Raw genomic sequence first — 57183 nt, 5'->3', positions numbered from 1 at the left:
CGGGCGGATCGGCGAAGATGCCGTCGGAGGAGAAGATGGTGTCGACGATGACGGCGGCGAAGCCGACGCCCTTGTCCTCGAGATCGTCGATGGCCGCCCGAAGGTTGGCGGCGAAGAAGGCCGCGACGTCGCCGCCGGGCGCCAGCGCCGGATCGGGCTCGGGAATGACGCGCACGAAGTCCGGCACCGGCTTCGACTTCATCGACGACGGCGAGATGGCCGTCACGTGATGGGTATTGCCGTGATAGGCGGCGCGGGTGACGACGAAGCCGCGCTTGCCCGTCGCCGCCTCGGCGATGCGCATGGCGAGGTCGTTGCTCTCCGAGCCGGTGCAGGTCATGGTGAGGTTGGAGAGCGGCGCCGGGAACTTCGACAGCAGCGCCTCGGCATAGGCCTCGACCGGCCCGGTCAGGTAGCGGGTGTGAATGTTGAGGACGGCGATCTGCTTGGCCACCGCCTCGGCGACGGCCGGATGCGAATGGCCGACGGACGGCACGTTGTTGTAGACGTCGAGATAGCGCCTGCCGTGGGCGTCGTACATGAAGACGCCCTCCGCCCGCACCATCTCGATCGGCTCCTTGTAGAACAGGACCGACGAGGCGCCGAAGGTGGCCTGCCGCCTGGCGACGCGCGCCGCCAGTTCGGGCGCCAGGGCGGCGCCGTCGGAGGCCTCGAAGCGGTTGAGGGCGAGGATCTGCTTGGTCGGGCTCATGCCACACCCTTCAGGAAATCGGCGGTCAGATAGCGTTCGGCGAGGTCGACGGTGCCGGCCGTGTAGGCCGGTCCCGTCGATTGCCCGGTCGGCGTCTCGGAATGCGAGGCGATCCAGGCGGTGAGCTGCATCCGCCTCAGCATCACCAGCATGGGCAGCGCCGCCGCCTGCCCGGCATCGAGCGGGGCGACGCGGGCGTAGCCGTCGAGCCAGGCGGCCATCAGCTCGGGAACGATGGGCTCGGCCTCGATGAAGGAAATCGAGGCGGCGAAGTCGTAGGCGAACCAGGAGAAGCCGCAGTCGTCGAAGTCGATGACGCCGAGCCGGTCGCCGTCGACCAGCAGGTTGGCGGCGCGCATGTCGGCGTGGATCAGGCCGAAGCGGTCGGGCGCGGTGCCCAAGGCCGCCGTTTCGCGGTGAAGCCGCGCCGCCGCCTTCTCGAGCACCGCCCGGCCGGCGGCATCGAGGCCGAGCGCGGCGCGCCAGTCGCCCCAGTAGGCGTTGGGGCCGATGATGGTGTCGAAGGTCCAGGTCTTGCGGACGAAGCCCCCGGGCGGCGACCAGGCGCGGCTATGGGCGTGCAGGCGGGCTGAGATCTCGCCGAGATGGCCGTACCAGCGGGCGAGATCGCCGGCCTCGCCGCCAGTCTCGTCAGGTGCCCGGCCGCTCATGAACTCGAAGGCCACGGCGTTGCGCTGGGTCTCGCCGTCGAAGAAGGTGGCGAGCAGCCGGCCATCTCTCGCATGAATCGGCGCCGGCGTGGCGATGACGCCGGCCGACCGTAGCGCCTCGATCCATTCGAGCTCGGAGGAAATCTCCTCGTCACTGTGGTAGGCCGGACGGTGGACGCGCAGGACCAGCCGGCGGCCGCCCTTGACGTCATCCACCAGAAAGGTGGCGTTCTCGGAAATGGTCAGCAGCGATAATTTCGCCGTTTCGTCGACATTCCAGGTCGGTAGCGCCGAGCGCAGGCCGTCTTCAAGGCGGGCAAGGAAGGCGTCGTCATAGAGCATGCTGGCCGGATCCGTGTTGGACGATGTTTGGGAATGCAACAACATTAATGTTGGAATTGCAACATCAAAAAGCGGGCAGCCATTGCCCGCCCCGCTGGCAGAAAACCATGTCCGCCATAAAAACACATCCCCGGGCAGCGCCGCCGCCCGGGGATGCAGTCTAGACTAAAACAGCCGAAGCGTGCCTCAGCGGGCCGCCGTCCAGCCCTTGTAGTCGGCGATGTTGTCGCGCGTCACCAGCTTGGAGGGCAGCAACGTCACCTGCTGCTCCGGCTTCTTGCCGTTGATCAGGTCGATGCCGATCTGGGTGGCGAGCTGGGCCATGGCATAGGGATCCTGGCTCGACGACGCCTCGACCAGCGACGACGTGTCCTTGAGCTCGGCTTCGATGTCCGGCGCGCCGTCGACGGAGGTGATGAACAGGCTGGTGCGGTTGGCCTGCTTGGAGGCGAGGCTGGCGCCGATGCCCGTCGGGTCGTTGATGGCGAACACGGCGTCGATCTTCTCGAAGCGGGTCAGCAGCGACTGCATGACGTTGAGGCCGCCGTCGCGCGAGCCCTTGGCGTCCTGGTCCGACGACAGCACGTTGATGCCGGAGTTGGCCTCGAACACCTTCTTGCAGCCGACGACGCGGTCGATGACCGCCGACACCTGCGGGCCGTTGACGATGACGACGTCGCCCTTGCCGCCGAGCTTGTCGACGATGTACTGGCAGGCGATCTCGCCGGCCTGGACGTTGTCGGTGGTCACCGTGGCATCGGCGCCCTCGGCGGCGGTGTCGACGGCGACGACCGGGATGCCGGCGGCCTGGGCGCGGGCGATGGCGGGCGCCACGGCCTGCGGATCGGCCGGGTTGAGCAGGATCAGGTCGACGCCGGCGGCGATGAAGTTGTCGATCTGGGTGAACTGCTTGTTCATGTCGTAGTCGTAGCCGAGGGCGGTGACTTCGACGTTGGGATTGATCTCCTTGGCCTTGTCGGTGGCGCCGGTGGCCAGCGCCACGAAGAACGGATTGCCCATCGAGCCGAGGGAAATGCCGATCTTGTTGAGGTCCTTGGCTCCGGCGGCGCCGGTGAGGGCGACGGCAGCGGCGGCGCCGAGCAGAATGCTGCGAGACTTCATGACTTACTCCTCCTTGGGGTGCCGGCTGGGCCTGACGGATCTCCTCCCGCCCGACGCGCCTGCTGTGTCCGGCCGGCCGCGAGGCGGTCCCGCCGGTGGATTGCCGGGGTATCGCGATTGCCGGAGAGGCCGGCGGGCACGACACCCCAGATGCGGAGGCGGGGACGGCCCGCCGCCGAATTCTGCCTGGCGAACGCTCTAGGTGCGGGCGCCGCCCTGCGAACGGACGCGGTCGAGCGCCACGGCGATGATGATGACGAGGCCCTTGATGATGTACTGCCAGATGTCGCTGACGCCGACGAGCACCAGGCCGTTGGACAGGACGGCGATGATCAGCGCGCCGATCAGCGTGCCCCAGATCGAGCCGACGCCGCCGGTGAACGAGGTGCCGCCCAGGATGACGGCGGCGATGGCGTCGAGCTCGTAGGACTGGCCGAGCTGGGTGCCGTTGGCCGCGAACAGGCGCGCCGCGCTCATCACGCCGCCGAGGCCGGCCATCAGCCCCGAGAAGCCGTAGACGAACAGAAACACCGCCCAGACCTTGATGCCGGAGAGACGGGCGGCGCTCTCGTTGCCGCCGGTGGCATAGATATGCACGCCGAGCACCGTCCGGCGCAGGATGATCCAGGTGACGATCACCGACAGGAAGGCGATGATCACCAGCCAGGGAATGCCGAAGAGGTAGCCGTTGCCGATGAAGGCGAAGGGCAGGTGCGAGTTGAAGACGGTGGTGTCGTTGCCGAGCAGGCGGGCGACGCCGCGCACGGCGGTGAGCGAGCCGAGCGTCGTGATGAACGGCGGCAGGCCGATGAAGGCGACCAGCGAACCGTTGATCAGGCCGAACACCAGGCCGGCGAACAGCGCCAGCGGAATGCCGATCATGCCCATGTCGGGGACCAGCGAGCCGATCACCGCCACCATGGCCGAGGCGGCCAGGATCGAGCCGACGGACAGGTCGATGCCGCCGGTCAGGATCACCGCCGTCATGCCGCAGGCCAGCACGGTGTTGATCGACGCCTGCTGGGTGACGATGGAGAGATTCTGCCCCGAGAAGAAGCGGCCCGACATCAATTGGAAACCGATGCCGAGCAGGATCAGGATCGGCAGCATGCCGACCGTGCGGATGATCTGCTGGATGAGAATCTGGCGATTGGCAGCGGCCTTTTCGCGGGTGAGAGCGGCCGACGAAGTTTCCTGGGACATGGCGGTTCCCTTGTTTTATGTCTCTTCTGGCGTCAGGCGGCCGGGGCGCTCGGGTGAGCGAGGCCGGCGGCCAGGGCGATGATGTTTTCCTGGGTGATCGCGATGCCGGTGGTGCCGCCGACCTCGCCAGCGATATGGCCTTCCCGCATCACCAGCACGCGGTCGGCGATGCCGACCACTTCCGGCATCTCCGAGGAGATGACCAGCACGCCGATGCCCGCCTTCACGAGATCGTCGATGATGCGGTAGATTTCGGACTTGGCGCCGATGTCGACGCCGCGCGTCGGCTCGTCGAGGATCAGCACGCGCGGCCGCGTCTCCAGGAGCCGCGACAGCAGCACCTTCTGCTGGTTGCCGCCCGACAGCGAACCCACCTCGACCACCGGCCCGGCGACGCGGATCGACAGCGCCCTGATGGCGTCGACCGCCCGTCCCCTCGCCTTCCTGAGGTCGAGCAGGCCGCCCTTGCCGGCGTCGCGGCCGATGACCTGCAGGTTGATGTTCTCCTGCACCGTCATGTCGAGGAACAGGCCCTGCCCCTTGCGGTCCTCGGTGAGATAGACGATGCCGGCGTCCACCGCCTGGATCGGCCTGACGATGTCGAGCGGCTTGCCGTCGAGCGCCACCGTGCCGCTCTTGCGGGCGTCGGCGCCGTAGATCAGGCGGGCCAGCTCGGTGCGTCCCGAGCCGACCAGGCCGGCGAGGCAGAGCACCTCGCCGCGGTGCAGATCGAAGGAGCAGCCGCGCACGCGGCGGCCGTCGCTCATGTCGCGCACCGACAGGATCACCTCGCCGCGGCTGCCCTCGGCGTCGTGGTCCTTCTTGTAGAACTTGGAGAGATCGCGGCCGACCATCATCTTGACCAGCGTCTCGGCCTTGAGCTCGTCGCGCAGGAGCGTGCCGACGTAGGCGCCGTCGCGCAGCACCGAGCAGCGGTCGGCCAGCTCGTAGACCTCGGCCATGCGGTGCGAGATGTAGATGATGGCGAGGCCGTCGGCGCGCAGCGTGCGGATCAGGTCGAACAGCTTGTCGGTCTCGCGCGACGACAGGGCGGTCGTCGGCTCGTCCATCACCAGGATGCGGGCGTTGGCGTGGATGGCGCGGGCGATCTCCACCATCTGCCGTTCGGCGATCGACAGCGTCGATACCACCGTCGCCGGGCCGAAGCCGGCGCCGAGCCGGTCGAGCACGCCCTGGCACTCGCGGCGCATGCGCGCCCGGTCGACCTGGCCGCCCGACGACAGTTCGCGTCCGAGATAGATGTTCTCGGCCACCGTCAGGTTGGGCGACAGGCTGAGCTCCTGGTAGATGACGGCGATGCCCAGCGTCTTGGCGCTGAGCGGGCCGTCGATATGGGCGAGCTTGCCGTCGATGCGGATCTCGCCGCCGGGGTCGGCCTTGTAGGCGCCGGACAGGATCTTCATCAGCGTCGACTTGCCGGCGCCGTTCTCGCCCATCAGGGCGTGCACCTCGCCCGGATAGACGGTGAGCTCGACGCCCGCCAGCGCCTTGACGCCCGGGAAGGTCTTGGTGATGCCCCGCATTTCGAGGATGGGTGTCGGCTCAGGCGCGGACGGCATAGTCTCTGAACTCCCTGAACATGGGCGCCGTGCCGGTCAGGATCGACGAGCGCGGCGAGAAGTTGAAGAACAGCGGCAGCGTGGCGGCGCCGAGCGCGCCGGCCCGAGCCCGGAACGAGCCGTCGAGCACCGTCGGGGCGGCCACGCTTTCCGGCGTGGCGGCGGCGAGCGCCGCGGCAAGACGCTCGACGATGGCCTCGATCAGGCCGCAGTCGAGGTCGCCCTCGAGGATGACGTGGTCGACGTCGAGCGTCGCCGTCGTCGCGAGGATGGCCGGCACGAAGGCGGCGACGGCGTCGTCGATCCACTCGTCGAAGGCGACCGGGCGCGGCGCGCGGCGGAACAGGTCGCCGATCTCGGCCAGCGTGTCGACGGCGTGTCCGTGCCAGCGCAGATGCCGCTTCAGGCCGGCCAGCGACGTGCGGGTGAGCAGCACGTCGAAAGAGCGCTGCGGCCGCGGCACCGACGGCAGCGTGGAGGCCGGCACCGGCATCATGGCGAAGTCGCCGGCGTTGCCATGGCCGCCGCGCAGGCAGTCGCCGTCGAGCACGACGCCGCCGCCGACGGCGCCGCCGATGAACAGATAGACGAAGTCGGACAATGCGCGGCCGTGGCCGTAGAACAGCTCGGCGATGGCGGCGGCGTTGCCGTCGTTCTCCAGGAACACCGGGATGCCGGTCTCCGCCTCGAGGGCGGCGCAGAAATCGAAGTCGTCCCACAGGCGGAAGGAGCTGGCCGGCAGCTCCAGCTCCCTCAGCCAGCTGCCGAGGTGGTAGGGCTGGGCGAGGCCGATGCCGGCGAGCCGTTCCCAGCGCTCCGGGCCGATCTCCCGCTCGATCGACTTGATGTCGCCGGCGACGGCGGCCAGCATGTCCTTGGGCGGCGGCAGCAGCGTGTCGTGCGACCGGCTGGCCAGGATGTGGCCGCCGAAATCGACGCAGACGGTCTCGCAGCCGACGCGGTCGATGCGGACGCCGATGGAATACGCCCCCTCCGGGGCGAGCGCCAGCATGGTGGCCGGCTGGCCGCGCTGCCCCTCGCGCTTCTTGCCCAGCTCGACGACGAGGCCGGCGGCGCCGAGATAGGCGGTGATGGTGCCGATGGCGTTGTTGGTCAGGCCGGCCGCCCGGGCGAGGTCGGCTTTCGACGCCTCGCCGAAACGGCGCAGCGCCTGCAACACGATCCGCTCGTTGTAGAGACGGACCTGAGCAGAGTTCGACCCCTGCCCGGTCCGCGTCTTGCGGGCCGACATTCTCACTCCCCCCGGAGCAAAGGCAAGCAACCGAACCTGTCAGGCTGTTGAAAGTGGCGACGACGGCCTCCCAACCGTCGTCGCCCAGCCGAGGCAAGTTCTCCCGTGCTTCCCTCGATTAATTAATTCACGGTGATGAACCTAGGTCCGATGAGCCGGACGGTCAATTCAACCAAAAGAATGACCCGGATGGCGTTGACTCGACCAATGGGTTATTGCATCGCGCGCAAGCGCAATGCCGGGCAAAAATTGAATTGTTTCAAGGAACAAGCGGTCAGGCGAGGCGCGAAAACACAACGTTTCGGGCCAGCCAACAGCCGAGGGCGAGGCCCTCGACGGCGCCGTCGGCCGTCCGGCGGACGCGGACCGTCCAGTCGCCCGGCGCCGGCGCGTCCATGCCGCGCGGCGTCGAAAGCTTCCAGACGTCGGCGGCGACGGGGCTCATCGCGTGCATCGGACCGCGGCCGAGGAAGCCGTCGAAGCGGGCAGCGAAGGTGGAACCGGCGGCGTCGATGTCCAGCACGGACTCGGTCTCGGGCGACCAGTAGCGGCCGGCGATGTCCGGCGCAGCCGCTCCGGCGAGCCGCGCCGCGACGCCGCGGAGGTTGTCGCCGGGACGGTCGACCGCGAGGCCGTCGCCGTCGCGGGACAGCGTCATGCCGGCGGAGCGGGCGATATTGTCCGGCCCGAAGGCCAGCACTTCGGTGCCGCCGGCGAAGCGGGCGAGAATGGCGCCGCCATGGGCGGTGACGTCGAGCATGAGGCCGGACGACGGCTCGAGATAGGCGCCGGTCCACGACCGGTCGGCGGGGGTGTCGCCGGCCGGCGCCGCGGCCGGCCGGCCGAGGGCGGCGCGCATCAGGAAAAGGGCGGCGGCGTGCGCGTCGGCCTCGTGGTTGAACATCACCACCACCGACAGCCGCTCCTCCGCCGCGTGCAGGCGGCGAATGCGGAAACCGCGCAGGGCGCCGCCGTGGCCGGTCAGGGCGACATCGTCGATTCGGTCGTGGCCGAGGCCCATGCCGTAGCGGGCCGGACGCCCGTCGGCGAAGGCGGACGGCGCCGACAAGCGCCGGTAAAGCCCATCCGCATCGTTGCGGGTACGGTCGATGAAGCGCTCCCAGGCGAGCATGTCGTCGAGCGTCGCCGCCACGCCGGCATCGCCCGCCCAGAAGATGCGATTCGTCGCCGGGAACCAGCCGACGGCGGCGTTGCCCTCGTGGCCGACGGCGCCGTTGAGCGGCGATGCCGTGTCGGCGGCCAGGCGGGCGTCGCGCATGCCGGCCGGGCCGAAGATGTGGCGCGCGTAGAGTTCGGCGAGCGAGCGGCCGGACTGCTCCTCCAGGAGATCGGCGACAATGCGGAAATTGCCGTTGGAATAGGAATACTGGCTGCCCGGCTCGAAGTGGGTGGTCTTCATGCGGCCGAACAGCGGCCGCGCATCCTCGCGGCGGAAGACGCCCTCGTGATGGGCGCCGTGCAGCGCGGTGAGCGCCCAGTAGTCGCGCAGGCCCGAGCGGTTGTCGCAGAGCTCGCGGGCGGTCGGCCGCCGTCCCTTAAGGTTCGGCAGGAAGCCGGCGATCCGGTCGTCGAGCGGCGACGGGTCGCCGAGGAGGTCGAGCAGCACGCCGCATGTCATCTGCTTGCTGATCGAGCAGATCGGCATCAGGCGGGACGGCGTCATCGCCAGCCCCGTGTCGGGATCGGCGTAGCCCCAGGCCTCTCTGACGACCCCCTCGCCGTCCTTGATCACGCCGACCGCGCCGCCCGGCCCCTTGAAACGCTCCGGCAGCGAGGCCACGGCGGCGGCGAGGGCGGCACGATCGATCGACGACATCTTCACTTTTCCTTCGGATGAACCCGGTGCAGCTAAGGGGGCAATTCCCCGCCGCGCAAGGTCTTTTCCGGCAAAGTCCGTTCGCTCAGTGCGACATGGTGGACCGGTGCGCCCAGCCGGTCATGCGCTTTTCCACCCAGGCCATGATCGAGTACATGACGATGCCCTCGACGGCGAGCGCCAACAGGCCGGCGAACACCAGCGGTACGTTGAACTGGCTCTGGGCCGAGCTCATCAGGTTGCCGAGGCCGTAGTTGGAGGCGACCGTTTCCGACACCACCGAGCCGACGAAGGCCAGCGTGATCGCCACCTTCAGCGAGCCGAAGAAATAGGGCATCGAGCGGGGGATGCCGACCTTCAGCATGATATCGAGCTTCTTGGCGCCAAGCGCCCTCAGCACGTCCTCGGTCTCCGGCTCGATGGTGGCGAGGCCGGTGGCGACGTTGACGACGATCGGGAAGAAGGAGATCAGGAAGGCGGTCAGCATGGCCGGCACCGCGCCGATGCCGAACCAGATGACCAGGATCGGCACCACCGCCACCTTGGGCACGGCGTTGAAGCCGATCATCAGCGGATAGAGGCCGGCGTAGATCACCTTGGACCAGCCGATGAACAGGCCGAGGGCGAGGCCGCCGACCACCGCCATCAGAAAGCCGAGCGTCGTCGTGTAGAGCGTCTGCAGCGAGTTCTTCCAGATCGGCGACCAATACTGGTAGAGTGCCGCGAAGATGCGCGAGGGCGCCGGCAGCACGGTGTAGGGCAGATCGAAGATGCGGACCGCCGCCTCCCAGATCGCGAACAGGGCGACGGTGTAGAGCCAGGGCGACGCCTTCACCCAGTCGATGCGGGCGATCAGCGGCCGTGCCGGCTCGGGCTTCTGGATATCCTCGATGACCGCGCTCATGCCGCCCTCCTGGCGCTGGCGATCTCGCCGTGCAGTTCGTGGACCACGTCGTTGAAGGCCTTGTCGTAGGTGATCTCGAGATCGCGCGGCCGGGCGAACGGCACGCGATGCTCGCGCAGCACGCGGCCGGGCCGGGCGCTCATCACCAGGATCTTGTCGGCGAGGAACACCGCCTCGCGCAGGTCGTGGGTGACCAGGACGATGGTGACGTCCTGCGCCGCGTGCAGGTCGCGGATGACGCACCAGAGCTCCTCGCGGGTGAAGGCGTCGAGGGCGCCGAACGGCTCGTCCAGCATCAGAAGCTGCGGCTCGTGGATCAGCGCCCGGCAGAGGTTGGCGCGCTGCTGCATGCCGCCGGAAAGCTGCCAGGGATATTTCGAGCCGAAGTCCTTGAGGCCGACCACCTCGAGCAGATGCTCGGCCTTCTCCACGTATTCCGCCTTGTGGGCGCGCAACCGCTTCCTGTGCCGCTCGACGATCTCCAGCGGCAGCAGGATGTTGTCGAGCGTGGTACGCCAGGGCAGCATGCTGGGGTTCTGGAAGGCCATGCCGACGATGCTCACCGGCTCGGTGACGTGCTGGCCGGCGACGATGACGTTGCCGGCCTGCGGAATGTGCAGTCCGGTGACGAGGCGCATCAGCGTCGACTTGCCGCAGCCGGACGGGCCGACCACGGCGGCGAACTCGCCCTTGTCGACCTTGAAGGTGAGATCGGCGACGGCCAGCGTGCCGCTCGCCCCGCCATAGCGCATGTCGACGTTTTCGATGGAGACGAGGTGGGTCATTTGTCGGGCGTTTCCGGAAAAAGGCGGGACCGGCCGGCGGGACCGACCGGTCCGGAGCTCGATCAGGGCAGCTTGCGTTCGGCTTCCGGCGGCAGGAAACTGGCGTCGAACACCTTGTCGGCGGTCACCGTGCCCTTGAGGCCCATCGAGGTCTTCAGCGTCTCGATGGAGGCGGCGAGCCGCGCCGGATCGACGCCGCCCATGCCGTGCTCGGCGACATAGGGCGTCTTGATGTTCTGGGCGTTGGCCATGGTGAGGCGTTCGAGCTCGATGTCGGAGTTCAGCGTCTCGTTGCGCTTCAGCACCGCCTCGACGCCCTCCTCGGGGTTGGCGACCGCGTCGGCGAAGCCCTTGGCGAGCGCCTTGAGCACGCCCTTCACGGCATCCGGGTTGTTGGCGGCGAAGTCGGTGTTGACGGTGACGGTGTTGCCGTAGAGGTTGAGGCCGTGCTCGGCCATCAGGATCGGCACGATGTCGTCGGCCGGCACGCCCTGCGCCTTGAGGTTCAGGATCACCGAGAAGGAAAAGCCGAACACGGCGTCGACGTCGCCCTTGGCCAGCATCGGCTCGCGCACCGGGAAGCCGACCGACTCGAGCGTGATCTTGCTGTCGTCGATGCCGGCCACCGCCTTGAAGGCCTTCCACTGGGCAAAGGCGCCGTCCGGCGGCGGCGCGCCGAGCTTCTTGCCTTCGAGCGACTTGGGATCGTCGGTGATGCCGAGCGACTTGCGGCCGACCACGGCGAAGGTCGGACGGTCGTAGACCATGAAGACGCCGGTGATCTTCTGCGACGGATCCTCGTCGAGGAGCTTGATCAGCGAGTTGATGTCGCCGAAGCCCATGTCGTAGGTGCCGGTGGCAACGCGGGAGATGGCTTCCACCGAGCCGTTGCCGCTGTCGATGGTGACGTCGAGCCCCTCCGCCTTGAAGTAGCCCTTGTCGAGCGCCAGCAGGAAGCCGGCGGCCGGCCCCTCGAACTTCCAGTCGAGGGTGAATTTGACCGGCGTGTCGGCAAAGGCGGCGGTGGCGCCGGCGGCGAGCGAGGCGATCCCGGCAAGACCGACGAAAGCGGCCCTCGCGGCAAGGCGGCGGGCGGATTTCAGCATGACGTTCCCCTTATTGGCTTGGAATGACACCATCTTGCCGGGGAAGCGATAGCGATTGCAAGCCAAATTGCTCATTGTCTAAGCAACTTGCACCTTGCCTTATTTCTATGCTGTGACGTGGGCGAATCTGCCTTCAGGAGCGGCAATCGGCTGTGGATAGCTGCAATGGCCGCCCTCCAGGAGATCATCCGCTCCGGCCGAAGGTCGCCGCCAGCCAGTCGTGCGGCAGCGCCGGCACGACGTTGCCGTCGCGGCCGGTCATATCGGCATTGGCGACGAGGGCGTTGAGGATGGCCTCTTCCACCGCCTGGACGGTGGCGTCGAAGAACGGATCGATGTCGACGTCGGGGATGGAGACCAGCGACGCCAGGCGCCCGGACGGACCGGTGGCCGCCTCGCCGTTGGCGGTGGAGAAGGCGAGGAAGATGTCGCCGGACGAATTGTAGCCGAGACCGCCGGTCCAGGCGATGCCGAGCGGCACGCGCCGGGCGAGGCGCTTCAACTGGTGCGGCAACAGCGGCGCATCGGTGGCGACGATGGCGATGATCGAGCTTTTCTCGGCGCGCGGCGTCGCCTGGACGACGGGCGGTTCGGCGAGCTCCGCGCCGGCGCGGCGGCCACGGATCACCAGATTACGCCGGTTGCCGAAGTTGCTCTGCACGAACACGCCGAGGGTGAAGGTCTCGCCGGCCCAGCCGACGCGGCGCGAGGCGGTACCGGAACCGGCCTTGAACTCGAAGGTGGACATGCCGGTGCCGCCGCCCACCGAGCCCTCGTCGAGCGGTCCGGCGACCGCGCCGTCCAGGGCGGCGAAAACATCAGCCTCGGTCAGGTGATGGCCGTTGATGTCGCTCAGGAAGCCGTCATAGGTCTCGCCGGCCACCGGCAGTCCCCAGGCCGAGGCGAGCGCCTCGGGCCGGTTGGCCGCCACCCACTTCAGCGTGGCGTCGCGGGCGACGCCGAGCGAATGGGTGTTGGTGATGGTGATCGGCAGGCTGAAGGCGCCGACCTCCTCGATCAGATGGATGCCGGTGAGCTCGCCATTGCCGTTGCCGGAGAAGAAGCCGGCGTGACAGGGTCGGGCGATGTCGGCCGGCGGCCGCGGCAGGATGGCCGTCACGCCGGTCCGCACCGGGCCGCGGCCGACTTGGAGCGGCCCGTCGCCGGAGATCAGCGTCGTATAGCCGACGCTGACGCCGGCAACGTCGGTGATGGCGTTGAAGGCGCCCGGCTCGCCATCGAAGGGAATGGCGAAAGCGCGGGCGCGCGGCAGGCCCGACGGCGTCGAGAAATGAAAGTCTGTCACGGTCGCTGCGTCTCCGGCGGGTGTTTTCTTCGGCGGGAGATGCAGGATAGGCGCCGGCCGGGCCGGAAAGGCAAGAGTGGTCGATCGATGCCGGGTCAACGAGGAGGCCACTCTCGCCGGCATCGACCGACCGACCCGACAAGACCAGGAGATGCGGCGGACCTGGCTTCACCGGGTTGTAGTTTGGAAAGTATATGTACTCTTTCCAAAATCTCTAGACTATCAACGATATTGTTCTACCGTTTTAACGAGTTGTTTACAACATCAACCCGGCAAGACGCTGCGCCTCAGTGAGTTAATCATAAAAAGGTAACCTTAATTCCAGCATCGGCGGCCTGTGAACATCGCGCGGCATCGGCCGCCCACAGCCGACCGGCGAAGAACGCTTCGAGAGCATCGGACCGAAAAGTGGACTCCGGTTTTCGGAAAATCCGATGCGATAACAAAAGGCTGGAGCGGCGCCGGCGTAGCTGGAGCAAATTCCCGGGCACGCCATTTCTCAAGCTGGCCCGGAAATTTGCCCAAGTCTGTGAACGTTCTTGTCACGCCGTCATCGCCGAGCGCATCGCCTCCCATGGTCCCATAGATTGTCATCCTCGCGCAGGCGAGGACCTCGGGACGAGAAGGTGGTGAGGGGTATATCGGGCGCCCCAGCGTTGCTGGAGCGCTATATCGGCGTCGAGCTTTGTTCTGCCCGAGGTCCTCGCCTGCGCGAGGATGACAGATTTATATAGAGGGAACAAAGGGATAGGTCAGCGCGCACTGTACCTCCCATAGATTGTCATCCTCGCGAAGGCGAGGACCTCGGGACGAGAAGGTGATGAGGGGTGTATCGGGCGCCCCCAGCGTTGCTGGAGCGCTATATCGGCGTCGAGCTTTGTTCTGCCCGAGGTCCTCGCCTGCGAGAGGAGGACAGCTTTATATCGAGGATGACAGCTTTATACATGAGGAACAAAGGGATAGGTCGGCACACCGGTACCCGAGGCAAATTCCCGGGTGCGCTATTTCTCGAGCTTGCCCGGGAATTTGCCCCGGATATGGCGTCGGCTTGTTTTCCAGCGTCCGCCGGGCCGGAAAGTCATCGACCCTCCGGGCGACGCGACAGGGCGTAATTCAGGAAAAAGCCGCGAACGGCCTGTCAGGCGGCGGCGAGAACGACGCGGTTGCGGCCTTCCGCCTTGGCGCGGTAGAGGGCGTTGTCGGCCCGCTTCAGCAGCGATTCCGGCGTGTCGCCGTCGTGCAGGATATAGGCGGCGCCGACGGAAATCGTCACGTCGACGAACGCCGCCCCGCCGTGAATGGCGAAGGGATCGCGGGCGATCTTGGTGCGCAGCCGCTCGGCGACGATGGAGGCGATGCCGTAGTCGGTTTCCGGCATGACGATGACGAATTCCTCGCCGCCGAAACGGCAGGGAAGATCGAGGGCCCGCAGGTTGCGGCGGATGCGGGTGGCGAACTCGCGCAGGATCTCGTCGCCGGCGTCGTGGCCGTGGGTGTCGTTGACCTTCTTGAAATAGTCGATGTCGACGATCAGCAGCGACAGGTCGCCCTTCTTCTCGGTGGTGCGCTCGACCAGCGCGGCGAGATGCGAATCCAGGTAGCGGCGATTGTAGAGGCCGGTCAGCGCGTCGGTGATGGCAAGCTCCATCGTCTGCAGCACGCTGGCGCGCAGCCGGTCGGTGTAGCGCTTGCGGCGGATCTGGGTGCGGCAGCGGGCCGTCAGTTCCTGGGTATCGACGGGACGGACCAGGTAGTCGTTGATGCCGAGATCGAGGCCGCGCGCCAACCGGCTGTCCTCGTCCGGATCGGCGATCAGCAGGATCGGCAGCAGGCGCGTCCGGTCGAGCGACCTGAGCTGCGAGCAGAGGCGTAGCGCGTCGTAGTCGTCGAGGCTCGTCGATACCAGCGCCAGGTCGTAGTCGCCCTCGGCGGCGCGGAACAGGGCTTCCTGCGGGTTGGTCTCGATGTCGACGGCCATTTCGCCGGCCAGCGCCTGGGCGATGCGCACATAGGCCGAGCGGCGGTCCTCGACCAGCAGGATGCGGCCGGGGGCGCGGGCGGTGAGGTCGGCGTAGGTCATCGCCCGGTCGAAGGCGACCGAGCCCTGGTTGGCTCGGAGATCGAGCTCGTCGGTGAGCTGCTTCAGACGGACGAGGCTCTTGACGCGGGTGATGAGCTGGGTGTCGGACACCGGCTTGGTGAGGAAGTCGTCGGCGCCGACCTCGAGGCCGTGGACGCGGTCGGCCGGCTGGTCGAGGGCGGTGACCATGATCACCGGCAACTGCGTCGTCCTGGGATTGGCGCGGATGCGGCGGCAGACCTCGAAGCCGTCCATGCCCGGCATCATGACGTCGAGCAGCACGATGTCGTAGGCGGCGTTGTCGAGCATGGCCAGCGCCTCGGCGCCGGAGGTGGCGGTGTGGACATCGAAGTATTCGGCGGTGAGTCGGGCCTCCATGAGGCGCACGTTGACCAGGATGTCGTCGACAACAAGAATACGCGCTGTCATCACACTCTTCCGTTCCGGACGACGCCTACTGGTCGCCGATATAGGTCCGCACCGTCTCGATGAATTTGGAAACCGAGATCGGCTTGGAAATATAGGCCTCGCAGCCGCCCTGACGGATGCGCTCCTCGTCGCCCTTCATGGCAAAGGCGGTGACCGCGACCACCGGGATCGAGCGCAGTTCGTCGTCCTCCTTCAGCCACTTGGTGACCTCGAGCCCCGACACTTCCGGCAACTGGATGTCCATCAGGACGAGATCCGGCCGGTGGGTGCGCACCAGCTCCAGGGCCTCGATGCCGTTGCGTGTCTGAATCGTGCGATAACCGTGCGCTTCCAGGAGATCGTGGAAGAGCTTCATGTTGAGCTCGTTGTCCTCGACGATGAGAACTGTCTTGGCCATTCGACTCTCTTTCCGCCTCGCGCGCCGGTGCAGCCGGGTGCTCGGCGGGTTTTCATTCCTGCGCACTCGGCTCGTACGCAGGAACGCCTTCCGGTAGGGATAGGTTGCCGCACTGATTCCAGTATAACAAATATAGTATGGATTCCTTTAGCAATCCCAAACGATGGTCCGAACATGCCCATTGATAAAAGGCTTAACGTCGACGCGGCGGAGGAATTGGCCATTTCCGCCCTCGGCTATCTCGCCGGCAACCCGGATGCGCTCGGCCGCTTCCTGTCACTTTCCGGCATCGGCCCGGCCGATCTTAGGGCGGCGGCGCGCGAGCCCGGCTTTCTCGCCGGCGTCCTGGAATTCTTCCTGGCCGATGAAGCGCTGCTGCTGTCCTTCGTCGAGGAGGCGCGGATAAGGCCGACCATGATCGCGGCCGCGCGCCACGCGCTGGCCGGCGACAGCGAGTTCTGACCGGCCGGCCAGCCGGGTCCAGGCGGCGGGAGGCGAGCATGTCCGAGGCGGCGACCGGTTTCTGCAGGGATTGCCTCGCCCCGGCGCCGGCCGAGGGGCGCCGCTGCCCGGCCTGCGGCGGCCCTCGCCTTCTGCGCCACCCCGACCTCGACCGCCTGGTCATCGCCCATATCGATTGCGATGCCTTCTACGCCTCGGTGGAAAAGCGCGACGATCCCTCGCTCGCCACCCGGCCGCTGATCATCGGCGGCGGCAAGCGCGGCGTCGTGTCGACGGCCTGCTACATCGCCCGCATCAGCGGCGTACGCTCGGCCATGCCGATGTTCAAGGCGTTGCAGCTCTGTCCCGACGCGGTGGTGATGCGGCCCGACATGGAAAAATATGCCCGCGTCGGCCGCGAGATCCGGCGGCGGATGCTGGAGCTGACGCCGCTCGTCGAACCGCTGTCGATCGACGAGGCCTTTCTCGACCTGTCCGGCACCGAGAAGCTGCACCGCGCCAGTCCGGCGCTGGTGCTCGCCCGCTTCGCCAAGGACGTGGAGCGCGAGGTGGGCATCACCGTCTCGGTGGGGCTCGCCGCCAACAAGTTCCTGGCCAAGATCGCCTCCGACCTCGACAAGCCCAGGGGCTTTTCGGTGATCGGCCAGTCGGAGGCCGCGGCCTTCCTGGCGCCGCGGCCGGTGACGGCGCTCTGGGGCATCGGCCGCGCCTTCTCCGAGCGCCTGGCCGCCGACGGCTACCGCACCGTCGGCGACCTGCAGGCGGCCGATGCGGCCCGGCTGGCCGGCCGCTACGGGGCGCTCGGCCTCAGGATCGCCAAGCTGGCGCACGGCGAGGACAGCCGGCACGTCGTCCCCAATTCGAAGCGCAAGAGCGTCGGCTCGGAGGTGACCTTCTTCGAGGATATCGCCGATCTCCGCGATCTCAGGCCGATCCTGCGGGAACAGGCGGAGCGCGTTTCCTTCGGCCTCAAGCATGAGGATATCGCCGGGTCGACGGTGACGCTGAAGCTGAAAACCGCCGACTTCAAACTGAGGACGCGGGCGCGGCGCCTCAACGACCCCACCCAGCTCGCCGACCGCATCTTCGCGGCGGCCGACGCGCTCCTCGCCGAGGAGGCGCACGGCCAGAAATATCGGCTGCTCGGCGTTTCCGTCGCCGATCTCTGCGAGAGCCGCTTCGCCGACCCGGCCGACCTCGTCGACCAGACGGCGACGCGCAAGGCCGCCGCCGAGCGGGCGATGGACGAGGTCAGGCAGAAGTTCGGCAAGCGGGCGCTCGAGACCGGCCTCGTGTTCGGCAACCATCGCCGCCACAAGGAATGAACGATGACGCGGGAGTCCCGCCTCACCGTTCGATGAGCGTTATCAGTTGGTTACCCTCCGTTAAGGCCAATTTTCATCAACTTGTCCTTTTCGTTGAACGCAACCGCGGAATGTGCGATCCCTCGTCGAAACTCGCATGAAGGCGCCTTTCCATGTCCAGGCCTTCCGCTCCCGATCCGGAGCTGTTCGATCTTTTCCGCCGCATGCGGCATCCCGCCGTCCACAGCTTCGAAGGGCGTCGCGAGCCGCGTCACAACTGCAATCGCGTGGCCGCCCTCAACCGCGACGGACTGCCAGCGCCGATCGGCTGCGTCATCGAGAATCTCAGCGCTTCCGGCTGCCGCCTGCGCCTGACGGCGCGCGTGGTGCTCGCCCCCGAGGACGCGGTGAGCATGTTCATTCCCTCCTGCCGCCGCATGGCGACCGGCCGGGTGGTCTGGCAAAGGGGCGACGAAATCGGCATCACCCTCGACGCCAAGCCGGAGACCGGGTGGACACGGCCGGAAAGCTGGGCGTCCGACCTCATGCTGGCCGCCCCCGATGGCCGGTCGCCGCGCTGCCGCGGCGTCAGCGCGGGCTCAGGCGGGCGCGCGTCGTGCGCGGCGTCGTCAAGAGCAGGCTGGTGTCGGAACCGGTGATGCCGGGCAGCAGCCGGATGCGGCGCAGCACCGTGTCGAAATCGGTGAGCGTGGCGGCCCCCAGCTCGACGACCAGATCCCAGCGGCCGTTGGTGGTGTGGATGGCCGCCACTTCCGGAAAGCCGCCGAGCTGGCGGATCACCTTGTCGAGCACGTGGCCCTCGATCTCGATCATCATCACCGCCCTGACCGGGATCTCGATGGCGTCGTTGCGCAGGATCACCGTGTAGCCGAGGATGTCGCCGTCGCGCTCGAGCCGCTCCATGCGGGCGCGCACCGTGGCGCGCGACACGCCGAGCTCGGCGGCGAGATCGGACACCGAACGGCGGCCGTCGTGACGCAGCAGCGTCACCAGTTGCTGGTCGAGCCGATCCATGGCGCCGCCGTTTTGGACAGAAGAACTGCCGTTTTGATAAGCCAATCCCTTTCATTTGCCAATCCCGCCTGTTCACTTCGCCGGCTGGCGATGGCCTTATGCCGGTAGTCGAGCAGAGCGAGGGCGAACGGGCATGAAGGTGAGGCTTCTGGGGATTCCGATCGAGGACGGCGCCGGCCGCATGGGCTGCGAGATGGGGCCGAGCGCCTATCGCACCGCCGGCATCGCCCAGGCGATCGCCGAGCTCGGCCACGATGTCGAGGATCTCGGCAACGTTGCCCGCGGCCCGCTGCCGGCCATCACGCTTCCCCATCCGCATCTTCGCCGCCTGCCGGAGATCGCCGCCTGGATCGCAACGGTGACGGACGCCGCCCACCGGGCGAGCGACGGCGCCCTGCCGGTCTTCCTCGGCGGCGACCACGCGCTCGCCGCCGGCACGGTGCCCGGCATCGCCCGCCGCGCGGCGGAGGACGGGCGGCCGCTCTTCGTGCTGTGGCTCGACGCGCATACCGACTTCCACACGCTCGACACCACCCGGAGCGGCAATCTGCACGGCACGCCGGTGGCCTATTTCACCGGCGCGAGCGGTTTTCACGGCTGCTATCCGCCGCTCTCCCACCCGGTGCCGCCCGGCAACGTCGCCATGGTCGGCATCCGCTCGGTCGATCCCGCCGAACGGCGGGCGCTCGGCGGCTCCGGCGTCACCGTGCACGACATGCGCGCCCTCGACGAACACGGCGTCGGCGCCTTGGTCTGGCGCTTTCTCGAACGCGTCGCGGCGGCCGACGGCCGGCTGCACGTCAGCCTCGACGTCGACTTCCTCGACCCGTCGATCGCTCCCGGCGTCGGCACCACGGTGCCGGGCGGCGCCACCTTCCGCGAGGCGCACCTGATCATGGAGATGCTCAACGACAGCGGCCTCGTCTCGTCGATCGACCTCGTCGAGCTCAACCCCTTCCTCGACGAGCGCGGCCGCACCGCCACGCTGATGGTCGACCTTCTCGCCAGCCTGATGGGCCGCACCGTCATGGACCGCCCGACCCGGAGCTTTGCCGCATGACCGTCCTTTCCCCGCTCGCCATCGTCCCGTTCGTGTCGGTCGACAACATGATGCGGCTGGTGCTCAGCGTCGGCGTCGACTCCTTCCTCGTCGAACTGGCGGCCTACATCGAGGAGGACTTCCGCCGCTGGCCGACCTTCGACAAGACGCCGCGCGTCGCCTCCCATTCGGTCGACGGCGTCATCGAGCTGATGCCGACCTCGGACGGGGCGCTCTACGGCTTCAAGTATGTCAACGGCCACCCCAAGAACATGCGCGAGGGCAAGCAGACGGTGACCGCCTTCGGCGTGCTGGCCGACGTCGGCTCGGGCTATCCGATGCTGCTCACCGAGATGACGCTGCTGACGGCGCTCCGCACCGGCGCGACCTCGGCGATGGCGGCGCGGCGCCTCGCGCCGGAGGGCGCGGCCAGCATGGCGATCATCGGCAACGGCGCCCAGTCGGAGTTCCAGGCGCTGGCCTTCCGGGCGCTCCTCGGCATCGACCGCCTGCGCCTTTACGACATAGACCCCGCCGCCACGGAGAAGTGCCGGCGCAACCTCGCCCCGCACGGCTTCTCGATCACCGTCTGCCGCTCCGGCCAGGAGGCCGTCGAGGGCGCCGACGTCGTCACCACGGTCACCGCCGACAAGCAGTATGCCACCATTCTCACCGACAACATGGTCGGCTCCGGCGTGCACATCAACGCGGTCGGCGGCGACTGCCCCGGCAAGACGGAGCTTCACCGCGACATCCTGAAGCGGTCGTCGATCTTCGTGGAATATGCGCCGCAGACGCGTGTCGAAGGCGAGATCCAGCAGCTTCCGGCCGATCATCCGGTTACCGAGCTCTGGGAAGTGCTGAACGGCGCGGCGCCGGGCCGCACGTCACCCGGCGAGGTGACGCTGTTCGATTCCGTCGGGTTCGCCATCGAGGACTTCTCGGCGCTCCGCTACGTGCGCGACAAGCTGGCCGGCACCTCCTTTTACGAGGAACTGGACCTGCTCGCCGATCCGGACGAGCCGCGCGATCTCTACGGAATGCTGGTGCGCGCCGGGGCGGCGGCTACTTGAGGTGATCCTGGAGCGCCTGGAAGCGGATGGCCAGCTCGCTACGGCCGCTCGAGGCGCCGGAGCCTTTGGCCGGCAGCGAATAGCCGGGCACCGCGATGCCCTGCTCCAGCATCTCCTTGACCGTCACGGTGCCGGCGTCGACGATCTCGCCGGTCGCGGTGTCGGTGATGTAGTGCCGGTAGGTGCTGCTGCCGACCTTCCAGTAGGAATGGGTCTTCTTGGCCTCGAGGTCGGCGGCGCTCGGCGGCGGGCGCGGCCCGCGCTCGACGGCGGCAACCGGAAACGGCTGCACGTGGAGCCAGATCGCCACGACGACCGACGCGAGCACCAGCGCCACGAAGCCGGCGATGACGAAGGAACGGGCATCCTGATGGCCGCCGGCTTTGCGGCGTCGGAAGGACGCGGTCTTGCCGCCCGTCTTCCTGGCGGGGCTGCCGAGCGACGTGTGCTGCGAGGCGACGACCCGTGACTGCATAGCCCGCTCCCTCGATGCGCGCTGTTCCTCCACCTATCGAACCGACCCTGCCATGAAACGGCAGGACATTCGGAGCCGGCTCGACGAGCCGCTCCGCGTGGCTCTGCAACAGATAGGCGCGGAAAGCTTTTCTTTCCCTTGCGAGGCGAATTCTTCGGGCAGAAAAAGAATTTAAGGCTGAACAAACGGTTAACGCCGCGCCGGCCTTTTCCACATCCGGCCCCGCCGATCTGGCGGCATCCGCCGCCAAGGATGGGCGCTCGACGCCGAGGGGCGCCCATCGGCGGGAAATGCATTGCTGCCAAGTGCCGTCAAAGGCCGCCGCCTTAAGTCCCGGTTCACCATTGCCGGTGCAATCCTGGCAATAGGCAGTTTTCATTACAAGAAGAATCAGCAATGTTCCTCAATCGTGTAAAGTTGTGGAAAGTCATCGGTACAGCCGTAGCGATATTCATCATCGGAACGGTGTGCCTGTTGCTATTCGTCGTCTATACGACGCTGTCGTCCGACGCCGCGCGGCAGGCGCTCGAAAAGCAGATGATCGCCATCAAGACGGGCGCCCTGCTGATGGAGAAGGATATCGCCGGCGCCACCATCGCCTGGTCGGGCGATGCCGTCGACCATATCGAGGCGCCGGCCCTTCTCCCCTTCCCGACCCACGAGCTCATCGACGACCTCACCCGCACGGCGGGCGCCGCCGCCACGATCTTCGCCTATGACGCGGGCAAGGACGACTTCACGCGGGTGACGACCTCGATCAAGAAGCCGGACGGCAGCCGCGCCGTCGGAACCGATCTCGGCAAGGCGTCGCCGGCCTACGCGGCGCTCAAGCAGGGGCGGAGCTTCACCGGCCAGGCACCGATCCTCGGGGCGCCCTATCTCACCATCTACACGCCGATCAAGGATCCGGCCGGCAAGGTGATCGGCATCCTGTTCGCCGGCATTCCCGAGGCGGCCGTCAACGCCACCAAGGACGGGCTGGTGCTGAAGATCTCGCTGCTCGGCCTGTTGCTGGCGGCGGCCATATCCGGCGGCGCCTCCTGGCTGGTGGCGCGCCTCATCCGGCCGGTGACGCAGCTCTCGGCGCTGATGGAGCGCATCTCGCGCGACGATCTCGCCGAGGACGTTCCCTATGCCGGCTACGGCAACGAGGTGGGCACCATCGCCCGCGCCGTGGTCATCCTCAGGAACAGCGCCGCCACCCGCCTCGCCCTCGAACGGGACAAGAGCGTCGAGATCGCCGAGCGCACCGCGCGGCAGGAACGCGTCGAAGCGCTGATCGACGACTTCAGGGCGACCACTCGGACGGCGCTCGGCGCGGTGAACAAGACGGTCGACGACCTCCTGGCCACCGCCAATTCGCTGGGAGCCGGCGCCCTGCGCACGGTGGAAGACGCCGGGGCCGCCTCCAACGCCTCCTGCGACGCCACCGGCAACGTGCAGGCCGTCGCCTCGGCGACCGAGGAACTGGCCGCGTCGATCGGCGAGATATCCGCCCAGATCCAGCGCACCGGCGCCGTCGTCGCCGACGCTGCGCGCGGCACGCGCGATGCCGACGCCAAGATCAACCATCTCGCCGCCGGCGCCGCCAAGATCGGCGAGGTGGTGACGCTGATCCGGGCGATCGCCGAGCAGACCAATCTCCTGGCGCTCAACGCCACCATCGAGGCGGCGCGGGCCGGCGAGGCCGGCAAGGGATTTGCCGTCGTCGCTTCCGAGGTGAAGAATCTCGCCGGCCAGACCGCCAGGGCGACCGAGGACATCGCCGCCCAGGTCGACGACATCCAGAGCGCGACGGCCGACGCGGTCGAGGCGATCCAGGCGATCGGCGCCACCATGCAGGAGGTCGACCGCTATACCGGCGCCATCGCCGCCGCCGTCGAGGAACAGGGTACGGCCACCGGCAGCATCAGCCGCTCGGTCAACGCGGTCGCGGACGGCTCGCAGCAGGTGGCGGCCAATGTCGGCGCCGTGCTCGCGACGGCCCGCGACACCGAAGGGGCGGCCCAAAGGCTCGACGCGGCCTCGCGGGAAGTCGCCGACGAGGCGCGCCAGCTCCGCTCGACGATCGACACCTTCCTCGGCGCGGTGATCGCCGCCTGACATCCCGTCGCAAGCCCTCCGCGCACCGGCGGCGATCGGCCGTAAAAAAGTGGCCGGCGGGGGCTTGCATTGCCGGGGCGATCCAACTAGGTTCCGCGCCGTCATGTGCAGCTGTAGCTCAGTTGGCTAGAGCGTCGGATTGTGGCTCCGAAGGTCGCTGGTTCAAGCCCAGCCAGCTGTACCATTTCTCCCGGAAATCTCCGCCCTTGACGCCATCCCGGCGAGACGGACCGTATTGATTTGCGGGCCGGCCGGAACCCGCGTCAGCCGACCCGGCCGCGCGCCGCCACCGGCACCTCCTCGATCGATCCGTCGGCTTCGACGAAATGCACGCTGTCGAACAGGTTGACCACCGGGCAGACGTGGTTGGGGATGACGTGGATGCGCTCGCCGATGGCGGGGCGGCGGGGCGAGGCTGAAAAGTCGATCACCCCGTGCTCTTCGGACAGCGACACGATCCGGGCATCCGGATAGGCCGGCAGATAGCCGTAACCGTCGAGGCCCAGGAGATCGGAGGTCAGCGCCTTGGAGCCGGCGTCGATCACGGCGCGGCCGTCGGTCGGCCGGCTCACCACGGTGGCGAGCACGCTGAGCGCGCAGTCGTCATAGCTGCCGACGCCCTTCGCCACCTGGAAACGGTCGGAGAAGACGTAGGTGCCGGGCCGGTATTCGTTGACGATGCCGGCATCCTCGCCGGCGCCGTAGAGATCGGGCGTTCCGCCCGACGAGATAACGGCCGGCGGCAGGCCGGCGGCGGCGAGCAGCGCGATCGCCCGTTCGAGAAAGGCGCGCGCCTCGGCCGTCCGGTGGGTCGCCGGAAACGTCATCAGGCCGCCGAAGCGGAGCCCCGGAACGGCGGCGATCGTCCGGGCGAGGTCCAGGGCCGCCTCGGGCGTCGTCACGCCGCAGCGGCCCATGCCGGTGTCGCACTCGACGAGCACGGCAAGCGGGGCGGCGGCATCGGTGAACGCGGAAGCGTAGCCGGCGACGACGACGGCGCTGTCAGCGGTGACCGACAGCTTCACCTTGCGCTTCAGCGCCGCCAGGCGGGCGAGCTTGGCCGCGCCGATGATGTTGTAGGGCAGGAAGATGTCGGCGATGCCGGCGTCGGCCATCACCTCCGCCTCGCCCAGCTTCTGGCAGGTGATGCCTGCGGCGCCGAGCGCGAGCTGGCGCGCCGCCAGATGCGGCATCTTGTGGGTCTTGATATGCGGCCTGAGCTTCAGGCCGTGCCGGTCGGCATAGGCCTGCGCCCGCCGGAGATTGGCCTCGACCTTGCGCGCGTCGATCACCACCGCCGGCGTGTCGAGACTGTCGAGGGCGGCTTCCGGCAGGGCGTTCATGGCGGCGATCCTTCGCATCTGGAGCCATCACGACATAGCACAGGACAATCCCTGCGGCACGGCCCGACAGCGCTCCGGCGATCGGAACCATCCTCCAGAAAAAGTGTATCAAGCCGTGGCGGAGGCAAGCGTCGCGGCCCGCTCCGAAGGCCGTTCGGACGGCCGATTTGCCTCCTGAGAGCCGACGCGGTGCCTCTTTTGCCGCCTCATCACGCAGTCGTGTGGCATCAGTCGCGAGGATTTGCCCTTTCGATCACGTTTTCACACGATCTTGTGAGAACAGTTCACGAAACCCGTCGTGTCGTATTGACTGGCCGCCCCCTTTCTCCGTGAAAAGCAACGGTCTACATCTCAAGTATCGAAGCGAGAGGAATGTCCGGGGCTGGATTGAACTTCCAACGGCCTGACGACGCTATCGAACTACACGGAGTATCAAAATGAAAACCTTAGCTCTTGCCGTCGTTGCTGTCACCGCCATCGCCCTTCCGAGCCTGGCCTCCGCCGCCGAGCAGACCTATTGGGATCCGGCCGACAGCGCCTTTGTCACCGGTTCGATGCAGGCCCCGGCGACCGCCAACAACGATTCGGCGCGCTACACCGAGACCGTCACCTACTGGGATCCGGCCGACAGCGCCTTCGTGACGACCAAGGTCGCCGCCACGCCGGTCATCGCCACGCACGACGCGGTGAAGACCGGCACCACCACCATCCGCATGTGGGAGCCGGCCGACAGCGCCTTCGTCGAAGTGCCCGTCGGCAACTGATATCGTCGGCAACCGCCGACCCAGGCAACGGCGCCGGTTCTTCCGGCGCCGTTTTCATATGAGCGGCTGCCCGCTCGCCGTTGCGCCTTCCGTATTTTCCGGGCTGTCGGCCCGAGGTGCAAAATGCACCGCTTTTTCCTTTGCCTTGCCCGCGAACTCGGCTATACGAACCGTGTTTCGCGTGTCCGCGACGATCACGCACCCGTAGCTCAGCTGGATAGAGTGCTGCCCTCCGAAGGCAGAGGTCACAGGTTCGAATCCTGTCGGGTGCGCCAAATTCCGCCGATTGCCTCCCACAGCGCGCTATAGCCGCCGAATGTACGCTGTTGAATCTGGCAGATGTAGCTCCTATGCAGGAAAGCGTAGAAGCGGCTGCGTTCGGCGGCGAAAAGTTCGTATCGCTTGCGGTCGATTGCTTGCACCCACGAAAATGTCGCGTGGTGGCTTGGAATGGCAGCTTTGCGCCCCCAAGGCCGACGTTCATGGTACCATCTACGTCACTTGAATCCGGACGTTAACTGTAACTGACTGGAAGGTTGCCGATCCGCAGCAAGTTGACGCTCTAAGAATATTCGCTCCAGCCAGCTTCAGAGAGCTAGAATTTCGGGCTTGCGGTCATTCTATGAGCTCCGCATCTTCTCCAGCACCCTTCGCGGATCGTTTGGCTTTCGCCTTCGCGCCAGACTTTGGCTTCTCGATCCAGGCGAAAGCCCATTTGTAGCCGAGAGCATGCAATTCGCGCGCAGCCTGGCGGAACGACACCAAGCTGAAGAAGGGAAGTTTCGGCTTATCCGATGCAGCAATGACGCTGTAGACGACGGTGAAATCGCCACGGGTGAAGTCATTCCCAGAATTCGGGATGATGTCCTCGTAGCCGCTCTGTCCGGTTTCAGCCTGGACCGCGATCACTTCGTTCCGAACGCTGTCGCGCGACGGCGGGTCGGTCGCGAGGACGCGTGCGGAGACGGTCCCCTGGCTAAAAAGGTGACTGAGTCGAGACGAGGACGTCTTGTCCTTAACGTGGATCAGTTGACGCTCACGGCCGAGAAAGTCGCAGGCTTCGATCTTGCTCGCAGCACCTGTCGGCTTGATGAGCCGACGGTCTAAGCAGATCATGTCCGCATCCAGACCGGCGACGCGCTTGTTGTAGGTCTCTTCTGTCTCGTCAGCCTCAGCGGCAGGCATGTCGACCTTGCTTGTCGCGTCGAAAAACTCCTGTACCTCTTTGGCGAGGTTCTGGTCGATCTGGTACCAGCGGCCTCCAGAGAAGACGTAGGTCGAGCCATCGAGTTCTGTTTCGAACACTATGCATTCCCGCAACTTCCATTTCCCACCACAGTCGTGGCCATCATCATCGACTTCGTGGACGGTGTGATTGCGGAGGTCCTCGTCCGAGTAGCCGGCTTTCTCGCGCTCCTTCAATGCGTCGAGGTAACCGGGCAAGTCGAGGTCGGCATAAAGCTGCCAGCTGCGAAACCCCTTGTAGCGGATGAGGCTTGATTTCTCAGGGTCATAGATGACCGGAAAGGCGAGGTGAATACCGTCGGTCTCGCCTTCGTCAACCGCCTTCGCCAAAGCTTCGACCAGCTTGGCGTCCAACTTGTCGATCAATTCTTGCTCACGGATGTGGCGAATCTGGTCGATCCAACCGAAGTCGGTCTTGTAGTCGGTCTTCTGGTAGATTGCATACGCATCCGCACAGGCCTGGGCGAGCTCCGCGATCTCAAGCTTTCGGTTGAGCGTCAGGCCGTCGGTCCCCGCCACATAGGAGCCGAAGCCTGCATCCTTGGGCGTCCCAGCCAGTCCACGGACAAGGTCGCGCTCGATGTCGATGGCAAAGGCAGTCTGATCGGAGCCCCTGCTGGTCTGCGTACGGCGGGATAGCGTATTCTCATCCGGTGTCCGAACGTCCGCGCTTTTTAACTGCTTCGGATCAACGGCGTTGAGGACAACCCGCAGCCCAAAATCCTGCTCGAACGCTGCAGGATCAAGCTTGACATGACCCATGCCAAAAGACACCGCGAACCAGCGCCCGGACGCCTGGACGAACACGAGTCCGAAGGCCGTGTGGTTGAAGACCTTCTTCTTCTCGTCTTCTGACAGTTCGAGAAAGCCCGCCCATTTCGGCGCGCCGCCGCCGAGCGTTGCCAATGAAATGAGTGCGCCTTCCAGCTTGTCCCATGGTGTTAGGTCTACACCGTCGCGCACTGCGTCAGCGGGGGCGAGGCCATCTCGCAAGAGGCGAATGGAAAGCTTCTGGGTATTGCTCATTCAGCGGCCTCCATTTCGGACGCATGAGGAGGCGGGGTGTGCTTGATGGCGATCGTGACGGTCTTCCCGGTTTCCAGCACCTGCCGAACAATCTCGCTGAGCACAGCGGATTGCTCTATCGACGTGCCTACCCACGATCCGGCCACGAGCCCGACAAACTCCGAATTGTTGATTCGACGACCGACGTTCCTGAAGGTCAGAACTTTGCCGCCGCGCGGCCCCGTGAATAGACCAGCGGCATCCGCCCGCTTCCATAAATCGAGAGGCAGATAGATACCCTTGAAGAGCCCTTTGTCGTCGGGGTTGAAGACAACGCGCGGACAGAATTTCAGGAAGAACGGGTTGTCCGAGAAACGGAACCCGTCAGGGTGTTCGCCGCTTGGGAGCTTCCTGATCGCCTCCAGCAGGGCCTCCATCCGCTCAACTTCGTCGCAGAACTGATCCTTCGCCTGCCAACGAAATTCCACTTCGTCTTCGCGCTTCTCCATTGCCTTGTATTGGACCATCACGAAACTGCGGTAAGCTTCGTTGAAGTAGATGAGATCGGCGCCAGTTTGTTGTTCGAGGGGCAGACGGTTAGCCATGATCACCGTCAACCTTTTCGACGAATCCTCTTCGCTCGCGAATACCTTTGAACCGTAGTGGGTGGTTTCGCCCACAGCTTCAAAGCCCGGCACCGTCGAGAAGTCTGACAAAAGCATAACGTCTTCCCGAACCTGTGCGCCCGACAGTCCGTCGAGGAAGGATTGCTGTAAAGCGTCCGTCGGGGTCCACCCCAAAAGGTCGTCTCGCGATATGCCAGCAATCTCGAGTGCGAGGCCGAGTGCCTCCTTCTGGTAGGCGAGGTTTTCGCGGGCACGGGGCTGGAGCCGCCGTAGCGCTTGGGCGCGACGCTCGGAATAGCGTGCAAGACGTGGGCTGACGGTCTCATCGAGTTGCGTGATACGATCGACAAAGGCGCCGAGCGACTTCGGCGGGAGCAGGCCGCCTGTTTCCAGGCGCTGCCTGACGTGCCGGGCAACGCGTATGTCGATGCCAGCAAGGATCTCATCGAAGCTCACGGGCCGCTTCAGAGACTCGAGCTCTTCCAGATTGAGCCGAACGAGGCCGGTGCCTGCAGACTGACCTTTCCTCCCTTCGGCAATGTGTGTGATGTAGCCGTCCTCGAACGAGGCGAAGACGGCAAGAGGCGCGCGGCGGCTGTGGTCGAAGCGGGGAACAGGTTCCGACACAAAGGGCTTCGAGCGGTAGAAGGACCCACCGTGTTCGGCTTCTTGCAGAAGCAGGTCCCTTCGAGCCGAGGGTACAGGGAGTATGTAACCGCCAGCCGCCACCATTATGATGCGGTCTCCTCTACGGAAAAAATGTCGGCGCGATACCACATCGGCGTCACGGTGAGTAGATGGCTAGTAATTTTCTGAAGTTACTCCTGAAGAAGATTAATTTCTAGCCTGCCTCATCCAATATAAGTTCTGGGTACTCTTTTTTGACTTTATAACCCCGATTGGCAACAGGACAAAGTAGCCTTGACGATCCGGACTTTCGCGCTGCAGCGTCTGCAAAAAGTAGTATCTACGCGGCCACCCCTTTATCCGCTGCGCGGAAGACAAGGACCGACATTGTGCATGATTGCAGGATATCATTTTTACATGCTTAGCGACACACCGTGGAGCATTGCGTGATTGGAGGCTTTGGGCTGGTCCCAGGCGCTTGCTGTGCTTGGCTCGAACGACTGCCACAGGCTATGGAGCCGTTATTTGCCACGACGCTTCCCAATGTCCGGCGTGGGTCGGTAGCAGTTCTGAATATGTGGCGCGCGAACGGCCGCTTTACGGCTCTCGTCTCTCAAACCCGCCATTCCGCTCCCGGCCGATTTCAGACCATGTCCATGACCCAATCGAGTGCGGTTTAGATATTTCCTGGCCGAATTGCGCACATGCTGAGCTCGGTCGATGTGCTGAAACCCACAGTGCGGACGCCAAAATGGCTTAAAGGCTGTAGCATAGACGTAGTTCTCATCATCGCCCGGCGTAGATCGCCAATTTCACCATAAATTTCAGCGGCTTACGTGCGAGACCTCTCGTCATTGGCCACCGTTCGCGGATGCGCCACGGCGGGTCTCAAATGTCAGGCCCAGAAAGCACCATCAGCTCGGCGCGCAGACGATCCGGGTTGGACAGCGCCGTTTCGATCGAGGCGTGAACGGCCTTCCAGATCGGCACCGCCCCGGCGAGAACCGCCCGGCCGGCCGGCGTCAGCCGCAGCAGGCGGGCGCGTTTGTCGGTGGGATCGGCCTCCGTCTCGACGAGGCCACGGCGCTCCAGCGGCTTGAGGTTGGCGGTCAAGGTCGTCCGGTCCATCGCCAGGAGCGTCGCCACGCTGCCGACGTTCGGCGGCTGCGGCCGGTTGAGTGACATGAGCAGCGAGAACTGCCCGCTGGTGATGCCGGCGGGCTTCAGCGCCACGTCGAACCGGCGGGCGAGCGCCCGCGCGGCCCGCTGCGCATGCAGGCACAGGCAGGTGTCGCGCACCAGAAGGGTGGTTTCGAAGCTGGGACTGACAGGCGTTTGCATTCGAGGTTGACATCCGTGGTTGTTTTACGTTGATATCAACCTAGACGAAGGAGCGTCAATCGATATCGGCCACCGCCGGCCCGGGGATCCGGCGGAAAAGGGGGCGAGCATGCCGAAACACGGCGCGAAGGGCAGCATCGGGCTCGCCTGATGCGCCGTGCCCGACTTGAGAGGAGAGAGCCATGAAGATCGTGACCAGCTTGGGCTTCCAGGGCCAGTGCCGCGAGGCGTTCGAGTTCTATGCCAAGGTGCTCGGCGGCAGGATCACCGCCGCCTTTCCCTACGGCGACGGCCCGCCGGACATGCCGATCACCGACGAGAAGTACAAGACGTGGCTGATGCATTGCTGGCTCGAGGTCGGCGATCAGGCGCTGATGGGCGCCGACATGGATGTCCAGTGGGCCAGGAATATCGACAAGCCCAAGAACGGCTTCGACGTCACCCTGCACACCCCGGACAAGGCCGAGGGGCAGCGCTGGTATGACGAACTCTCCGAAGGCGGCACGGCGGTGATGCCGTTCGGCGAAACCTTCTGGTCGCCCGGCTTCGGCTCGCTGATCGACAGGTTCGGCGTCCCGTGGATGGTCAACGTCGTTCCATCGGTCGACTGGAAGCCGCAGCAGGGCTGACCGGCAGATACCGAAACAACATCAGGCAGGCTCCGACCCGTGACCGGCGTCGTGCGCCCTGCCCTCGGGGGAACGCCATGAACCCTTCCTATCGCTGGGTGATCGTCGCGGCGGGCGGCCTTCTGGGCTGCGTCGCCATCGGCGCCATGTTCTCGCTGCCGATCTTCCTGAGGCCGATGTCGCAGGATACCGGCTGGTCGGTCACCGGCATATCCACGGCGATGACCATCGGCTTCCTCGCCATGGCGGTCGCCAGCATGGCGTGGGGCAACCTCTCCGACCGGTTCGGGCCGCGGCCGGTGGTGCTCACGGGATCGGTCGTGCTGGCCGCGAGCCTGGCGCTCGCCAGCCGGGCGGGGTCGCTGATCGAGTTCCAACTGCTGTTCGGGCTGCTGGTCGGGGTGGCGACCGCCGCGGTGTTCGCACCGATGATGGCCTGCGTGACCGGCTGGTTCGACACGCAGCGCAGCCTTGCCGTCTCGCTCGTCTCCGCCGGCATGGGGATGGCGCCGATGACCATGGCCCCCTTCGCGGCCTGGCTGGTCACCATCCATGACTGGCGCAGCGCCATGCTGATCATCGCCGGCCTCACCGCCGCCCTGATGATTCCCGCGGCGCTCTTCGTGCGCCGGCCGCCGGCGCTGGACGGCCCGCAGGACGCGACGGCGGCCGACGAGCCGCAATCGGGCATGACGGTGCGGCAGGCGGTGCTGCCGCCGCAGTTCATCACGCTGATGCTGGCCAACTTCTTCTGCTGCGCCACCCACTCCGGCCCGATCTTCCACACGGTGAGCTATGCGGTGACCTGCGGCATCCCGATGATCGCCGCCGTGTCGATCTACAGCGTCGAGGGCCTGGCCGGTATGTTCGGCCGCATCGGCTTCGGCCTGGCCGGCGACCGGTTCGGCGCGCAGCGTGTTCTCGTGCTCGGATTGCTGGCGCAGGCCTTCGGCGTGCTCGCCTATGCCTTCGTCAGTGAGCTCGGCGGCTTCTATGCGGTGGCGGCGATGGTCGGCTTCATCTACGCCGGCACCATGCCGCTCTACGCGGTGATCATCCGCGAGAACTTCCCGCTGAAGATGATGGGCACCATCATCGGCGGCACGGCGATGGCCGGCAGCCTCGGCATGTCCACCGGCCCGCTGGTGGGCGGCATGATCTACGACCGCTTCGACAGCTACGCGCTGATGTATATCGGCTCGTGGGGCATGGGGCTGGCAGCCATGTTGATCCTGATGACGTTCCGGCCGTTTCCGGCGAGGCAAGGGGCGCTGGCGGCGGCGTAGGGCGGACCTCGGAGCGAGCGGATAAATTATATATATATGTCAATTATATAGCCGCTCGCGAGCGCTGCCATCAGGCTGTCATCCTCGCGCAGGCGAGGACCTCGGGACGAGTAGAACAAGCCGCCAATATCGGGCACCCAGCACAACTGGCCACGCTTGGTCTTGAAGCGCTGGCTGGTCATCGGGACCTCCTCGCGCTCGTGCCTTCCATGCCTCTACGGCCCCACCGCGACCACGGATGTTCCGGAACAAATGCCGGCAACCGGGGTTGGAGTCTTTCAACTGCCAATTCCCACCCCCTCGAACGCCAAGGAGCGCGCAATGGTCAACGGCGACGGCAAGCATTTCGGCAAGGGATCGCAAGGCAAGGGCGACGGCACGGGCGCCATGACCGAGCTCGACAAGAACCTCGTGGGCGAAAACGACATCCTGTCGAACCGGGACAAGAAGCAGCATTCGGAGGAGCGCGGCCAGGACGGCAACGCCATCAAGACCGACCTGGAGCAGGATCACGCCGCCAACCGTCTTCCACCGGAGGAATAGGCGACGCCCTCCGACACGCGCACCACGTCTTCGGCCCGCAAGGCCCTGCCCGAGATGCCCGGCCGCTAGGAAATCGCGGCCAACGTCGCCGAAGAGCCGCTGAAATCGATGCTCGCGCCGGGAGAGCGGGACTGAACCGGCACCGCCGGACGCGGTTTGCCGGGATATGGGCGGAAGGCAATACCCAATCGCCTGTTTGCCCAAGTCTATGCGCATAGCCGCATATTGGCCTAGCGCGGGCGCGATCGCCAGATCGCGACTGATCGAGGGGCGACAAGGGGATCGCCGAGGATCAGGTCGCCCGCCTCCGGTAGCGGCCAAGGCTCGTCGCCGTAGTTGAAGGCGAAGATGAGCGGGCCGCGGCGGCGGATGCGGACGTGCTCCGGCAGGGCCAGGACCGGCAATCGCGCGGCAGTCACCGCCTGGCCGATCGCCGCCTCCAGCAAGTCGCCATCCGGCCAGCACAGGAGATGGAAGACGCCGCCCTTGCGGGTCAGCGCCGGGCCGCCGTCGGCGAACCGGCCCAGCACGGTGGCCGTCGTCTCGGCATGCTCGCGCCAGCGCACCGCCGCGCCCGTGACGTCGCCGGTGACCGGATGGCCGAGGCCCGGCCGCAGCGTCGCCACCTGGATGATCCGGTTGCCGGTCAGATCGGCCAGAGGGCCGGGCGGCAGGTTGTCCGGAATGGCGAAGGCGCGGTCGCGGCAGCCGGTGCGCGGGCCGATCTGCGCCACGCCGCCGAAGGCGGCGAGGCTCGCCTCCATCGCCGCGTCGACCTCCGACAGGGTGGGGACGACGACGAGATCGTAGGCATCGAGCGCGTTGCCCGGCCGGATGAAGTCGACGTCGAGGCCGCGCCGCCGCAACGCCTCGTACCAGCGGAAGATCAGTTCCATCGGCCGGAAATCGGCGGCCAGCGGCTGGATGGCCGCCGCCCAGTGGCTCGGGTAGTCCATGACGATGGCCACCCTGGCCGGCTCGACCGGCGGCAGCTCGCCCAGGGCGGCGATTTCGGGGGCGACGGCCGCCACTTCCTTGCCGCCCGGCGACAGTTCGTCGAGGCCCGGCAGGTTGAGGCCGGAATGCATCTGCTCCTGCGCCGTCGTCGCCTGCCGCCAGCGGAAGTAGCTGACCAGCTCGGCGCCGTGCGCCAGCGCCTCCAGCGTCCACAGCCGGACCATGCCCGGCTTCGGCACCGCGTTCCACGGCGCCCAGTTGACCGGTCCCGCCTGCTGCTCCATGACGCAGAAGCGGCCCCGGCCGACGGCGCGATAGAGGTCGTGATTGAAGGGGGCGACGTCCGGGTGCGAGGTCTCGGCCCAGCGGGTCCGCTCCGCTTCGCTGAAGGGAAACACCTCCAGGAAGCCGGTGGGATAGCTGTCCCAGGCGGCGATATCCATGCTGTCGGCGGCGGCGAAATGGTCGAAGTCGGTGAAGAAGCCCATGAAGTTGTGGGTGATCCAGCGCCCCGGCGAATGGCGGCGGATGATCTCCGCCTGGGCGGCGTTGTAGGCGGCGACCTGCTCGGAGGCGAAGCGCCAGAAATCCATGCGGGCGGACGGGTTGGCGTCGGTCACCGTCAGGTTGGGCAGCGTCACCTCGTCGAAGCTGCCGACTTCCATCGACCAGAACACGCTGTTCCACGCCGCGTTGAGCTGGTCGGTCGACTGGTAGCGGCGGCGCAGCCAGTCCCGGAACGCCCCGAGGTCTTCCGGCCCCCAGGACAGGGTGGTGCCGTGGCAGCCGAACTCGTTGTCGGTCTGCCAGCCGACGACGCCGGGGTGGCGGCCGTAGCGCCTCGCCAGCGCCTCGACGATGCGGGCGCTTTCCTTCCACCAGCGCTCGGAGGAGAACGTGTAGTGGCGCCGCGAGCCGAAGCCGCGCACCCGCCCCTCCACGTCGACCGGCAGGATGTCCGGGCATTCGTCGACCAGCCATTTGGGCGGCGTGGCGGTCGGCGTGCCCAGGATGATCTTCAGCCCGGCGCCGGCCAGCACCTCCATGGCGCGGTCGAGCCAGCCGAAGTCGAAGCTGTCCCGCGCCGGCTCGATCCGCGACCAGGCGAACTCGCCGATCCGGACGTGGGTGATGCCGATCTCGCGCATGCGCGCGGCGTCGCGCTGCCAGCGGCTCTCGTGCCAGTGCTCCGGATAGTAACAGACGCCCAACATGTCCCGACCCCGCTCGCGGCGATCCGCCGCATCAGATGGATTTGGCGCCGGCGAAGAGACGAATGGCCTCCGCCTCGCCGCACGCTTGTTCTTAAGATTTTGATCTTGCTAGCGAATGCGCCGGCCGGCGTCATCGAACAGGAAGCAGCGCTCCGCCGGCAGGCCGACCACCAGCCTCCCCCGCGCGGTGGCGTGCCGGCTCTCTTCCTGCTGGATGATGACGCGCTCGCCCGGAGCGACGTCGGCGTAGACGTAGCTGGTGCTGCCGAGATGCTCGGCGACGTCCACCTCGACGGCGAGGTCGGCGTCACCCGTTCCGGCGGCGACGAAATGCTCGGGCCGGATGCCGAGGCTGACTGCGTCGCCGGCTTTCGCCGTGCCGGCGGCGGCCGGCAGGTCGAGGCGGACGCCCGGCTGGCTGGCGAGGGCGACCGTGACGCGGCCCGCCTCCGCCGCCTCGATGCGCGCCGGCAGGAAATTCATCTTCGGCGAGCCGATGAAGCCGGCGACGAACATGTTGGCCGGATCGTCGTAGAGGTCGAGCGGCCGGCCGACCTGCTCGACGATGCCCGACCTCAGCACGACGATCTTGTCGGCCAGCGTCATCGCCTCCACCTGGTCGTGCGTCACGTAGATGATGGTGGATTGCAGGCGCTTGTGCAGCTTGGCGATCTCGACGCGCATGTGGACGCGCAGCTCGGCGTCGAGGTTGGAGAGCGGCTCGTCGAACAGGAACACCTTGGGATCGCGGACGATGGCGCGGCCGATGGCGACGCGCTGCCGCTGACCGCCGGAAAGCGCCTTCGGCTTGCGGTCCATCAGCGCACCGAGGCCGAGGGTGCCGGCGGCATCGTCGACGCGGCGGTCGATCTCCGCCCTGGCGATGCCGGCGAACTTCAGCGCGAAGCCCATGTTCTCGCGCACCGTCATGTGCGGATAGAGCGCGTAGCTCTGGAACACCATGGCGATGCCGCGCTGCGAGGGATCGACGCCGTTCATCACCTCTCCGCCGATGCGCAACTCGCCCGAGGTGATGTCCTCGAGGCCTGCGATCATCCGGAGCAGCGTCGACTTGCCGCAGCCCGAGGGGCCGACGAAGACGACGAACTCGCCGGGATCGATGGCCAGGTCGACGCCCTTGATGATGTCCAGTGTCCCGAAGCTCTTGCGGAGGTCGGTCAGTTCAACGGCGGCCATCGGGACTTTCCTATTTGACGGAGCCAAGCATGCCCTGCACGAACTGGCGCTGCATGACGAAGAAGATGAAGAGGGTTGGCAGGGTAGCCAGGATGGTGCCGATCATCACCACGCCGAAGTCGGGATTGTAGGCGGAGGCCAGCGACGACACGACGAGGGTGATCGTCTTGGTCTCGTTGGACTGCAGCACGATCAGCGGCCAGAGATAGTTGTTCCAACTGGCCATGAAGACGATGATGATCGCCGCCGCGTAGGTCGAGCGCATCACCGGCACGTAGATGTAGAGGAAGATCTGCCATTCCTTCAGCCCGTCCACCTTGGCGGCGTCGCGGAGCTCCACCGGGAAGGCCTTGGTCGACTGGCGGAAGTAGAAGATGATGAAGGCCGAGGCGATGCCGGGCAGCACGATGGCGATATGGGTGTCGATCAGGCCCGATTTGGCCATCATCATGAACAGCGGGATCATCAGCGCCGCGAACGGCACCATCAGCGTCAGGAGCACCATCGAATAGACGCGGTCGCGCGTCTTCGACCTGAACATCTCGAAGCCGTAGCCGGCCAGCGACGAGATCGCGATGGTCAGCACCGTCGCCATCACCGCCACCTTGGCGGAGTTCCAGAACACCAGCGGCGCATCCACCTGGGCGAAGAAGTTGCCGACGTTGGCGGCGAACGCCTGCCCGAAGGTGGCCTTGCCGCCGAGGATGTCGATCGAGGTGTTGGTGGAGCTGATCACCATCCAGGCGAAGGGGAACACCGACAGGAAGGCGGCGATGCCGACGAACAGGTACTGGACGGCGTCGCCGGCGAGGCGCGAAAGGTTCATGACCGGTCCCTCGCGGCGTAGAATTGCAGGAAGGAGAGCAGCGCCACCATGATGACGATGACGTAGGAGACGGTCGCCGCGTAGCCGAAGCTCGGCATGTAGCGGAAGGTCAGGTTGTAGATGTAGAGCGACAGCGTCAGCGTCGAATCCGACGGCCCGCCCTTGCCCTCGGTGAGGTTGTAGACCTCGTCGAACAATTGCAGCGTGCCGATGGTCGAGGTGATGGTGGTGAACAGGATCACCGGCTTCAGCATGGGAACGGTGAGGCGCGCGAAACGCGCCCAGGCCGGCACGCCGTCGATGCGGGCCGCCTCGTAGACCGAGCGGTCGATGTTCTGCATGGCCGCCAGGTAGAAGATCATATTGTAGCCGGTCCACCGCCAGGTGATGGACAGGATGACCAGCACCTTGGCCCAGAACGGCTCGGTGAGCCAGCCGATCGGCGTTCCGATCAGGCCGACGGCGAGAAGGCTGGCGTTCACCACCCCGTCGGCCGAGAACATGCTCTTGAACAGCACCGAATAGGCGACCAGCGAGGTGACGCAGGGCAGGAAGATCGCCGTGCGGAACAGGCCGATGAATTTCAGGCGGTCGTTGTTGAGCACCGAGGCGAGCATCAGCGCCAGCGTGATCATGATCGGCACCTGCACCACGAAGAACACGACCGTGTTGGTGAGCGCCGACAGGAAGACCGGATCGTGCCACAGGCGGACGACGTTGCCGAACCCGGCGAACTTCATCATCATGCCCTTGCCCGCGTAGAACGACAGGTAGAGCGAGCGGAAGATCGGATAGACGAGGTAGATCGCGATCAGCGCGACCGACGGGCCGATGAACAGCCAGCCGTTGAGGTCGTAGCTGCGCTTCAGTCCGTTAGCTCGGGCGATGGTCATGGGCCGCCTTTCGGGCATCATACCAATTCGCGAAGATGCTGACGCATCCGCTCATTGAGGCCATTGCCGATTTCTCATCTGCATCGAGGGCATGAGGAATCGGCAAGCGGAATACCAAGAGGCATTTTCAATGCATCTCGGCATCAGGCGTCGTTCGGAACGCGCCGCGGCGGCAGGAGGCCGCGGCGCGCCGTGCAAGTCGGGCGGATTCGCCCCACAGGCTTATTGGATCTGGCCCTGGGCCTGCGCCTCGATCGACTTCAGCACGTCGTCGAGCGGTTCGCCCTTCAGGACGTCCGGCAGGTGCGCCATGACGGCGGTGTCGATCTCGGTGGTGAAGGCGCCGTAGTTGACCGGCGGCACCTCGGCCAGCCAGGTGGCGAAGCGCTGCCAGACCTTCTCGCCGCCGAAGAAGTCGTCGGCGGTCGAATAGGCGTCGCCCGTGCGGGCGGCGAGCAGCGAGCCGACGGCGCCGCGCTCGGTGAGGATCTTCTGGTAGAAATCGACGTCCTTGCCGTAGATCTCGTTCAGGAAGTCGATCGCCTCGTCCTTCTCGGCGGAGGCATCGAGCACATACCAGCTCGAGCCGCCGAGGTTGGAGGCGTGGCCCTTGCCGTCGGCGCTGAAGCTCGGGATCGGCGCGACGCCCCATTTGCCGAACTGGTCGGCCTGCGCCTTGATGGTGCCGGTGATCCAGACGCCGCTCATCACGGTGGCCACGTCGCCGGAGCCGATCGAGCCGGCCCATTCCGTCCAGCCCGACAGCGTCTTCACGACGCCGGCGTTGATCAGCTTGCCCTCGACCTCAAGGCTGGCCCTGAGCGCCGGGTTGTCGGTGATGGTCAGGTTGTCCTGGTCGTCGACATACCACTTGCCCTGCGACTGCATCATGATGCGGATGAGGTCGGCGCCGTTCGGGTCGATGGCGACCATCTTCTTGCCGGTCTTCTCGACCACCGCCTTGCCGATCTCGACGTAGCGGTCCCAGGTGATGTTCTCCATGTCCGACGGCTTGAAGCCGGCCGCTTCCAGATAGTCCTTGCGGTAGAACATGCCGGCGACGCCGGTGTCGAACGGCATGCCGTAGACCGTGCCGTCGACGGTCATCAGCTTGACCTTGTAGGGCGCGAAGGCCGCGTGATCGACCTTGTCCGACAGGGCGGCGAAAGCGCCTGGGAAGGACTGGAGGTATTTCTGGGCGCCGTAGTCCTCGATCAGCACGATGTCGGGCAGCGCCTGGGTGGTGCCGGAAGCGAGCGCCGTCTGCAGCTTCTGCTCGACGTCGCCCTTGGCGAAATCCACCACCTTGATGGTCGTCTCAGGATGCCTGGCGGCATAGCGCGCGCCGGCTTCCTGCATGATGGCGCCGTTGAAGTTGGGGTCCCAGCACCAGACGGTGATCTCGCCGGCCATGGCCGAGGTGGACAGAAGCAGGCTGGCGCCGATCAGCGCGCAATAGGCACCTTTCCTCGAATAGATCATTGTTTCCTCCCTTGAGCGATGGCACCGCGGCGCCTACCCGCCGCGTCAGTGATTTTTTACTGATGCAGCGGCGATCGATCAAGAGAAATTTCTCTAACCCTCAAGGGAAAAATCAGTGATGAAATCTAGTCGGCCGCTCCCGGCGTGCGGCAACTGGCCCGCAGCATCAGTTCGGTGGCGATGCGCACCTGCCGGCCGAAGGTGCGGCCGGCCAGCCGCTCGAACAGCAGGTCGACGGCCGTTTCGCCGATATGCTCGGCGTGGATGCGCACCGTGGTCAGCGGCGGCGTCAGGAACTGGGCCACCGGGATGTCGTTGAAGGAGGCGATGCCGATATCGTCGGGAATGCGCAGGCCGCGCTCCTGGATGGCCCGGTAGGCGCCGATCGCCATGTTGTCGTTGGAGGTGACGATGGCGTCCGGCGGCGCCGGCAGCGACAGCATCTGCAAGGCCAGCCGGTAGCCGTCCTCGAGGCGGTGGCTTTGGCCGAGCCCGCTGTCGGCCAGCAGCACCAGATCGGGATCGAAGCGCCCCTCGGCCTTCTGCCAGTCGATATAGGTGGCGCATCGCCACTCGCCGAACTGCCGGGTCTCGCCGTCGAGATAATCCGAGCTGCCGATGAAGCCGATGCGGCCATAGCCGCTCGCCTTCAGGAAATTCAGTATTTTGAGGGTGGCCACCCCCATGTCGGAAAAGACGCTGTCGACCTCGTCGTTGTGGGGGTCGAAATCGGCGAAGACCACGTGGCGCGCATGCCGGCGCAGCCAGGCGATATCCCTGGCGCTATGCTTGCCGATCACGATGACGCCCGCCGAGGCCGCCAGTTGCTGCGCGTCAGGAAGACCGTCGGGGTGAAAGGCCTTGGTGACCTCGGCGTTCAGCTCGCGGCAGCGGTTCTCGATCCCCAGGCGAACGCCCACATAATAGGGATCGGCGATCTCTTCCGACGGGTCGAGAAAATGCACGATCACCAGCTTCGCCGGCTGGCTCGCCTCCGCCGCCGTCCCGGCCCTGGAGCGGTTGCGCGGCGTTTCGTAATTCAGCGCCTCGGCCGTCTCGATGATGGCCTGACGCTTGGCCTCCGACATGGTCAGCGACGGATCGTAATTCAGCACCCGCGACACGGTGGTCGAGGATACGCCGACGGCCTTGGCGATCTGCTTGATGGTAACCATTCTCAGTTCCAGTTGACTCTGGAACGCAGCCTAGCATAGCCGAGGCCGGAGAAAAATCAGTGATACCAATCGGCCGTCAGCCTTCCAGCGGATTCGTCGGCCTCACAGTCCGGCGCCGGCCTCCACTCCCAGGCAACCGATCGACGTCAGCGCCGGAAAAGGCGACGGATCGTCCGCCTTGATCAGGCGGTGCAGCCGGATCCATTCGGTCGGGCGCTTCGGAAAGCGGGTCCGCTGACCGCTGCCGGTCTTCTCCAGCTTGATCGCCAGATCCGGCCCTTCGGAAAAGGACAGGAGGGCCTGGGACCACCAGGCGTCGTGCGGAAAGTCGGCGCGGGTATGCAACACCACCTCGTCGACGAGCACCGGACGGCCGAAGGCGACGGTCAGCTCCGCCTCGGGATTGCGATCGATGCCCCAACTGGTGTACGGCCACTCGCCATGGCCGGCGGTGGCGGTTAGCCCGTCGATGGCGTTGCGGGCGGCGAACAGCGCCTCGCCGCGCGTCACCGAGTTGGCAAAGGCGTGCGGAAAGACGGTGCTGTCGGCGAAGTCGAACGGGTTCAGCGCCAGGTCGCGCCGCGTTCCGATCTCCTCGGGCGTGGCCAGCCGTGCCGTGAGAAAATGCCGCTCGCCGGCAAAGGCGAAGGGAGCAAAGGCCTTCGCGGCGTCGCCGAAGGGCGGCGAATAGTCGAAGCGCCCCTCCGGCAGCCACAGCAGCGGACAGGCGAGACAATCGTCCAGGCGAACCCGGACATGCGCGGGCGTTGCGTCCGTAGCGAGGAGAATGCGGTCACCCGGCGCATAGGCGGCCGAATAGACGAGCTGCACTTCGGTCTCGCCGCGGGCCTCGGCGTGCACGGTCCCGTCGGCGGCGACGATTTTCAGGCGAATGGACATTCATCCCTCCTTAAATGAGCGCCGCGGCGGGAAAATCCGGCCGCGGCGCCCTGTTTCCTTGGCGGTGCACCGGCAGTTCACTGCCCGATGATGTTGCCCACCGTCTTGTTCATTTCGGCGATGCCGTCCTCGACCGTCTCGTTCTTGGTCATGATCGAATCGTGGACGCGGTTGAGCGCCACCTCGATCTGCGGCGCCTTGGGATGCACCGGCATCTCGAGATAGCCCTTCTCGATGGTGAGCGCCGCCTTGCTGTTCTCGTCCTTCGGGAAGCCGTCGATCGCCGTGATGGTGTCGATCACCTTGGCGTCGCGCACCGCCGGGATGGTGCCGGTCGCGGCGACGATGGCCGCGCCCTCGGGGCCGGTCACGAACTTGAGGAAGTCGAGGGCCGTCTCCTTGTGGCTCGACTGCGTGTTGACGGCGAGCGACGTGATGGTGGCGATGGTGGTGCCCGCCGTGACGCCGTCCGGATGCGGATACTTGACGATGCCCCAGTTGGTCGACTTGGATTCGCCGGACTGGACCTTGGCGATCTGCGTCGCGGCGAACCAGGTGCCCATCGGCAGCATCGCCACCGTGTTGTTGAAGAAGGGCGCCGAATAGTGGGTGTTCGACGTCTTCAGCATGGCGTAGTCCGGCACGATGCCGTCGCTCTGCAACTGGAGCGCCCGCTCGTACCACGGCTTCAGGAAGTCGTAGTTGCCGTCCACCACGGTGTGCTGGCCGTCGAGGATGCCGAACAGCTCGACGGTGCTGCGCCAGATGTGGAAGATGCTGCCGTAGACCTTGTCGGAGCCGGCGCCGCTGGTCATCTTCCGCGACAGCTCGTCATACTGGGCCACCGTCATGTCGTTGGTCGGATAGGCAACGCCGGCCTTGTCGAACAGGTCCTTGTTGTAATAGACGACCCAGAAGTCGCTGCGGAACGGCAGCGCGTAGACCTTGTCCTTGATGGTGATCTGCTCGATCAGGCCGGAATAGGCGGCCGGGTCGATGGCGTTGTCCTTCATGTAGCCGGTCAGGTCTTCGAGCTGGCCGGCGCGCACCACGGTGGCGTAGCCGGGAATGTCCTTGATGGTCAGGACGTCGAGGTCGTCGGCGCCGCCGGTGAGCTGCGTGCTCAGCATCGTCTGGTAGTCGGTCGAGCCGAGGTCGACATATTCGATCTTCACGTTGGGATGCTTGGCCTGGTAGGCGTCGATGAGGGGCTGGTAATAGGCGGTCTTGTCCCAGTCCCACAGCGCCCACTTGATGGTTTCGCTGTCGGCGGCGAAGGCGTGGCCGACGACGGCGACGGAAGCGACGGCGGACATCGCCGCTGCGAAGGCTTTCAAGTTTTTCATCTCTCTCTCCCTCGATTTCGGATGCCGCTGGCACCCCTTGTCAAACCATGTTTCCCGTGCCGGCCGCCCGGCGGGCGAGCGACTGGTAGCGGACGAGCGCGCGCTGGCTCTGGAAGGTCATCACCAGGGCGCAGAGCGAAAAGCCGAAGGTGGCCGGAATGAAGATGCTGACCGGATAGGCGGCGACATGCACCAGCCAGACCACGGCGCAGAGCAGCAGCGCTGCCAGCCCCGGCAGGAAGCCGGCGACGGTCATCAGGCAGGCCTTGCCGAGCAGTTGCAGGGTGGGAAGGCCGGTGAGCGCCATCAGCGTCAGGCTGTGCGAGGCCATGAGCAGGAGCACGATGGTGCCGAACAGCGACACCACCACCGGCAGCACGAAAAGCGGCTCGGTGGCCGCCGCTCTCGCATAGACGGCGACGGCGGCGACGCCGAGGGCGATGGCCGCCCCGAAAATCCAGCCGACAAGGGTGGCGCGCCAGAACTGCCGCCGGAAGCTCTCCTGGAAGTCCCGCCACAGATAGTGGTTCTCGTCGCGGATCATCGTGGTGGTGATGCGCGTCGTCGCCGCCAGCATCGCCGGAATGGTGACGATCGGCAGGGCGAACAGCACCATGAGCAGGTTGAGCTTGAACAGCTCCCACCATTCGCGCGCCAGGATGTCGACGAAAAGCGCCGCGCCCCTCTTGGGCGGCGCGTTCCTGTCGATCTCCCTGACGTCGCCGCGGCGGGCGCCGAACCTCCACATGCCGGCCTCCATTGGCCTCAGTTGAAGATGGTGTTCTCGCTTTCCCTGTCGAACAGGTGCAGCTTGGTGGTGTCGATGCCGAGCGTCACCGCGTCGCCGTCGCGCGCCTTGCAGCGCGGCGGCACCTTGGCCACCATCTTGGTTCCGTTGACGATGAGATTGAGGTGGACCTCCGATCCCATGGGCTCGGCGAGCTCGACCGTGGTGGTGATCGGCGTCGTCGTCGCCTGCCCCATGTAGGAGGAGGCCTCGTCGTGCAGGTCTTCCGGCCGGATGCCGAGCATGCAGTCGCGGCCGAGCCAGGGCGCCAGCACCGCTTCGCCGGCGCGCTCGGGCAGCGGAATGACATCGTCGCCGAAGCGGGCGGCGAAGCCGGCGGCGGTCCGCTCGATGCGCACGGGCAGCATGTTCATCTGCGGCGAGCCGATGAAGCCGGCCACGAACATGTTGCAGGGATTGTCGTAGAGGTTCTGCGGCGTGTCGACCTGCTGGATGAAGCCGTCCTTCATCACCACGATGCGGTCGGCCATGGTCATCGCCTCCACCTGATCGTGGGTGACGTAGATGAAGGTGGTGCCGAGGCTCTTGTGCAGCTTTGAAATCTCCACCCGCATCGTCGCGCGCAGCTTGGCGTCGAGGTTGCTGAGCGGCTCGTCGAGCAGGAACACCGCCGGATTGCGCACCATGGCGCGCCCGAGCGCCACGCGCTGGCGCTGGCCGCCGCTGAGCGCCTTCGGCTTGCGGTTGAGCAGGTGCTCGATGTCGAGGATCCTGGCGGCCTCGCGGACCTTGGCGTCGATCTCGGCGCGGGGCGCCTTCCGAAGCTCGAGGCCGAAGGCCATGTTCTTGTAGACCGTCATATGCGGGTAGAGCGCATAGTTCTGGAACACCATGGCGATGTCGCGATCCTTGGACTCCAGATCGTTGACGAGGGCGTCGCCGATGTAGAGCTGGCCGGCGGTGATCTCCTCCAGCCCGGCGATCATCCTGAGGGTCGTCGACTTGCCGCAGCCCGACGGTCCGACCAGAACGATGAACTCCTTGTCCCGGATTTCGAGGTTGAGCTTGTGCACGACGGTCAGGGAGCCGTAGGTCTTCTGAATGTCACGAAGCGAAATGCCCGCCATGACGGTCCTCCGATTGCTCAGTGTCGCCCGTTACCGGACGAGAATGGTTCCAACGCTGGTTTCGCCGGCGCTGCGGTCGAAGACCGAGACCTCGCCGAAGCCGGTGCAGCCGTCCGCGTTGAAGGTATCGGTGGGGCTCGCGTATTCGCGGTGGGCGATCACCACAGTGAAAGCCCGTTCCCCCTTGGTGATGTCGAGGGCGTGGATCGTCGCATCGTCGAACCGGACGCCCTTGAAGTTCGAGGTCACCGGCACCGTCGCGGCGGACAGCGCTTCGCGCCGGCCGGCCGGATTGAGGCCGATGACGGTGAAGAGGCGGAGCGGGCCGTCGCCGCGGTCGTCGACGCGCAGCGTGAGGTTGGCTTCCACCTCGTTGTAGCGGCGGGACAGGCGGCTCTCGACGAGCCTCGCGTGCGGCTCGCCGCCGACCAGCAGGAGGTCGACCGCGTTGCGCGCGCTGTCGTAGCCGAAGCGGCGGCCGTCGCCGGTCACCTTGCCGCGGCTGTCGAAATGGAAGTAGCGCTGGTAGGCGTGGGCGGCCCCGGTGTGGAACTCGTCCGTGATCACCAGGATGTCCGGCTTCAGGAACAGCAGCCGGCGATTGACGAACACGCCGCCCGAGGCGAGCTCCTGATAGCCGAGATGCCCGCCCTCGGCATAGGCGTAGCGGTCGCCGGCGACGAAGCGGCGGTTGACCGCCCGCGACAGGCGCGAGCAGCCCCAGCTGTCGACGGGCGTGTAGACTTCCTCGTCGTCGACTGTGACGGTGTTGTGGGCCGAGGCGTTCTTGAACTCGAAGCGCTCCGGCTTGTCGACGTAGGTGTAGCGGCCGGCGTCGACGAGGATGTCCTCGCCGCGGGCGAACAGGTCGACATGCAGCTTGTCGGAATGGCCGTGGCCGGCGCCGAGCGTGCCGCAGTGGAAATGCACGAAGGTGCCGTCCTCGCCCCAGCGGTCGCGGAGGTAGAAATTGCCGGAGTGGTGGAGCGCCGTATCGGCCGAGCGCGGCGGCTCCGCCGGCAGGGCCGCGTAGGCGGCGATGGCGTCGGCGCCGAGATCCCACACCGCGTCGACGTCCATGACCGGACCGCCGAACGCCCTGAGCAGCGGATCGGAGAAGATCACGGCGCCGCGCACCACCAGGTCGCGCTGGTCGATGTCGTCGCTGTCGCCCATCGACAATTCGTGGCCGTCCGGCTTGCCGGAAAGCGCGGTGACGCGGCAAAGGTCCCGCGTCTTGCGGCGGATCGGCTCCGGCAGCTCGTGGCCGCCCCGGTCGGCGAGCGTCACCACGTCGAGGTAACAGGCCGTGACCTCGTTGTGGTACATCGGGCTCTGCTCCCACTGGAAGCCGTCGTCGTCGATCTGGATGCGCGCTTCCTCGGCAAGGCGGCGGGCGGCCTCGCGCCGGTAGTCGCCGGCGCGCGGGGCCGGCACGGCGGCGCCGACGATGAACAGGCCGTGGTTGGCGAGAACGCCCCAGTTGCTCATCAGGTTGTAGCTGTTCCACACCCCCATGAGGAATTCGGCGTGCTCGGTCATCGAGGCGACGAAGGCGTCCATCACCTCGGGGGTGATGGCCGGGCTGCCCTCGAAGCAGGCCATCGCCTTGACCCAGTATTCCATGCGGATGCCGGCCTCGATGGTCCGCCAGGCCTTGGCATTGGCCGGATCGTCCCGCCTGACCGTCCGCACCCAGTGGACGAGCTGGCCGGCGAAGGCATTGGCGTAGCGCTCGTCGCCGGTCAGCGCATAGGCGCGGCCGAGGGTGATCCAGAAGCGCATCCGGTTGAAGGCGAAGATCCACTCGGGATCGTCGCCCGGCTGGTGCAGCCAGTCGATCTCGCCCGGGAAGACCTCGGGCACGTGGGTGCGCTCCATGTCCCACCGCTCCTCGAACACGAAGCGCTGGGCGACGACCATGTCGGCGGCGGCGACGAGGCGGGCCGCCTCGTCCGGATAGGTCTCGCGCACGAAGGCGGCGATCCGGTCGCGGTCGGCGGCGCCGCGCATGAACAGACGGTCGGATCCTTCGAAGAACGCCTGAGGATTCACGATAGACGCCTCACCAGTAGGAAACCCAGTCGGAGGACAGGCGCGTCAGCGCCTCCATGTAGAAATAGTCGCCCCAGATGACGCACTCGTCGACGCCCTCGGGCGTACAGGTGTTGAAGGGCGTCTTCTTGGAATAGGTTCCGTGCAGCACCAGGCCGTTGGAAACCGCCGGATCGGTGACGGCATAGGTTTGCACGAGGCTCGCCACCATGCGCCGGGCCAGGTCGCGATAGCCGGCGGCGGCTGCCTCGTCGACGTGGAGCGCCATCTCGAGGAGGCCGCAGGCGACGATCGACGCGCTCGAGGAATCGCGGGGCTCCTCGGTGCCCGAGGTGAACATCAGGTCCCAGTAGGGCACGAGATCGTCGGGCAGCTTCTTCAGGTAGAAGCCGAGCAGGCGGTCGAAAAGCTGGCGCTTTTCCTCCGTGCGGTCGACCTTGTAGGCGAGTGCCGTGCCGTAGATGCTCCAGGCCTGGCCGCGCGTCCACGGCGAATCGTCGCTGTAGCCCTGGCAGGTCGCCCCGTGCGACGGCTGGCCGGTCACCGGATCCATGAAGAAGGTGTGATAGGTCGAGAAATCCGGCCGGATGGAGTTGGCAAGGCAGGTGGCGGTGTGGATGCGGGCGACGTCGGCATAGCTGCCGTCGCCGGTCTCGGCGGTCGCCCAGTAGAGCAGCGGCAGGTTCATCAGGCAGTCGATGATGAAGCGATAGTTCTCCGGCTCCCCGAAGGCGCCCCATGCCTGAATGAAGCCGCCGACCGGCTGGAAGCGGTCCATCAGCCGGTCGGCGGCGAGAAGGGCCGCCGCGCGGGCCAGCCGGTCGCCGGTCAGCCTGTAGGCGGCGACGCAGCTCGGCGAATAGAGGAAACCCATGTCGTGATGATCGACCGCGATGCGGTTCTCCACCCGATGGTGGAAGTCCCTGACCTGCACGCGGGCGGCGTCGAGAAAGGCCTCGTCTCGCGAGCGCTCGTAGGCGAGCCAGACCTGGCCCGGCCAGAAGCCGCAGGTCCACTGGTCGTTGGCGCAGGTCGGGTAGAAATTGTCGACGCTCGAATGATTGCGGGCGGCGTGGGTGAATTCGGGCAGGTTGCGCCGCACCAGGTCGACGGCGAGGTCGAGCGCAGCCGCCACCTCGTCGTCGGTCACCGGATCGATCGTCGGCGAAATACACGCGGTCATGATGGTCCTTTCGCTGCGCTCAGCCCTTGAGGCCGCTCGAGGCGATGCCTTCGACGAAGAAGCGTTGCAGGGCGAGGAAGACGACGAGCACGGGGATCAGCGTCACCACCGACGCCGCCATGATCAGCCCGTATTCGGCCGAATACTGGGCGATGAACATGCGGAGGCCGATCTGGATCGTCTTGAGCTCGGTCTTGGTGAGGTAGATCATCGGCCCGAGGAAGTCGTTCCAGGTGGTGACGAAGGTGAAGATCGTCAGCGTCGACAGCGCCGGCTTGGACAGCGGCAGCATGATCTTCCACCAGATCTGGTATTCGTTCATGCCGTCGATGCGGGCGGCCTCGCAGAGCTCGTCGGGAATGCTCTGGTAGAACTGCCGCATCAGGAACACGCCGAAGGCGGTGAAGGCCTGCAGGCAGATCAGCGCCAGATGCGTGTTGTTGAGGTGGAACTCGCGCATCATGATGAACTGCGGCACCATGTAGACCTGCCAGGGCATGGCGATGGTGCCGATGTAACCGAGGAACAGCGCGTTCTTGTACTTGAAGTCGAGCTTGGCGAAGGCGTAGGCGGCGAAGCTCGAAGTGAGGAGCTGCAGCAGCGTGACGATGACGGTCAGCTTGGAGGTGTTCCAGATGAACAGCGCCAGCGGCACCTTGGTCCAGATGTCGACGTAGTTGTGCCACACCGGCTGGGCGGGGAACCACTCCACCGGGAAGGAGAACACGTCCTTGCTGAGCTTCAGCGACGCCGACAGCATCCACACGAAGGGCACCAGCATGGTCACCGCCGTCGCGACCAGGATGGCGTAGACGAGGATGCGGGCGGGCTTGACCTTGCGACCGAGAATTTTCATGGCGTTTCCTCCGGCCCGAACCGTCACGCGTCCCGCTCGCGACGGAACTGGACGACCGTGACGACGAGAACGAGCAGGAACAGGACGAGGGCGACCATGCTGGCGTATCCCAGGTCCCAGGAGATGAAGGCTTCGTTGTAGATGTGGTAGACGAGGACCAGCGTCGACGTGCCCGGCCCGCCCTGCGTCAGCATGTAGATCTGGTCGAAGACCTTGAAGCACTGGATGGTCAGCATGATGCTGACGAAGAAGGTCGTCGCGCTCAGTTGCGGAATGGTGACATGGCGGAACTTGTCCCAGGCGTTGGCGCCGTCGATGCCGGCCGCCTCGTAGAGCTCGGGATTCACGCCCTGCAGGCCGGCGAGGTAGATCACCATGTAGTAGCCCATGTTCTTCCACACGGAGAACAGGATGACCGTGACCATCGCCCAGTTCTTGTCGGCCGACCAGCCGGGCAGATGCGCCGGATCGAGGCCGAAGGCCACCAGCAGCATGTTGAACGGGCCCATGGCCGGATTGAAGATCATATTCCAGACCACGGCGACCGCCACCAGCGAGGCGACGTAGGGGAAGAACATGACGGTGCGGAAGAAATTGCGGCCGAAGACCTTCTGGTTGAGCAGCACCGCCAGAAGCAGCGAGCAGACCAGCGTCAGCGGCACGGTCAGCGCCGTGTAGACGAGCGTGTTCCAGAGCGCGGTCTGGAACACGTCGTCGGAGAACAGGCGCCAGAAGTTCCTGAGGCCGGCGAACGTCATCTCGTTCGAGCCGTCCCAGTCCATGAAGGCGAGCGCGAAGGCGAACAGGATCGGCCCGAGCGTGAAGACGGCGAAGCCGATGAAATTCGGAGCGATGAAGCTGTAGGCGACCACGTTGTTGCGCAACCGCCGGCGGGCGGGCGTCATGGGGCGCGGCTTGCGAACTGGAGCGGTGACCGCCATTGCTTCCTCCCCGGGAATCTTTTCCGTTTTTCGTCAATCGGGTCAGCGGAAATTTCCAAACATTTCCACTTTCCGCCTGTCCGTGGCACCTCCCCGACGGATATGCTGGGAATGGCGGAGATCCCTACATCGCGATATTCTCGCGACGGCCGGACGAGTGTAAACTCCACAAATCGTCGAAACGCAATCGAAAAAATACGCATATTTTCCATCTTTCCAAAAACGTTGTGTTTTCCACCTAATGGAAAATAGAAAGATGCGAACGCCGGCCGGCGCCGCCGCCGGCCCGGATGACAATCGGGAGACCATCATGTTCGTCGAATGCCTGGCCGATCTGCCGCGGACGATCGATCGCTTCGTTCCGGCGCCACCGGCCCGGGATCGTGCGGCCTGGCTTCGCCTGCCGGCCGACGTCCGCGACGCCCTGACGGCGCGCGGCGAAAGCCTTGCCGGCGCGGCCTATCCGCCGCTTGCTGCCTCCGCCTACATGGATTTCCGCCGCAACGGCGACCGCGCCCGCTTCGAGGCGCGCTACCTCACGCGGCGGCGGACCCTCAACGCCGCCGTCATGGCCGAATGCGTGGCCGGCGACGGCCGCTTTCTCGACCAGGTCATCGACGGCATCTTCGCCCTCTGCGAGGAAAGCGGCTGGCAGCTTCCGGCCCACAACACGCTGGTCCGCGACACGCCGACGGCCATCCTGCCGGATGTCGGCGCGCCGGTCCTCGACCTGTTCGCCTGCGAAACCGGCGCGCAGCTGGCGGTCGTCGACCACCTGCTCGGCGCCGCGCTCGACGCCGTCAGCCCGCTGATCCGGGCGCGCATCCGCCGCGAAATCGACGCGCGCATCGTCGCCCCCTACCTCGGCCGGCATTTCTGGTGGATGGGCGACGGCGACGAGCCGATGTGCAACTGGACCGTCTGGTGCACCCAGAACGTGCTGCTGGCGATCATGAGCGGCGACTACCCGGCCGACCTGCGGCGGCGGGTGGTGGTCAAGGCGGCCGAAAGCCTCGACGCGTTCCTCAAGGACTACCAGGACGACGGCTGCTGCGAGGAGGGCGCGCAATATTATCGCCACGCCGGCCTCTGCCTGTTCAACGCCATGGACATCCTGAACAAGGTCACCGGCGGCGCCTTCGCCGCGGCCGCCCGGTCGGACAAGATCCGCAACATCGCCGAGTATATCGTCAACATCAACGCGCGCGGCGCCTATTACTTCAACTTCGCCGACTGTTCGCCGCTGGCCGGCCGGGCCGGCGCCCGCGAATACCTGTTCGGCCTCGCCGTCGGCTCGGACCGCCTGGCCGACTTCGCCGCCGCCGACTGGGCGGTCTCCACCGACCGCGACCTGCCCGACGAGATCAACCTCTACTACCGGCTGCAGGCGGCGTTCGCCGCCGAACGGCTCGCCGCCCACCGCCCGGCCGCGCCGCGCGCTGCGGCGGACATCCACTATCCCGGCGTCGGCCTGTTCATCCTGCGCGACGCCAGCTTCGACCTCGCCGTCAAGGCCGGCGACAACGGCGACAGCCACGGCCACGCCGACGCCGGCTCGCTGATCCTGTTCAGGGACGGCGAGCCCCTGCTGATCGACGTCGGCGTGGAAACCTACACGGCCAAGACCTTCTCCGCCGCCCGTCACGAGATCTGGACCATCCGGTCGGCCTATCACAACCTGCCGCTGTTCGGCGGTGTCGAGGAGGGCTACGGCGCCGCCTACGGCGCCCGCGACCTCGTCTTCGAGCCGGGCGAGCGGGAAAGCCGCGTGTCGATGGACCTCGCCGGCGCCTTTCCGCCGGCCGCCGGCGTGACGACGGCGCACCGCACCGTCCGCTTCGTCAAGGGCGAACGGATCGAAATCGAGGACGTGCGGTCGCCGGCCGGCCCCTCGACGCTGCACCTGATGCTGGCGCGGCGTCCGGGCATCGCGGCGGACGGGCTGGTGCTGCCCGGCCTCGGCGCGATCGAGATCGACGGCGGCGGCGCGGCCACGGTCGAGGCGATCGCCGTCGCCGATGCGCGGCTGCGCCTCGCCTGGCCGGACACGCTCTATCGCGTTGCCATTCCCTTCGAAGAGCGCATCGCCGTGAGGATCCGCCGATGACCGGATCAGCGCGGCGGCGGCGCCACGGAGGCCCGTTCCACGAGCTGGACGCCGAGGCTGAGGCGGCGGCCGTTGCGGAGCGGGTTGGCCGCCCCCTCGAGCAGCATGTGCACCGCCGCCCGCCCCATCTCGGCGCGCTCGATGTGGAATGTGGTGAGCGGAATCTCGCAGTGGGCGCTGATCGGCAGATCGTCGAAGCCGGTGATCGACACGTCCTCGGGCACCCGGTAGCCGGCGGCGAGCACGGCGCGCATGGCGCCGATGGCCAGCATGTCGGACACGCAGCAAAGCGCCGTCGCCTCGAACCTGCCGCTGTCGATGAGCCTGGCCACCGCCTGCTGCGCGCCGGCGCTGGTCAGCCCGGCGTCGTCGGTATCGAGCAGATGGCGGCCGGCGTCGAAGGCAACGCCGGACCGTTCGAGCGCCTTGCGGAATCCTTCGAGGCGAAGCGTCAGCGATTCCCGGAACGGATGGGTGACGTGCAGGAGATTGCGGTGCCCCCTGTCGAGGAGGTGCCGCGCCGCCGCCCAGCCGCCGAAGTGATAGTCGGGCGAAACGCTGTCGATCCGCATGGCGGGGTCCATGCCGTTGATGATCACCGCCGGACAGCCGAGGGCGGCGACGGCGTCGACCAGCACCGGCTGGTCGAGCCCCATCATGATGATGCTCTCCGGCAGGCCCCGGCGGAACAGGCTCGACGGATCGGGCGTCGGCTCGCCGTGGAACAGCATCTCGACGCTGAGCCCGATGCCGATGCGCTCGGCCTCCTCGGTGATGCCGCGCAGGATCTCGCCATAGAAGCTGTCGTTTCCGACATAGCGGTCGTAGGTGACGATGGTCGCCGTGCCGAGACCGGTCGACTGCCGGGGACGGCCGTCCGACTTGCGATAGCCGACGGCCTCCACCGCCCGCATGATTCGCTCGCGGTTGACCGGGCTGACGCCGACCTTGGCGTTCAGCGCCTTCGACACGGTGCCCACGGAAACGCCCGCCGCCGCGGCGATGTCGCTGAGAGTCGCCGAACGCGGCGGTTTGTGCTTGCCCATTCCAACCTTCCCCTGGTCGGCCTGCCTTTGCCGCCGGCATACTAGGACGATCAGGAAAAAGTTTCTATGTGGAAAAATATCGACTCATTTTCCATGAAGGATGTGCCGACATCCGCCTTGCCGCATCCGCTTCTGTGAAAGAACCCGAAAATGACTGAATCGCATGTCGACACCGGCAGCGCCGCCGAAGCGCACCGCAAGGCGCGCGTCGCCGTCCTGAGCTGGGAGCGAACCGACGCGGATATTGCCGATCCGGCCCATCGGGCCCGGGTCGCCGACCTGACGCGACATGCCGGGGCGCAAATCGCGGCGACCGCCTTCGTCGCGCCGGGCGCGCAGGTGTTCACGGAGCGTCTGATCCTCGGCGAACGGTCGTGGATCGCCGCCCAAGCCGTCGTGCGCGGCGACATCGCCCTCGGCGACGACTGCACCGTCAACGCCTACGCCTGCCTCTCCGGCAAGGTGCGGTGCGGCAACGGCGTGAGGATCGCCTCGCTCGTCTCGATCGTCGGCTTCAACCACGGCTTCGAGGACCCCGACCGCCCCATCCATCACCAGGGGCTGGTTTCCGCCGGCATCGACATCGGCGACGACGTCTGGATCGGCGCCAACGCGGTGATCGTCGACGGCGTCAACATCGGCCGCGGCGCGGTGATCGTCGACGGCGTCAACATCGGCCGCGGCGCGGTGATCGCCGCCGGCGCCGTGGTGACGCGGGACGTGCCGCCCCTGGCCATCGTGGCGGGCGTTCCGGCCAAGGTCGTCCGCCGGCGCGGCGACGGCCACCGCGTCACGCCGAGCCGGCGCGGCGAGGCGGAACGGGCGCTCGCCACCCTCGGCACGCGCGTCGCGGCGGACTGGCGGCAGGTGCTGGCGCGCCACCGGACCGGCGACGGCTACCTGTCGCCCGAAGCCGACGGCGTCGCCCGCCCGAGTGCCCGCCATCTCTGCGACGCGTTTGAGATCGCCGCCGGCTTCGGCGCGGTCGAGGAAGCGCTGCCCCCGGAGGCGGGCGGCGGCGCGTCCCGCTCCACCACCGTCGCGCGGTTGCAGGCCCTGCAGGACGCCACGACCGGCCTGTTCCCCGACCCGGCCCGGCCGGCCGCGGCCGGCGTTCCGCCGCGGGACGACCCGCTGGCGCTCTACAACGTGCTGGCCGTCGGCTATGCGCTGGAAGTTCTCGGCGCAAAGCCGCGCCACCCCGTCGCCGCCGTCGACATCGACGCGCCGCCCCTCGGCGCCTGGCTCGACGGCCTGCCGTGGGCGGACAATGCCTGGGGCGCCGGCGCCGCCGTCGACGCCATCGGCACCGGGCTCTACCTCAACGCCCGCTATTTCGCCGCCCGGGGGCCGCTTGCCACGCTGTTCGGCTGGCTCACCCTGCGGGCGGACCGGACGACCGGCCTGTGGGGGAGGCCCAGCGACGCCGACGGCTGGCTGCAGCCGGTCAACGGCTTCTACCGGCTCACCCGCGGCACCTACGCCCAGTTCGGCCTGCCGCTGCCCTACCCCGAGGCGACCATCGGCACCGTCCTCATGCACTACCGCGCGAATAACGGCTTCGCGGGCGCCGCCTACAACGCCTGCAACCTTCTCGACACCATCCATCCCCTCATGCTCTGCCTGCGGCAGACCGACCATCGCCGGGCCGAGGCGGAAGCGATGGCCGAGGACATCCTGCTACGGGCGCCCGAACGCTGGCAGCCGGGCGCCGGCTTCGCCTTCGCGGACGGCCAGCCGCCCGGCCTCCAGGGTACGGAGATGTGGCTGTCGGTGCTCCACCTCGCCGCAAGCGTCCTCGGCCTCGACCACGGCTTTCCCTTCGTTCCCAAGGGCGTGCACAGAACGAACGCCGCCGGCCTGGGGCTGTAATGCCGGTCTCAGGCGCGGCGGGCAGACCTCAGGCCGGCGGGATCATGATGTCGCGGACGATGGCCGTCAGGTCGCGGTAGGCTTCGATGAAGGCGCGCAGCGTCCGGCGGGTGGCGCCGTAGCCGTCGAAGGCGGCGATGGCGAGGCCGTTCTCGTCGTAGGCGGCCCGGAAATCGGGGAACTTCCGATAGAGCTCGTCGACGATGGCGGGGTCGACGGGATCGTCGATGCGCGGCTTCACCTCGATGTCGGAGCCGTTGAACAGCACCTGCCAGTCATAGGGAATGGTGAGGATCAGGTCGCCGCCGATCAGCTCCGACCAATGCATGTGGTTGCGGTAGGCGGCGGCGAGCAGGCGCGTCCGGTATCCCCGCTCCCCGAAGAGGCGGTAGGCCTTCTTCATGACGGCGAGGCCGGCCCATTCGAGGTGACCCGGCGTGACGACGATGCCGTCGCGCTTGGCCACCGCCTTGATCCAGTCGTCGGTGCGGCCGATCATGATGGTGCAGGCCGGCGTCATGGCCGAAACGTCGTGCCCTTCGGCGGCGCGGCGCTTCAGGCCGCGCTCGACCGCCTCGGCGACGGCGATCGCCTGGGGAAGGGTGAAGCTGACCGTGGCGTTGATCACCACGCCGCGATAGGTCGCCTCCTCGATGGCGGCGACGCCGGCGGCGGTCACCGGAATCTTGACCTGGATATTGGGCGCCAGCCCGGCGAAGCGGACCGCCTGCTCCACCAGGCGCTCCTTGTCCATGTAGTAGACCGGGCTGGTCTGCATCGACAGCCGGCCCTTGCGCCCGCGTTGGCGCTCGAACACCGGCAACAGCAGCTCGGCGCCCTTGAGGCCCATGGCCTCGATCAGCCGCCAGGCGATGGCGTCCTCGGTTTCCGCCGGATGCTGCGCGACCAGTTGCCGCAGCGGCTCCTTCCAGGCGTCATATTCCTTCTTGAGGACGGCCAGGACGATCGACGGATTGGTGGTGGCGCCCACCGCGCCGTTGGCGAGCGAATATTGCAGCTCCCTGATCGAGCAGGAATCGTTCCAGACGTCGGTGGGCGTCGTCGCGACGGTCCTCGACAGCGGCGTTGCAAGGTCGGTTTCGGCGCGGGACATGATGCATTCCTCCTCGGGCTGTTGGCCGGACGGATAGCCGGCGGATCGGTCATCGGCTGGGCCAAGTTTTTTTGCTGCGAAAGCGAAATCGGCCGTCGCTCGGCGTCGCCGGGCAAGGGACAGGGCAAATCCGTGCGCCCCGGGAAAATCTTCCGGCACGGGGCTGCCGGTCAGCGGCGCCGAGGTTCGGGGCCGGCAAGCGTTTCGATCTATTTATTCCCTATTAGATTATATACGGCATGTAAATTCCATTTTTGACGACTACAACGAAAGTCTGCCGTCGGCACGCCGTTCGCGCCATGGCAACGGTCCCGGCGGCGCCGGCAAGCCTGGCCCGCGAACCCTGCGAAATGAACGCGCCACTCAGTCGCGCGGCGCGGCACGCCCGGGCGCGGAAAAGGGCCTATCGGCGCCGGCCAAACGGCGCGAACGGGCTTGTAGAACGTTTGAAATCCGAATGCGTATTTACATTCCACCGGGAAAATAATAAAGAATAAACATTCTATTTTCGTGCGCACCTGGCCGGCGGATGCGATCGGCGTCCTGGCGCAGCCAAAGGGAGAGGATCATGAACAAGGAAATCCTGCAGCATCAGTTCGGCACGGTGGCGCGTCTCAGGTACCTGGTCGACAACGAATGGCGGGTGTCGAAGACGGCCAAGTACATGCCGGTGATGGATCCCTCGACCGGCAAGCAGATCGCCGAGGCGCCCTGCTGCACCCAGGACGAGGTCGACGCCGCCGTCGAAGCCGCTGCCCGCGCCTTCCCGGCCTGGCGCGATACGCCGATCCCCACCCGCATCCAACTGATGTTCCGCTTCAAGCAGCTGCTCGACGCCCATCTCGACGAGCTGACCGAACTGCTCGCCACCGAGAACGGCAAGGTGCTGGCCGAGGCCAAGGGCGACGTGCTCAAGGCGATCGAAGTGGTCGAATGCGCCTGCTCGACCCATTACCTGATGCAGGGCGATACCTGCATGAACGTCTCCACCGGCTACGACACGGTGTCCTTCCGCGAGCCGCTCGGCGTGTTCGCCGCCATCGCGCCCTACAACTTCCCGGCCATGATCCCCATGGGCTGGATGATTCCCTTCGCCATCACCACCGGCAACACCGTGGTGCTGAAAGCCGCCTCGATGGTGCCGCAGACGGCAAGCCGCATGCTGGAACTGTTGATCGAAGCCGGCCTGCCCAAGGGCGTCGTCAACCTGGTCACCTGCTCGCGCGTCGAGGCCGACAGCCTCCTGGTCAATCCGGCCATCAAGGGCGTCGCCTTCGTCGGCTCGACCTCGGTCGGTCTGCACATCTACAAGACGGCCGCCGCCAACGGCAAGCGCGTCCAGGCGCTGACGGAAGCCAAGAACCATGCCCTGGTGCTCGAGGATTGCGTGTTGGAGCGCACGGTGCGCGGCATCATCAACTCGACCTATGGCTGCGCCGGCCAGCGCTGCATGGCCCTGCCGGTGGTCTGCGTCCAGGAGAGCATCGCCGACGAGTTCGTGGCGCTGTTCAAGAAGCT

General features: G+C 66.5%; 49 protein-coding genes and 2 tRNA genes (1 of these 51 only partly in view). 15 read left to right on the top strand and 36 right to left on the bottom strand.

What is annotated here, in order from left to right; all coding sequences use genetic code 11:
- The 13 genes from CJ014_RS23600 to CJ014_RS23540 all read right to left on the bottom strand — a co-directional run.
- Positions 1-712, bottom strand: partial view of an aspartate aminotransferase family protein gene (locus tag CJ014_RS23600; protein WP_100082961.1) — the 5' portion only. It extends 617 nt beyond the left edge of the window; only the first 712 of its 1329 coding nucleotides appear in the window; it begins with the start codon at positions 710-712; its stop codon lies beyond the left edge, outside the window.
- Positions 709-1725, bottom strand: coding sequence for a phosphotransferase enzyme family protein (locus tag CJ014_RS23595; protein ID WP_100082960.1), 1017 nt, complete (start codon positions 1723-1725; stop codon positions 709-711). The genes CJ014_RS23600 and CJ014_RS23595 overlap by 4 nt, the downstream gene beginning before the upstream one ends.
- 186 nt (positions 1726-1911) lie before the next feature.
- The gene (locus CJ014_RS23590; RefSeq protein ID WP_100082959.1) at positions 1912-2847 is read right to left on the bottom strand and encodes an ABC transporter substrate-binding protein; all 936 of its coding nucleotides are present in this window, start codon (positions 2845-2847) and stop codon (positions 1912-1914) included.
- Positions 2848-3045: 198 nt separating this feature from the next.
- Complete coding sequence (locus CJ014_RS23585) at positions 3046-4050, bottom strand: ABC transporter permease subunit (protein WP_100082958.1); 1005 nt, start codon at positions 4048-4050, stop codon at positions 3046-3048.
- 32 nt (positions 4051-4082) lie between these two features.
- Entirely contained in the window at positions 4083-5630 is a 1548-nt protein-coding gene (locus tag CJ014_RS23580) for a sugar ABC transporter ATP-binding protein (protein ID WP_100082957.1), read from the bottom strand.
- The gene (locus tag CJ014_RS23575) at positions 5614-6882 is read right to left on the bottom strand and encodes an ROK family protein (RefSeq protein ID WP_100082956.1); all 1269 of its coding nucleotides are present in this window, start codon (positions 6880-6882) and stop codon (positions 5614-5616) included. The genes CJ014_RS23580 and CJ014_RS23575 overlap by 17 nt, the downstream gene beginning before the upstream one ends.
- Before the next feature lie 274 nt (positions 6883-7156).
- On the bottom strand, positions 7157-8719 hold the full coding sequence (locus CJ014_RS23570; RefSeq protein ID WP_100082955.1) for a D-aminopeptidase: 1563 nt from the start codon (positions 8717-8719) through the stop codon (positions 7157-7159).
- Positions 8720-8804: 85 nt separating this feature from the next.
- Complete coding sequence (locus tag CJ014_RS23565; protein WP_100082954.1) at positions 8805-9623, bottom strand: ABC transporter permease; 819 nt, start codon at positions 9621-9623, stop codon at positions 8805-8807.
- A complete protein-coding gene (locus CJ014_RS23560) occupies positions 9620-10408 on the bottom strand; it encodes an ABC transporter ATP-binding protein (protein ID WP_165790966.1) in 789 nt (262 codons plus the stop codon). Before CJ014_RS23560 ends, CJ014_RS23565 begins: the two co-directional genes overlap by 4 nt.
- A gap of 62 nt (positions 10409-10470) precedes the next feature.
- Positions 10471-11514: an ABC transporter substrate-binding protein gene (locus tag CJ014_RS23555; protein ID WP_100082953.1), complete on the bottom strand. Its 1044-nt coding sequence runs from the start codon at positions 11512-11514 to the stop codon at positions 10471-10473.
- Between the two features lie 184 nt (positions 11515-11698).
- Positions 11699-12820, bottom strand: a complete 1122-nt coding sequence (locus CJ014_RS23550) for a DmpA family aminopeptidase (RefSeq protein ID WP_245427598.1) — start codon at positions 12818-12820, stop codon at positions 11699-11701.
- Between the two features lie 1138 nt (positions 12821-13958).
- On the bottom strand, positions 13959-15329 hold the full coding sequence (locus CJ014_RS23545; protein WP_100082951.1) for a PleD family two-component system response regulator: 1371 nt from the start codon (positions 15327-15329) through the stop codon (positions 13959-13961).
- A 25-nt stretch (positions 15330-15354) separates the two neighbouring features.
- Positions 15355-15726, bottom strand: coding sequence for a response regulator (locus tag CJ014_RS23540; protein ID WP_026790833.1), 372 nt, complete (start codon positions 15724-15726; stop codon positions 15355-15357).
- Positions 15727-15900: 174 nt separating this feature from the next.
- Here CJ014_RS23540 and CJ014_RS23535 point away from each other — a divergent pair, with 174 nt between their 5' ends.
- The 3 genes from CJ014_RS23535 (at position 15901) to CJ014_RS23525 (ending at position 18151) form a co-directional block, all read left to right on the top strand.
- On the top strand, positions 15901-16188 hold the full coding sequence (locus CJ014_RS23535) for a DUF3572 domain-containing protein (protein ID WP_100082950.1): 288 nt from the start codon (positions 15901-15903) through the stop codon (positions 16186-16188).
- Between the two features lie 38 nt (positions 16189-16226).
- The gene (locus tag CJ014_RS23530) at positions 16227-17513 is read left to right on the top strand and encodes a DNA polymerase IV (protein WP_100082949.1); all 1287 of its coding nucleotides are present in this window, start codon (positions 16227-16229) and stop codon (positions 17511-17513) included.
- 152 nt (positions 17514-17665) lie between these two features.
- A complete protein-coding gene (locus tag CJ014_RS23525; protein WP_100082948.1) occupies positions 17666-18151 on the top strand; it encodes a PilZ domain-containing protein in 486 nt (161 codons plus the stop codon).
- On the opposite strand, the gene CJ014_RS23520 is transcribed toward CJ014_RS23525, so the two are convergent.
- Positions 18081-18527 carry an Lrp/AsnC family transcriptional regulator gene (locus tag CJ014_RS23520; RefSeq protein ID WP_100082947.1) on the bottom strand — a complete coding sequence of 149 codons (447 nt, stop codon included), beginning with the start codon at positions 18525-18527 and terminating at the stop codon, positions 18081-18083. The two genes, CJ014_RS23525 and CJ014_RS23520, sit on opposite strands and share 71 nt — an antisense overlap.
- 133 nt (positions 18528-18660) lie before the next feature.
- Here CJ014_RS23520 and rocF point away from each other — a divergent pair, with 133 nt between their 5' ends.
- Positions 18661-19587, top strand: coding sequence for an arginase (gene rocF / locus CJ014_RS23515; protein ID WP_100082946.1), 927 nt, complete (start codon positions 18661-18663; stop codon positions 19585-19587).
- On the top strand, positions 19584-20639 hold the full coding sequence (locus tag CJ014_RS23510; RefSeq protein ID WP_100082945.1) for an ornithine cyclodeaminase: 1056 nt from the start codon (positions 19584-19586) through the stop codon (positions 20637-20639). Before rocF ends, CJ014_RS23510 begins: the two co-directional genes overlap by 4 nt.
- Here CJ014_RS23510 and CJ014_RS23505 read toward each other — a convergent pair.
- Positions 20632-21114 carry a hypothetical protein gene (locus CJ014_RS23505; protein ID WP_100082944.1) on the bottom strand — a complete coding sequence of 161 codons (483 nt, stop codon included), beginning with the start codon at positions 21112-21114 and terminating at the stop codon, positions 20632-20634. The genes CJ014_RS23510 and CJ014_RS23505 overlap by 8 nt on opposite strands.
- 474 nt (positions 21115-21588) lie before the next feature.
- On the opposite strand from CJ014_RS23505, the gene CJ014_RS23500 reads away from it, so the two are divergent.
- Together CJ014_RS23500 and CJ014_RS23495 are read left to right on the top strand one after the other, a co-directional pair.
- Positions 21589-23217 (top strand): methyl-accepting chemotaxis protein, encoded by a 1629-nt coding sequence (locus CJ014_RS23500; RefSeq protein ID WP_165790965.1) that lies wholly within the window; start codon positions 21589-21591, stop codon positions 23215-23217.
- Between the two features lie 107 nt (positions 23218-23324).
- Positions 23325-23401: transfer RNA gene (locus CJ014_RS23495), tRNA-His, on the top strand.
- A 79-nt stretch (positions 23402-23480) separates the two neighbouring features.
- Here the strand turns inward: CJ014_RS23495 and CJ014_RS23490 are convergent.
- Positions 23481-24560 (bottom strand): D-TA family PLP-dependent enzyme, encoded by a 1080-nt coding sequence (locus tag CJ014_RS23490; protein WP_100082942.1) that lies wholly within the window; start codon positions 24558-24560, stop codon positions 23481-23483.
- 437 nt (positions 24561-24997) lie between these two features.
- Here CJ014_RS23490 and CJ014_RS23485 point away from each other — a divergent pair, with 437 nt between their 5' ends.
- On the top strand, positions 24998-25324 hold the full coding sequence (locus CJ014_RS23485; RefSeq protein WP_100082941.1) for a hypothetical protein: 327 nt from the start codon (positions 24998-25000) through the stop codon (positions 25322-25324).
- A gap of 198 nt (positions 25325-25522) precedes the next feature.
- Positions 25523-25599: transfer RNA gene (locus tag CJ014_RS23480), tRNA-Arg, on the top strand.
- 340 nt (positions 25600-25939) lie between these two features.
- On the opposite strand, the gene CJ014_RS23475 is transcribed toward CJ014_RS23480, so the two are convergent.
- The 3 genes from CJ014_RS23475 to CJ014_RS23465 form a co-directional block, all read right to left on the bottom strand.
- On the bottom strand, positions 25940-27595 hold the full coding sequence (locus CJ014_RS23475) for a DUF6119 family protein (protein WP_100082940.1): 1656 nt from the start codon (positions 27593-27595) through the stop codon (positions 25940-25942).
- Positions 27592-28932, bottom strand: coding sequence for a hypothetical protein (locus CJ014_RS23470; protein ID WP_100082939.1), 1341 nt, complete (start codon positions 28930-28932; stop codon positions 27592-27594). The genes CJ014_RS23475 and CJ014_RS23470 overlap by 4 nt, the downstream gene beginning before the upstream one ends.
- 783 nt (positions 28933-29715) lie before the next feature.
- A complete protein-coding gene (locus CJ014_RS23465; protein WP_100082938.1) occupies positions 29716-30168 on the bottom strand; it encodes a MarR family winged helix-turn-helix transcriptional regulator in 453 nt (150 codons plus the stop codon).
- Positions 30169-30350: 182 nt separating this feature from the next.
- Between CJ014_RS23465 and CJ014_RS23460 the strand changes: the two genes are divergently transcribed.
- Both CJ014_RS23460 and CJ014_RS23455 read left to right on the top strand, forming a co-directional pair.
- Positions 30351-30797: a VOC family protein gene (locus CJ014_RS23460; protein WP_100082937.1), complete on the top strand. Its 447-nt coding sequence runs from the start codon at positions 30351-30353 to the stop codon at positions 30795-30797.
- Between the two features lie 77 nt (positions 30798-30874).
- Positions 30875-32083 (top strand): MFS transporter, encoded by a 1209-nt coding sequence (locus CJ014_RS23455; RefSeq protein ID WP_100082936.1) that lies wholly within the window; start codon positions 30875-30877, stop codon positions 32081-32083.
- 26 nt (positions 32084-32109) lie between these two features.
- On the opposite strand, the gene CJ014_RS27945 is transcribed toward CJ014_RS23455, so the two are convergent.
- A complete protein-coding gene (locus tag CJ014_RS27945) occupies positions 32110-32265 on the bottom strand; it encodes a hypothetical protein (protein ID WP_165790964.1) in 156 nt (51 codons plus the stop codon).
- A 139-nt stretch (positions 32266-32404) separates the two neighbouring features.
- Here CJ014_RS27945 and CJ014_RS23450 point away from each other — a divergent pair, with 139 nt between their 5' ends.
- The gene (locus CJ014_RS23450) at positions 32405-32626 is read left to right on the top strand and encodes a hypothetical protein (protein ID WP_100082935.1); all 222 of its coding nucleotides are present in this window, start codon (positions 32405-32407) and stop codon (positions 32624-32626) included.
- A 230-nt stretch (positions 32627-32856) separates the two neighbouring features.
- Here CJ014_RS23450 and CJ014_RS23445 read toward each other — a convergent pair whose 3' ends face one another.
- From CJ014_RS23445 to CJ014_RS23380, 14 genes are all read right to left on the bottom strand, one after another.
- Positions 32857-34797 carry a beta-galactosidase gene (locus tag CJ014_RS23445; RefSeq protein WP_100082934.1) on the bottom strand — a complete coding sequence of 647 codons (1941 nt, stop codon included), beginning with the start codon at positions 34795-34797 and terminating at the stop codon, positions 32857-32859.
- A 108-nt stretch (positions 34798-34905) separates the two neighbouring features.
- Positions 34906-35994, bottom strand: a complete 1089-nt coding sequence (locus CJ014_RS23440; RefSeq protein WP_100082933.1) for an ABC transporter ATP-binding protein — start codon at positions 35992-35994, stop codon at positions 34906-34908.
- A 10-nt stretch (positions 35995-36004) separates the two neighbouring features.
- Entirely contained in the window at positions 36005-36820 is an 816-nt protein-coding gene (locus tag CJ014_RS23435; protein ID WP_100082932.1) for a carbohydrate ABC transporter permease, read from the bottom strand.
- Positions 36817-37713, bottom strand: coding sequence for a carbohydrate ABC transporter permease (locus tag CJ014_RS23430; protein WP_100082931.1), 897 nt, complete (start codon positions 37711-37713; stop codon positions 36817-36819). Before CJ014_RS23430 ends, CJ014_RS23435 begins: the two co-directional genes overlap by 4 nt.
- A 222-nt stretch (positions 37714-37935) precedes the next feature.
- A complete protein-coding gene (locus CJ014_RS23425) occupies positions 37936-39195 on the bottom strand; it encodes an ABC transporter substrate-binding protein (protein ID WP_100082930.1) in 1260 nt (419 codons plus the stop codon).
- A gap of 125 nt (positions 39196-39320) precedes the next feature.
- Entirely contained in the window at positions 39321-40370 is a 1050-nt protein-coding gene (locus tag CJ014_RS23420; RefSeq protein WP_100082929.1) for a LacI family DNA-binding transcriptional regulator, read from the bottom strand.
- 102 nt (positions 40371-40472) lie between these two features.
- Complete coding sequence (locus tag CJ014_RS23415; RefSeq protein WP_100082928.1) at positions 40473-41270, bottom strand: carbohydrate-binding protein; 798 nt, start codon at positions 41268-41270, stop codon at positions 40473-40475.
- 77 nt (positions 41271-41347) lie between these two features.
- Positions 41348-42616: an ABC transporter substrate-binding protein gene (locus CJ014_RS23410; RefSeq protein ID WP_100082927.1), complete on the bottom strand. Its 1269-nt coding sequence runs from the start codon at positions 42614-42616 to the stop codon at positions 41348-41350.
- Positions 42617-42656: 40 nt separating this feature from the next.
- Positions 42657-43364, bottom strand: coding sequence for a DUF624 domain-containing protein (locus tag CJ014_RS23405; RefSeq protein WP_165790963.1), 708 nt, complete (start codon positions 43362-43364; stop codon positions 42657-42659).
- Between the two features lie 17 nt (positions 43365-43381).
- On the bottom strand, positions 43382-44491 hold the full coding sequence (locus tag CJ014_RS23400; protein WP_100082925.1) for an ABC transporter ATP-binding protein: 1110 nt from the start codon (positions 44489-44491) through the stop codon (positions 43382-43384).
- A gap of 30 nt (positions 44492-44521) precedes the next feature.
- On the bottom strand, positions 44522-46546 hold the full coding sequence (locus tag CJ014_RS23395) for an alginate lyase family protein (protein ID WP_100082924.1): 2025 nt from the start codon (positions 46544-46546) through the stop codon (positions 44522-44524).
- A 10-nt stretch (positions 46547-46556) separates the two neighbouring features.
- Positions 46557-47729, bottom strand: coding sequence for a glycoside hydrolase family 88 protein (locus CJ014_RS23390; RefSeq protein ID WP_100082923.1), 1173 nt, complete (start codon positions 47727-47729; stop codon positions 46557-46559).
- Positions 47730-47748: 19 nt separating this feature from the next.
- Positions 47749-48585 (bottom strand): carbohydrate ABC transporter permease, encoded by an 837-nt coding sequence (locus CJ014_RS23385; protein ID WP_100082922.1) that lies wholly within the window; start codon positions 48583-48585, stop codon positions 47749-47751.
- A 23-nt stretch (positions 48586-48608) separates the two neighbouring features.
- Positions 48609-49526 carry a carbohydrate ABC transporter permease gene (locus tag CJ014_RS23380; RefSeq protein WP_100082921.1) on the bottom strand — a complete coding sequence of 306 codons (918 nt, stop codon included), beginning with the start codon at positions 49524-49526 and terminating at the stop codon, positions 48609-48611.
- 256 nt (positions 49527-49782) lie between these two features.
- Between CJ014_RS23380 and CJ014_RS23375 the strand changes: the two genes are divergently transcribed.
- Positions 49783-51633: a heparinase II/III domain-containing protein gene (locus CJ014_RS23375; RefSeq protein ID WP_245427596.1), complete on the top strand. Its 1851-nt coding sequence runs from the start codon at positions 49783-49785 to the stop codon at positions 51631-51633.
- 5 nt (positions 51634-51638) lie between these two features.
- Here the strand turns inward: CJ014_RS23375 and CJ014_RS23370 are convergent, their stop codons facing one another.
- On the bottom strand, positions 51639-52679 hold the full coding sequence (locus CJ014_RS23370; RefSeq protein ID WP_100082920.1) for a LacI family DNA-binding transcriptional regulator: 1041 nt from the start codon (positions 52677-52679) through the stop codon (positions 51639-51641).
- 150 nt (positions 52680-52829) lie between these two features.
- Here CJ014_RS23370 and CJ014_RS23365 point away from each other — a divergent pair, with 150 nt between their 5' ends.
- Positions 52830-54551 carry an acyltransferase gene (locus CJ014_RS23365; RefSeq protein WP_100082919.1) on the top strand — a complete coding sequence of 574 codons (1722 nt, stop codon included), beginning with the start codon at positions 52830-52832 and terminating at the stop codon, positions 54549-54551.
- 28 nt (positions 54552-54579) lie between these two features.
- On the opposite strand, the gene CJ014_RS23360 is transcribed toward CJ014_RS23365, so the two are convergent.
- Positions 54580-55665, bottom strand: a complete 1086-nt coding sequence (locus CJ014_RS23360) for a transaldolase family protein (RefSeq protein ID WP_100082918.1) — start codon at positions 55663-55665, stop codon at positions 54580-54582.
- A gap of 568 nt (positions 55666-56233) precedes the next feature.
- On the opposite strand from CJ014_RS23360, the gene CJ014_RS23355 reads away from it, so the two are divergent.
- A partial coding sequence (locus CJ014_RS23355; RefSeq protein WP_118847946.1) for an aldehyde dehydrogenase family protein occupies positions 56234-57183 on the top strand: 950 nt, incomplete at its 3' end.

The sequence above is a fragment of the Pleomorphomonas carboxyditropha genome (assembly GCF_002770725.1).
Classification (GTDB): Bacteria; Pseudomonadota; Alphaproteobacteria; order Rhizobiales; family Pleomorphomonadaceae; genus Pleomorphomonas; species Pleomorphomonas carboxyditropha.
Note: the sequence above shows the minus strand (reverse complement) of the source record. Positions and strands in the feature narration are given on the sequence as shown.

Excerpts from the sequence above, each read along its gene's own strand:
- CJ014_RS23430 (WP_100082931.1), bottom strand. The coding sequence starts at position 37,713 with ATGACCATCGCCCGAGCTAACGGACTGAAGCGCAGCTACGACCTCAAC.
- CJ014_RS27945 (WP_165790964.1), bottom strand. The coding sequence starts at position 32,265 with ATGACCAGCCAGCGCTTCAAGACCAAGCGTGGCCAGTTGTGCTGGGTG.
- CJ014_RS23595 (WP_100082960.1), bottom strand. The coding sequence starts at position 1,725 with ATGCTCTATGACGACGCCTTCCTTGCCCGCCTTGAAGACGGCCTGCGC.
- CJ014_RS23560 (WP_165790966.1), bottom strand. The coding sequence starts at position 10,408 with ATGACCCACCTCGTCTCCATCGAAAACGTCGACATGCGCTATGGCGGG.
- CJ014_RS23450 (WP_100082935.1), top strand. The coding sequence starts at position 32,405 with ATGGTCAACGGCGACGGCAAGCATTTCGGCAAGGGATCGCAAGGCAAG.
- CJ014_RS23360 (WP_100082918.1), bottom strand. The coding sequence starts at position 55,665 with ATGTCCCGCGCCGAAACCGACCTTGCAACGCCGCTGTCGAGGACCGTC.
- CJ014_RS23370 (WP_100082920.1), bottom strand. The coding sequence starts at position 52,679 with ATGGGCAAGCACAAACCGCCGCGTTCGGCGACTCTCAGCGACATCGCC.
- CJ014_RS23585 (WP_100082958.1), bottom strand. The coding sequence starts at position 4,050 with ATGTCCCAGGAAACTTCGTCGGCCGCTCTCACCCGCGAAAAGGCCGCT.
- CJ014_RS23410 (WP_100082927.1), bottom strand. The coding sequence starts at position 42,616 with ATGAAAAACTTGAAAGCCTTCGCAGCGGCGATGTCCGCCGTCGCTTCC.
- CJ014_RS23375 (WP_245427596.1), top strand. The coding sequence starts at position 49,783 with ATGCGAACGCCGGCCGGCGCCGCCGCCGGCCCGGATGACAATCGGGAG.
- CJ014_RS23570 (WP_100082955.1), bottom strand. The coding sequence starts at position 8,719 with ATGTCGTCGATCGATCGTGCCGCCCTCGCCGCCGCCGTGGCCTCGCTG.
- CJ014_RS23535 (WP_100082950.1), top strand. The coding sequence starts at position 15,901 with ATGCCCATTGATAAAAGGCTTAACGTCGACGCGGCGGAGGAATTGGCC.
- CJ014_RS23475 (WP_100082940.1), bottom strand. The coding sequence starts at position 27,595 with ATGAGCAATACCCAGAAGCTTTCCATTCGCCTCTTGCGAGATGGCCTC.
- CJ014_RS23440 (WP_100082933.1), bottom strand. The coding sequence starts at position 35,994 with ATGGCCGCCGTTGAACTGACCGACCTCCGCAAGAGCTTCGGGACACTG.
- CJ014_RS23470 (WP_100082939.1), bottom strand. The coding sequence starts at position 28,932 with ATGGTGGCGGCTGGCGGTTACATACTCCCTGTACCCTCGGCTCGAAGG.
- CJ014_RS23510 (WP_100082945.1), top strand. The coding sequence starts at position 19,584 with ATGACCGTCCTTTCCCCGCTCGCCATCGTCCCGTTCGTGTCGGTCGAC.
- CJ014_RS23380 (WP_100082921.1), bottom strand. The coding sequence starts at position 49,526 with ATGGCGGTCACCGCTCCAGTTCGCAAGCCGCGCCCCATGACGCCCGCC.
- CJ014_RS23405 (WP_165790963.1), bottom strand. The coding sequence starts at position 43,364 with ATGTGGAGGTTCGGCGCCCGCCGCGGCGACGTCAGGGAGATCGACAGG.
- CJ014_RS23525 (WP_100082948.1), top strand. The coding sequence starts at position 17,666 with ATGTCCAGGCCTTCCGCTCCCGATCCGGAGCTGTTCGATCTTTTCCGC.
- CJ014_RS23465 (WP_100082938.1), bottom strand. The coding sequence starts at position 30,168 with ATGCAAACGCCTGTCAGTCCCAGCTTCGAAACCACCCTTCTGGTGCGC.
- CJ014_RS23520 (WP_100082947.1), bottom strand. The coding sequence starts at position 18,527 with ATGGATCGGCTCGACCAGCAACTGGTGACGCTGCTGCGTCACGACGGC.
- CJ014_RS23530 (WP_100082949.1), top strand. The coding sequence starts at position 16,227 with ATGTCCGAGGCGGCGACCGGTTTCTGCAGGGATTGCCTCGCCCCGGCG.
- CJ014_RS23385 (WP_100082922.1), bottom strand. The coding sequence starts at position 48,585 with ATGAAAATTCTCGGTCGCAAGGTCAAGCCCGCCCGCATCCTCGTCTAC.
- CJ014_RS23415 (WP_100082928.1), bottom strand. The coding sequence starts at position 41,270 with ATGTCCATTCGCCTGAAAATCGTCGCCGCCGACGGGACCGTGCACGCC.
- CJ014_RS23590 (WP_100082959.1), bottom strand. The coding sequence starts at position 2,847 with ATGAAGTCTCGCAGCATTCTGCTCGGCGCCGCCGCTGCCGTCGCCCTC.
- CJ014_RS23455 (WP_100082936.1), top strand. The coding sequence starts at position 30,875 with ATGAACCCTTCCTATCGCTGGGTGATCGTCGCGGCGGGCGGCCTTCTG.
- CJ014_RS23580 (WP_100082957.1), bottom strand. The coding sequence starts at position 5,630 with ATGCCGTCCGCGCCTGAGCCGACACCCATCCTCGAAATGCGGGGCATC.
- rocF (WP_100082946.1), top strand. The coding sequence starts at position 18,661 with ATGAAGGTGAGGCTTCTGGGGATTCCGATCGAGGACGGCGCCGGCCGC.
- CJ014_RS23435 (WP_100082932.1), bottom strand. The coding sequence starts at position 36,820 with ATGAACCTTTCGCGCCTCGCCGGCGACGCCGTCCAGTACCTGTTCGTC.
- CJ014_RS23365 (WP_100082919.1), top strand. The coding sequence starts at position 52,830 with ATGACTGAATCGCATGTCGACACCGGCAGCGCCGCCGAAGCGCACCGC.
- CJ014_RS23445 (WP_100082934.1), bottom strand. The coding sequence starts at position 34,797 with ATGTTGGGCGTCTGTTACTATCCGGAGCACTGGCACGAGAGCCGCTGG.
- CJ014_RS23420 (WP_100082929.1), bottom strand. The coding sequence starts at position 40,370 with ATGGTTACCATCAAGCAGATCGCCAAGGCCGTCGGCGTATCCTCGACC.
- CJ014_RS23400 (WP_100082925.1), bottom strand. The coding sequence starts at position 44,491 with ATGGCGGGCATTTCGCTTCGTGACATTCAGAAGACCTACGGCTCCCTG.
- CJ014_RS23425 (WP_100082930.1), bottom strand. The coding sequence starts at position 39,195 with ATGATCTATTCGAGGAAAGGTGCCTATTGCGCGCTGATCGGCGCCAGC.
- CJ014_RS23505 (WP_100082944.1), bottom strand. The coding sequence starts at position 21,114 with ATGCAGTCACGGGTCGTCGCCTCGCAGCACACGTCGCTCGGCAGCCCC.
- CJ014_RS23575 (WP_100082956.1), bottom strand. The coding sequence starts at position 6,882 with ATGTCGGCCCGCAAGACGCGGACCGGGCAGGGGTCGAACTCTGCTCAG.
- CJ014_RS23555 (WP_100082953.1), bottom strand. The coding sequence starts at position 11,514 with ATGCTGAAATCCGCCCGCCGCCTTGCCGCGAGGGCCGCTTTCGTCGGT.
- CJ014_RS23390 (WP_100082923.1), bottom strand. The coding sequence starts at position 47,729 with ATGACCGCGTGTATTTCGCCGACGATCGATCCGGTGACCGACGACGAG.
- CJ014_RS23490 (WP_100082942.1), bottom strand. The coding sequence starts at position 24,560 with ATGAACGCCCTGCCGGAAGCCGCCCTCGACAGTCTCGACACGCCGGCG.
- CJ014_RS23545 (WP_100082951.1), bottom strand. The coding sequence starts at position 15,329 with ATGACAGCGCGTATTCTTGTTGTCGACGACATCCTGGTCAACGTGCGC.
- CJ014_RS23460 (WP_100082937.1), top strand. The coding sequence starts at position 30,351 with ATGAAGATCGTGACCAGCTTGGGCTTCCAGGGCCAGTGCCGCGAGGCG.
- CJ014_RS23540 (WP_026790833.1), bottom strand. The coding sequence starts at position 15,726 with ATGGCCAAGACAGTTCTCATCGTCGAGGACAACGAGCTCAACATGAAG.
- CJ014_RS23565 (WP_100082954.1), bottom strand. The coding sequence starts at position 9,623 with ATGAGCGCGGTCATCGAGGATATCCAGAAGCCCGAGCCGGCACGGCCG.
- CJ014_RS23485 (WP_100082941.1), top strand. The coding sequence starts at position 24,998 with ATGAAAACCTTAGCTCTTGCCGTCGTTGCTGTCACCGCCATCGCCCTT.